Raw genomic sequence first — 57,671 nt, 5'->3', positions numbered from 1 at the left:
GACTGTGACCCACCACGGCGTCAGCCGCTGCACCCGCACCGGCAACGCGGCTTGCAACAAGGCCAGCGCGCGGTCGGTATCGTTGAGCGGGAAGGCGCCCATCACCGACAGCTTGGCGACATCCGGGTGCCAACCCAGGTGCCCGTGGCGATAGCGCCCCAGCGTTTGCAGCAAATGCGCCAATGGCATGTCTTCGGCATTGAGACGGTGATAAATCCACGACTCGCCGGCGCTTTGGGCTGGGCGGGTGTTGCTGATTGCCTGAGCGCTGAAGTCCACCTGCTGGCCTGCTGGCACGATGCAGCGCTCGCCGTTTTGAGCCGTGCACACCTCGACAGCGCCGGCGTATACAGCCAGCCGGGTATTTTCGCCCAGCTGGCAAGCTGCAAAGCGTGTTCCCAGCGCCTGCATGCGCCCTTGCGCAGTGTCGACGAAGAACGGGCGGCGCGGGTCGTGGGCAGTTTCCACCAGCAGCTCGCCAAAGCGCAGCCGCAGTACCCGGCTGAGGGTGGAAAACTCCATGTCCACGGCGCTCTGCGCCCCCAGCCACAACTGGCTGCCATCGGCCAGCCGGGTTTGGCGAGTTTCACCGATGCCGGTGGCCATGTCGGCATCCCAGCCCGACAACGGGGCACCGTGCCACGCCCGCCAGCCAAGCAGCGAGCTGGCGCCAAGCACCAGCAGCGACTTGAGCCCGGTGCGCCGGCTGAAGCGACGCGCGTCGTGCTCACGCAGTGCCCGGCCCGCAGCGGCGCCTTCGGCCTGCAACGGGGCAAAACGCTGGCCGACCCGTTGCACATAGTGCCAGGCCGCCTGATGGTCGCCGTGCTGGTCAAACCAGTGTCGCCACTGCGTGTGCAACTGCGGTGCGGCGTTTTCGTCCTGTAACTGCACGTACCAGTGCGCGGCCTGCTGCAGGCTGGCGTGGCTGAGTTTTTGCGCGGGCGCGGTCATGGCGTCACTCCACCAGCAAGCCGTCGAGTTCGGCTTCAAGAATGGCGCAGTGCAGAAACGCCTGGGCCAGGTACTTCTTGATCATGCGTTCGCTCACGCCAATGTGCGCGGCGATATCGCGGTAGGCCAGGCCATCGATCTGCGCCAGCAGGAATGCCTGGCGCACCTTGCTCGGCAAGCGCAGCAACATGGCGTCCACCTCGTGCAGGGTCTCGACAATGATCGCGCGCTGTTCGGGGGAGGGTTGCAACGCCTCGGGCTGCAAGGCCAATTGCTGCAACCAGGCCTGTTCCAGCTTTTGCCGGCGCCAATGGTCGACGCACAGGCCGCGGGCGATGGTCGCCAGGTACGAGCGTTCGCCGCGGTCGCCGTCAAACTGCCGTGGGCGCTTGAGGATGCGCACGAAGGTATCCTGCACCAGGTCGGCGGCATCGCAGCGGCTGCCCAGCCGGCGGTACAGAAAGCCGAGCAACCAGCGCGAGTGGCTGTGGTACAGGGTATGGAGCGAGGTGTTCAACTCTGGGATCGAAACCACGGCGGCATCCGGCGCGAGCGCATACTGGTGCGAATGAGAAATGATCGCAATGTTAGGGGCGCCGGAAAAATACTGCAATCACTGCACAGCGTGCGGGTATCCCCTGGGACAACCCGTCACCTTGACGCGAGGACCGGCAATTTGTTTGCGCTGGCATTTCGGATACAATCAGAAAAACGATTCAGCCCTGTCGGTCAATTCGACAAAAGGCCGAGTCGTTTTCTGGTTCTCTGGCTGCCGAACAATGATCAACAACAAGCCTGCGCTGAAGAACACGGAACACCTGGGCCAGCCACAGGCCCTCCCTCCGTTCTCCTGACTGGAATAGATCAATGTTCAAGAAAGCTGGCAAGACCTTGCTGGGTCTGGCTGTCGCTGCGAGCTTCATGCAAGCGCACGCCGCAGAAACCAAAAAAGTAGACGTGCTGCTGGTCGGCGGCGGCATCATGAGCTCCACCCTGGCTGTGTGGCTGCACGAGCTGGAGCCAAGCTGGTCGATGGAGATGGTCGAGCGCCTGGACGGCGTGGCTGAAGAAAGCTCCAACGGCTGGAACAACGCCGGTACCGGCCACTCCGCGCTGGCCGAGCTGAACTACACCCCGGAAGACAAAGACGGCAACGTCAATATCTCCAAGGCCATCGAAATCAACGAAGCCTTCCAGATTTCCCGTCAATTCTGGGCCTGGCAGGTTCGCCAGGGCGTGCTGAAGAACCCGCACTCGTTCATCAACACCACCCCGCACATGAGCTTCGTGTGGGGCGATGACAACATCAAGTTCCTGAAAAAGCGCTATGACGCGCTGCAAGCCAGCCCGCTGTTCCGCCCGATGCAATACTCCGAGGACCACGCGCAGATCGCCAAATGGGTCCCGCTGATGATGGAAGGGCGCGACCCGAACCAGAAACTGGCCGTGACCTGGACGCCAATCGGCACCGACGTCAACTTCGGCGAGATCACCCGCCAGATGGTTGGCCACCTGAAGACCCAGGACAAGTTCGACCTGAAGCTGTCCAGCGAAGTGCAGGATATCACCCGCAACAAGGACGGCTCCTGGCACGTCGAGTACAAGAACCTGAAGGACGGTACCGAATCGGCTACCGACGCCAAGTTCCTGTTCATCGGTGCCGGCGGCGGCGCGCTGAAGCTGCTGCAGAAGTCGGGCATTCCTGAAGCCAAGGAATACGCAGGCTTCCCGGTGGGCGGCTCGTTCCTGGTGACCGAGAACCCGACCATCGCCATGCAGCACATGGCCAAGGCGTACGGCATTGCCTCGACTGGCGCGCCACCCATGTCGGTGCCGCACCTGGACACCCGCGTGCTGGACGGCAAGCGCGTGATCCTGTTTGGCCCATTTGCCACCTTCTCGACCAAGTTCCTGAAGAACGGTTCGTACCTGGACCTGCTGAGCAGCACCACCACCCACAACGTGTGGCCGATGACCAAGGTCGGTATCGAGCAGTACCCACTGGTGGAGTACCTCGCTGGCCAGCTGATGCTGTCTGACGATGACCGCTTCGAAGCCCTGCGCACCTACTTCCCGAATGCCAAGAAGGAAGACTGGCGCCTGTGGCAGGCCGGCCAGCGTGTGCAGATCATCAAGCGTGATGCCGAGAAGGGCGGCGTGCTGAAGCTGGGCACCGAAGTGGTCGCGTCCGAAGACCGTACCATTGCCGGCCTGCTGGGTGCATCGCCAGGTGCTTCGACTGCTGCGCCGATCATGCTGACCGTGCTGGAAACCGTGTTCAAGGAAAAGGTCGCTACCCCAGAGTGGCAGGCCAAGATCAAGCAGATCGTGCCGAGCTACGGCACCAAGCTGAACGATTCGGCGGCGGCCACCCAGAAAGAGTGGAACTACACCGCTGAAGTACTGCAGCTGGAGAAACCGCCAGTGATCGACGCCAGCGTCGATTTCGGTGGCGCGGCCAGCGAGCCGGTTGAAAGCAAGCCTGAGAACGACATGGCGCTGTAATCGGCCATTGTCGTGAAAGAAGCCACGGGGGAAACCTCGTGGTTTTTTTTTGCCTGTTCGGGCCTTTGCGCGGCGGTTCTACGCATTGATGGGCCCACGGGTTCATCACTATCCCCAGGGGCCTGCGGCAAAAATCATCTCTGGCGCAGGATGCACTCCAGCAGCCCGGGAAAACGCTCGCCCAGCATTTCGCTGCGCAATGAATTCATATGGGTCGTCCCCACATTGCGGGTATGCACCAACCCCGCATCACGTAGCACGCGGAAGTGGTGCGACATGCTCGACTTGGGCCGCCCCCCGTCCAGCTCGCCACAGCTGGCCTCGGCAACGCCGGCCAGGTGGCGGACGATTTCCAGGCGCACGGGGTCGCTGAGCGCATAGAGCAGGCGTTCAAGGATCAGGTCTTCAGCGTTGGGGTGTTTATAGGCTCGCATGGCCGACATGATAACGGGGGTTTCACTAATTGCCATAGTTCGATTATGATCGAACAACAGTATTCAAATGAACCCGGAGTTTCCCATGTCCGCCCTGTTCGAACCCTACACCCTCAAAGACGTCACCCTGCGTAACCGCATCGCCATTCCGCCGATGTGCCAATACATGGCCGAAGACGGCATGATCAACGACTGGCACCACGTGCACTACGCTGGCCTGGCCCGTGGCGGTGCCGGTCTGCTGGTGGTCGAGGCCACTGCGGTGGCACCGGAAGGGCGCATCACCCCCGGTTGTGCCGGTATCTGGAGCGATGCCCACGCCCAGGCTTTCGTACCGGTGGTACAGGCCATCAAGGCTGCAGGTTCGGTGCCGGGCATCCAGATCGCCCACGCCGGGCGCAAGGCCAGCGCCAACCGCCCGTGGGAGGGTGACGACCACATTGCCGCCGACGACGCGCGTGGCTGGGAAACCATCGCCCCGTCCGCCATTGCCTTTGGCGCGCACCTGCCGAAAGTGCCACGCGAAATGACGCTGGGCGACATCGCCCGGGTCAAACAGGATTTCGTCGATGCCGCCCGCCGCGCGCGTGATGCCGGCTTCGAGTGGATCGAGCTGCATTTTGCCCATGGCTACCTGGGCCAGAGCTTCTTCTCCGAGCACTCCAACAAGCGGACCGACGCCTACGGTGGCAGCTTCGACAACCGCAGCCGCTTCCTGCTGGAAACCCTGGCCGCGGTGCGTGAAGTATGGCCAGAAAACCTGCCGTTGACCGCGCGCTTTGGTGTGCTGGAATACGATGGCCGCGACGAGCAGACCCTGGAAGAGTCGATCGAACTGGCGCGCCGCTTCAAGTCAGGCGGCCTGGACCTGCTGAGCGTGAGTGTCGGTTTCACCATTCCCGAGACCAACATCCCGTGGGGCCCGGCGTTCATGGGGCCGATTGCCGAGCGTGTGCGCCGTGAGGCGAAGCTGCCGGTGACTTCGGCGTGGGGCTTTGGCACACCGCAGCTGGCTGAGGCCGCGTTGCAGGCCAACCAGCTGGACCTGGTTTCGGTAGGGCGTGCGCACCTGGCCGACCCGCACTGGGCGTACTTTGCCGCCAAGGAGCTGGGGGTGGAGAAAGCCTCCTGGACCTTGCCGGCGCCGTATGCGCACTGGCTTGAGCGCTATCGCTGAGAATGCCGGGGCTGCTGCGCAGCCCATTCGCGGCACAAGGCCGCTCCTACAGGATAGCGTGCTCTTTGTAGGAGCGGCCTTGTGCCGCGAATGGGCCGCCCAGCGGCCCCCGAATCTAAAACCGATCCAACCGGTAGGCTCCCATCTCAGGCCCCGCAGCCCCCTCAGCCAACCGCCCCACCCATTCCGCCGTCACCGCCGCCTGGGTCAACCCCAGGTGCTGATGCCCAAACGCCAACAGCACCCGCCCATCACACACCCTGTCGATCACCGGCAACGAGTCCGGTAACGAAGGCCGGAAGCCCATCCACGGCGTCGCCCCTTCGACGCTCAAGTCTTGCCGGAACAACCCCTTGCTCAACCGGTGCAACTGCCAAGCCCGTTGCATGCTCGGCGGTGCCTCCAGCCCGGCGAACTCCACCGTGCCAGCCAGGCGCAAGCCTTCGGCCATGGGCGTCATGATGAACTTGCGCTCCAGCGAGGTGACTGCAAACGGCAGGCGCTGGTGTTCACCCGGCAACATCAGGTGATAACCGCGTTCTGTGTCCAGCGGCACCCGCTTGCCCGTCAGCGCGGCGGTCAGTTTCGCAGAATGGGCACCACAGCTGATCAGCACCTGGCGGGCATTGAGCGTGCCCTGGTCGCTGGCCAGGCTCACGCCCGCACTGTGCAATTGCCCGCCATCGACCTGCGCCTGAACAAAGCGCACACCGCTGGCCTTGGCCGCTTCGAACAATTCGCACACTACCCGGTAAGGGTCGATGAAGTGCCCGGTGCGCGGAAAGAACAGCCCACCCAGCAGTGACGGGCTCAGTTGCGGCGCCGCCTCGCGCACGGTGTCGGCCGACCAGACGTCCACCGGCACCGCCTGCTGTTGCATGCGGGTGCGCAACGCCTCCAGTGCCTGGCGTGACTCAGGCTTCTCGAACACCAGCAACGAACCATCCTCCTGGAACAGGTCGCTGCGCCCGATCGAGCCCAGCAGGCGCTGCCATGCACCCAGGCTGCCTTCGTTCAGCGTGCGGATTCCGGCCACACTGCGCTGGAACGGGGCGGGGCGCAGGTTGAGCAGCAGGCGTGTGAACCAGGGCATGGCCGTGGGCAGGTACTTCCAGTCCAGGCGCAGCGGGCCCATCGGGTCCAGCAGCATGCGCGGCAAGCGCTTGAGGATCGACAGGTCGGCAATCGGGAACACCTGCTCGGTGGCCAGGTGCCCGGCGTTGCCATAGGACGCCCCATGGCCGGGTGCCTGGCGGTCGACCAATAGCACCCGGCGGCCCTGGCGGGCCAGTTGCAGGGCACAGGCAACGCCGACAATGCCGGCGCCCACCACGGCGATATCGGCTTCAGGGTTTTCGACCATACTCAGCCTTCCCGTTTGCCGTCGAGCAGGCGCCGCAGTTGCAGCGGGTTGCCGTGCTGCAAGGCCTGCGGCAGAAGGGCATTGGGGAAGTCCTGGTAGCACACCGGCCGCAGGAAGCGCAGGATCGCCGCCGTGCCCACCGAGGTCGTACGGGCATCGGAGGTGGCCGGGAACGGCCCCCCATGGACCATGGCATCGCACACCTCGACGCCGGTCGGCCAGCCATTGACCAGAATGCGCCCAGCCTTGCGTTCAAGGGTCGGCAGCAGCGCACGGGCGCGGTCGATGTCGGCATCGTCCAGTTGCAGGGTAGCGGTCAACTGGCCTTCCAGGTGCTCGGCCACTTGGTGTACCTGTTCATCGCTGGCGCACGCCACCACCAGCGACGCCGCGCCAAACATTTCAGCTTGCAACGCCGGGTCGGCGAGGAAGGCTTCGGCTTGGGTGACGAACAATTGCGCCTGGCATTGGTTGGGGCCTTGCCCGGCCTGGCCGCTGGCTGCAGCCTGGGCATTGGCGTTTTCTGCCAAGGCACCGACACCGGCTTGGTAAGCACTGAAGATGCCCGGGGTGAGCATGGTTTGCGCAGCGGCCTGGCGCACGTGCTCGCTGGCAGCGTCGATAAACCGCTGTAACGCTGGCCCTTGCGGGGCAATCACCAGCCCGGGGTTGGTGCAGAACTGGCCGGCACCTTGGGTCAACGAGGCGACGAAGCCTTGCGCCAACGTTTCGGCACGGGCTTGCAGGGCCGCCTCGAACAGGAACACCGGGTTGATCGAACTCATTTCGGCGTATACCGGGATCGGCTCCGGGCGGGCCTGGGCCGCCTGGCACAGCGCGATACCACCGCTGCGTGAGCCGGTAAAGCCAACGGCCTTGATGCGCGGGTCGCTGACCAGCGCGATGCCGACTTCACGGCCGGAACCGTACAACAGCGAGAATACGCCGGCCGGCAAGCCGCACAGCTTCACCGCTTGCGCCACCGCCTGGCCGACCAGTTCGCTGGTGCCCGGGTGGGCGCTGTGGGCCTTGACCACCACTGGGCAGCCAGCCGCCAATGCCGATGCGGTGTCGCCACCGGCCACCGAGAAGGCCAGCGGGAAATTGCTGGCGCCGAACACGGCTACCGGCCCCAGGGCCACCTGGCGCTGGCGCAGGTCGGCGCGCGGCAAGGGCTGGCGTTCTGGCTGGGCGTTGTCGACCCGCACATCCAGCCATTCACCGGCCCGCACTACCCGGGCGAAGGTTCGCAGTTGGGTACAGGTGCGGCCACGCTCGCCCTGGATACGCGCCTTGGGCAGACCGCTTTCGGCCACGGCGCGGTCAATCAGGGCATCGCCCAGCGCTTCGATCTGGGTGGCGATGGTTTCGAGGAATTGTGCCCGTTGTTCGAGCGTGGTTTCGCGGTAGCCATCGAACGCCGCCCAGGCCAGGGCGCAGGCTTGGGCCACGTGTTCGCCGGTGCCGCCCAGGTAGGCCGGTTCCAGCGGCTGGCCGGTGGCCGGGTCGATGGCGCGGATGGCTTCGCGGCTGCCGGTTACCGGCGTCTGGCCGATCAGCATGTTGCCGGTGAGGGTCATGTATCCTCCTTGTGGATCAAATTCGGGTATCAAGGTAAACCGCAACCCCTGTAGGAGCGGCCTTGTGCCGCGAAGGGCTGCAAAGCAGCCCCAGCAATTTGTGTGTCTGCGCTGAAATGCTGGGGCTGCTTTGCAGCCATTCGCGGCACAAGGCCGCTCCTACAAGGGCCCAAGCAGGGCTTTGGTCAGGCGATGTTCTGCTCGGCCGACCAGCTGGCGTACCAGTTGCGGAACAGCGCGTACTGCTGTTCGGCATAGTTGCGCTGGGCATCGGTCAGCAGGTCGGTTTCGTTGAAGTGCAGGCTGTACTCGCTGTCGCCGTTCAGCACCATCAGGTGCTTGTAGTACAGCACCAGGTCGCAGCCTTCATCGAACGACGACAGCACCGCCAGCGCCGCTTCCAGCTCGCGCGCCAGGCGGCGGGCCTTGGCGTCGCCCTTGGCCGCCTGCTTGCTCAGGCTTACCAGGTGCAGCACCTCGCGGGGCAGGGCGTTGCCGATACCGGTGATGGCACCGGTGGCGTTGCAGTTGACGAAGCCATGCACCACCTGGGTGTCCACGCCGACCATCAGGGTCACGTCGTCATCCTTGGAGGTGATGTGTTCGGCGGCGTAACGCAGGTCGGCGCCACCACCGAATTCCTTGAAGCCGATCAGGTTGGGGAATTCGCGGCGCAGTTCGAAGAACAGGTCGGCGCGGGTGGCAAAACCGTAGTAGGGGCTGTTGTAGATCACCGCTGGCAGCTTGGGCGCCGCCGCGAGGATGGCCGAGAAGTGGTGTTTCTGGGCGATCAGCGAAGCGCCGCGGCTGAGCACGCGAGGGATGACCATCAGGCCGGCGGCGCCCACTTCGGCGGCGTGGGCGGCATGCGCTACCGCTTCACGGGTGTTTACCGCGCCGGTGCCGACAATGGTCGGAATGCCGGCGGCCACCAGGCGCGCCACGCCTTCCTGGCGCTCGGCCTCGGTCAGCAGCGGCCAGTCGCCCATCGAGCCGCAATACACCACAGCGCTCATGCCGGCCGCGATCAGTTCACGGCCCTTGCGCACCAGGGCGTCGAAGTCCGGCTTGCGTTCGGCGGTGCACGGGGTCATCAGGGCGGGCATGGTGCCGGTGAAGATGTTGTTGGTCATTGTTGTCACTCCTCGCAGTATTCAGTCGGAAAAAGGCGGGGTCAGATGCCCCAGGCGAACGGGTCCTGTTCGTCGATCAGCAGGGTGCTGTCGGCGGTCATGTAGGCGCGGCCGGTGATGAACGGGCGAATGTGGTCGCCGTCGCGCTCGTAGCGGCCATGGAACTGGCTGCCGGTGATGCTGGCCTGTACCCAGGTCTGGCCTTCGGCAAGCTTGCCGTCGGCGGCCAGGCAGGCCAGCTTGGCGCTGGTGCCGGTGCCGCACGGGGAGCGGTCGTAGGCCTTGCCGGGGCACATCACGAAGTTGCGGCTGTCGGCGTTGGCGTCGTCGGCAAACAGCTCGACGTGGTCGATAGGCGCGCCGTTTTCGCCGGTGATGCCCTGGGTTTCGAGGGCCTTGAGCATGGCCCAGGTGTACTCGGTCAGCGCCTCACGGTTGGCCAGCTCGATACGCTGGCCGTGTTCGGAAACCAGGAAGAACCAGTTGCCGCCCCAGGCGATGTCGCCGCGCACCACGCCGTGGCCGGGCACGTCCACCGCTACCTGTTGGCGGTAGCGGTAGGAGGGCACGTTGCCGATGGTGATGGCGCCGTCTTCATGCAGGGTGGCGCTGACCTGGCCGACCGGGGTGTCGATCTTGTGCACACCCGGTGCGATCAGGCCCAAGTGCTGCAACGAGGCGACCAGGCCGATGGTGCCGTGGCCGCACATGTTCAGGTAGCCGGCGTTGTTGAAGAAGATCACCCCGCAGGTGGCGTTGGCCGACATCGGTGGGCAATACAGCGCGCCGACCAGCACATCGTTGCCGCGTGGCTCCAGCAGGCAGGCACGGCGCCATGGGTCGTGCAGCTCGCGCAGTTCGTCGCGCTGTTCGGCCATGCTGCGGCCGCGCAGTTGCGGGAAGCCCTTCATCACCAGGCGGGTTGGTTCGCCGCCAGTGTGGGAGTCGATGACGTGTATCTGTTTCATGGGCTTGTCCCTTGCGTAAAAGATCAGGAAGCGACGGCGGCAGGGCGGCGGGTATAGGTTTCAGCGGCGGCTTCGCTTTCGTCTTCACCTTCCAGGCGCACCAGGTGGGCAGGCACGCCAGTCGCGGCGCCCCAGTAGTAGATGCCCAGCGCGCAGGCGGCCACAGCCACGGTGTCGAACGGGTGGCCGAGCACCCCCAGGCCGCCGAAGCTGCCCAACCACGACAGCAGGATGGTCACCGCGTAGAAGCCGATCAGCCATGCCGACGAGCGTACTTGCTGGGCCAGCGACAGGTGTTGGGTGGGTACGAAACGGCTGCACAGCAGGTACAGCACGAACATCACGATTTGCAGGGCCAGCAGCCACGACACGGTGTTCCAGCCCGACCAGTACACGATCAGCGCGGCGATGATGAACGACAGCGGGCCGAGCACCGCCATGCCCTTGACCCGGAACGGGCGCGGCATGTCTGGTGCATTGCGGCGCAGGGCGGCGACGGTGACCGGGGCGACGGCGTAGCTCAGTACCAGGGCAGCCGATACCACGTTGATCAGCGCTTCCCACGAGGGGAACGGCAGGGTCCAGAACACCGACAGGCCAAACGTCAGCCACAGGGCCGGGCGCGGGATGCCGGATTCTGCATCGATGCGGGTGAAGTACTTGAAGAAGGTGCCGGTCTGCGCCCAGCCATAGATCACCCGCGGGGTGGCGTTCATGTAGATGTTGCCGCAGCCGCTGGGCGAGATCACGGCGTCGGCCACCACCAGGTAGGCCAGCCAGCCCACACCCAGGGCCAGGGCGATGTCACGGTAGGGCAGGGCCAGTTCCTTGGTCACGCTGGCCCAGCCGTTGGCCAGCATTTCGGTGGGCACGCTGCCGAGGAAGGCCAGTTGCAGCAGGGCGTAGATCGCGGTGGACAGCAGCACCGACAAAATCAGTGCGATAGGGATGGTGCGCTGTGGGTTCTTCACCTCGCTGGCCACCGAAATGATCGGCGTCAGGCCCAGGTAGGCGAAGATGATGCCGCCTGCCGACACGGCCATTTCCACCCCGGACAGGCCGAACGGGGCAAAGCCCTGGACCTCGAAGTTTTCTGGTTTGAAGAAGGTGAACAGCACGCCGATTACCAGCAGCGGCACGATGAACTTGAACACGCTGACCAGGTTGTTGGCCTTGGCGAAGGTTTTCACGCTGCGGTAGTTGAGGAAGAAGAACAGCCCCAGCAGGGCGAACTGCACCAGCCAGCCGAGCACGGTCGGGTCGCTGGAGCCGGCCTTGGTGAGCCCGGGGAACCAGGCAGCGGCGTATTGGCGTGAGGCGACCACTTCGATGGCGATCAGGCTGGAAAAGGCGATCAGGGTGATGAAACCCATCAGGTAGCCGAGCAGTGGGCCGTGCGAGTAAACCGGGTAGCGCACTACGCCACCGGCACGTGGCAGGGCGGCGCCCAGTTCGCAGTAGACGATGCCCAGCAGCAGTACGGCGAACCCGCCGAGGAACCAGGAGAGGATGCCGGCCGGGCCGGCGATGGCCGACACGTGGCTGGCGGCGAACAGCCAGCCGGAGCCGAAAATGGCCCCTAGGCCGATGAAGGTGAGGTCCAGCAGTGATAACTGTTTTTTGAATTTGCCTGACATGGGTTCGCCTTTTTGTTGGTTATTGGATAGGCAGGTCTGATGTCACGAGATGCGGCTTTTTGGGCCGCGCTCTTGTAGGACTTGGGCGGCTTGCGTGGGGCATAGAGTGAACCGGTCGGGGCGACGGTTCTTGATGGTTTTCTGCAGGGGGGATGACGAAATCGGCACAGTTGCAAAAAAAGCTGGTGGCCAGGGTGGGCTGGTGGATAGGCTGTAGGCCATACCGGATAAGGGTTTGAGAGATGCAGCGCCAGTGCTGGCCTCTTCGCAGCACAAGGCTGCTCCTACAAGGACCGCATGGCTATCAAGACCTGTAGGAGCAGCCTTGTGCTGCGAAGAGGCCCGCCCAGAGAACCGAGATAGAGAAGATGACCAACACCCCCCTGGCAACCCTCTACCAGTCCCTCGACCAGCACCGCCCCGCCACCCTCGAGGCCCTGCTCGCCGGTGTGTCGCTGCTGCTGCCGATCCTCGACGCCATCCCCAACGCCGCCATCTTCATCAAGGACCCGGCCGCCCGCTATGTGCTGGCCAACAACACCCTGGTCCAGCGCTGCGGCCTCAAGCGCCTGCAACCGCTGCTGGGCAAGACCAGCGCCGAGGTATTCCCGGCACAGCTGGGCCCCGGCTACACCGAACAAGACCGCCGGGTGCTCAAGGAAGGGATGGTGCTGGAGGACCAACTGGAGCTGCACCTGTACGGCAGCCGTGAACCCGGCTGGTGCCTGACCCACAAGCGCCCGCTGTACAACCAGGCGGGCGAGATCATCGGCCTGGTCGGCATTTCGGTCGACCTGCAATCAGCCGCCGACAGCCACCCCGCCTATCAACGCCTGGCCGCGGTGGACGAGCACATTCGCCAGCACTTTCACCAGCCGATCAGCATGGGCGAGCTGACCCGCATCGCCGGTATTTCCGTGGCCCAGCTGGAGCGCTACTGCAAGCGGGTGTTCCACCTCACGCCCCGGCAGATGATCCACAAGGCACGCCTGGAGCACGCCCACCGCCTGTTGCATTCGGACCTGCCCATCACGGACGTGGCGATGTGCTGCGGCTACACCGACCACAGCGCCTTCAGCCGCCAGTTCAAGCAACTGACCGGCTTTACCCCGCGCCAGTACCGCCAGGCCACCAGCGATCAGGTGGCTTGAAACAGTGCCCGTGCCTCGGCGAAGCACTGTTCGGCAATCGCCGAGCGCGGCTCGCTGCGGCGCAACAGCAGGCCGACCGGGCTGTGGATGGCGGCGTCGGCCACCGGCACGATGCGCAGGTGCTCGCTGAGGTCTTCCAGGCCGCAGTCCAGCGGCATGATCGCGCAGCACATGCCGGTGTTGATGGCCTGGATCAGCTGGAAGGTCGAGTCGCTTTCCAGTACCGCATTCGGCTCCAGGCCGCGGCTGCGGAAGCTCAGGTCCAGAGACTGGCGGTAGTGCATGCCCTTGCTCAGCAGGCCCAGTGGTATGTCGCTGAGTGCATCCCAGCGCAGCGGGTCGCTGGCGAACTGGAAGTGCCGGGTGTCGTGCAACAGGCCCATGGTGGTGGTGCCCAGTTCGATCACTTCAAAGAAGCTGGTGTTGACCTGGTCCAGGTAGCAAATACCCAGGTCGAGCTGGTTGCGGCTGAGCCCGTCGATGACTTGCTCCGAGCTCAGCGAGCTGAGTTGAAAGTGCAGTTCGGGGTATTTTTCGCGCAGTGGCAGCAGCAGGTGCATGGGGTTGAAGCTGGCCAGCGGTACCGTACCCAGGCGTAGGCTGCCGACCACTTGGCCGCGGCAGCTGGCAGCCTCGGCCTGCAGGCCGTCGTGGGCGGCAAGCAGGGTGCGGGCCCAGGCCAGGATGCGCTCGCCGGCCTCGGTAAAACCTTCGAAGCGCTGGCCGCGCTTGACCAGCACCAGCTCCAGCTCGTCCTCCAGGTTGCGCAGGCGCATGGACAGCGTTGGCTGGGTGATATGGCACAGCGCCGCCGCCTGGCCGAAGTGGCGGGTCTGGTCGAGGGCGATGAGGAACTTGAGCTGCTTGATGTCCATGGAAATGCCTGGCGTCTGGTTATGCAGACCTTAACCCACGTCTGCGATAGATGTCATTGATCGCCCGGTACGCCATATTGATTGGACGCCCTCGGGCCGTGCCTCTAGCGTGGCGACAATGCCATTCAAGGAGCTTTACCGTGCGCGTCCAACCCGATGCAGTCTTCGTACCGCTGAACATCGCCGTGCTGACCGTCAGCGACACCCGTACCTACGACAACGATACCTCTGGCGAGCTGCTGGCCAGCCGTTCGGTAGAGATCGGCCACCGACTGGTGGCGCGGGCGCTGCTCAAGGACGACCTGTACAAGATCCGCGCCCAGGTGGCGACCTGGATTGCCGATGAGCAGGTGCAGGTGGTGCTGATTACCGGCGGCACCGGCTTTACCGGGCGAGACAGCACACCGGAGGCCGTCGAATGCTTGCTGGACAAGCGCATCGATGGTTTTGGCGAGCTGTTCCGGGCGTTGTCGATTCTGGATATCGGCACCTCGACCGTGCAGAGCAGGGCGTTGGCCGGGTTGTCCAACAGAACGTTGGTGTGCTGCCTGCCTGGCTCTACCGGGGCCTGCCGTACCGCGTGGGAGGGTATCCTGGCCGAGCAGCTGGATGCCCGGCATCGGCCGTGCAATTTCGTCAAACAACTGTTGCCGATCGAGGCCTGCGCAAGTCGGGGCTGATGCTACTCCTGTTCTGGCCTCTTCGCGGGCACGCCCGCGAAGAGGCCAGAACAGGCAACCACAAATCGTCAGCTCAACACATACCCCACCGGCAACAACGCCGGCGGCAACTGCTGCTCCCCCAACCCCGCCAGCACATCGCGCTCCACAGTCCGCACCATGGCATCGGTCGGCAAATCATTCTCATCGCGCCCGAACGGGTCTTCCAGCTCGTTGCCAATCGCATCCAGCCCGAAGAACGTGTACCCCACGATGGTGGTGAACAGCGGCGCCAGCCAGCCCAGGGGCTCGGCCAGGGCAAACGGTAGCAGCAGGCAGAAGATGTAGATGGTGCGGTGCAGCAGCAGCGTATAGGGGAACGGCAAGGGCGTACCCTTGATCCGCTCACAGGTGGCCTGTACTTCGGTCAACCCTACCAGCCGCTGCTCCAGCAAACTGTAGCGCCAGTCACTGATCTGCTGTTGCTCTGCCAGCCTTGAGCAATGCTGGCCAATTTCGCGCAGGATGCCATCGCACACGTTGTGCGAGCTGATCGCCTCTGGCCGGGCGAGCCATGGCCGGGCAGCCGCCAGTTCGTCCTCACCGCGCAGCCGCGCATTCAATGCATGGGCAAAACCGCACAGGCTGCGCAGCAGTTCGTTACGCAGTTTTCCATCTGTAATGACAACGCTCTCACGCACGAACGAGCGGGTTTCGATGATCAGCTTGCCCCAAGCTTTGCGGCCCTCCCACCAGCGGTCATAGCAGGCGTTGTTGCGAAAGCTCATGAAGATCGACAGCGACAGGCCAAGCAAGGTGAACGGCGTGGCGCTCACCGGGTAGAAAAACGCCGGGTAATGGCGCTCGATCAGCACGATCAGCGCGGCCAGCAGGGTTACCATCAGGCAGCGCAGGGCAATGCGCTTGACGATCGAACCCTTGAGGGTGAACAGCACGCGCAGCACATCGGGGGTTGGGTGGACGATCATGGATTTCCAGAGACGGCCGCTTAGCCGCCGGTCATGTTCATGAAGCGCAGGATCTGCACGTCGCCACCGACTTCGAAGTGATGGCGGTACGGCTTGAGGTGCAGCGAATCGCGGATGGCCTTTTCCAGGCGTTCGGCATTGCCAGGGTGCGCGCGCAGCACATGCTTGAGGTCCACCGAATGTTCATTGCCCAGGCATAGCAGCAGGCGGCCTTCGACCGTCAGGCGCACGCGGTTGCAGGTGGCGCAGAAATTGTGGCTGTGCGGCGATATGAAGCCGACTCGGGTGTCCGCGGTTTCGGCCAGGCGCCAGTAGCGGGCCGGGCCCTGTGAGGATTCGGTGGATTCGATCAGGGTGAACTGCTCGGCCAGGCGCTCACGTACTTCATCACTGGAGCAGAACGACTCGCCGCGTTCGTGCTCGCTGATCACCCCTAGCGGCATTTCTTCGATGAAGGTGATGTCCAGTTCGCGATCAATGGCGAAGCGCACCAGGTCGACCAGTTCATGATCGTTGCGGCCCTTGAGCACCACGCAGTTGAGCTTGGTGCGCTTGAACCCGGCCTTGCGTGCGGCGTCGATACCGGCGATGACCTGATGCAGGTCGCCGGTGCGGGTCAGCTGCTTGAAGCGGTCGGCGTCCAGGCTGTCGAGGCTGATGTTCAGGCGCGTCACGCCGGCATCGAACAGCGGCTGGGCCAGGCGCCCGAGTTGCGAGCCGTTGCTGGTCAGGCACAGTTCGCGCAAGCCGGGCAGGGCTGCGATGCGCCCGCACAGGTCGACGATGCCCTGGCGTACCAGTGGCTCGCCGCCGGTCAGGCGGATCTTGCGGGTGCCCAGGGCGACGAAGCGCTCGGCCACCTGGAACAGTTCTTCGAGGCTGAGGATCTGCTGGCGCGGCAGAAACTGCATGTCTTCTGCCATGCAGTACACGCAACGGAAGTCACAGCGGTCGGTGACCGACATCCGCAGGTAGTCGATTTTCCGGTTGAAGCCGTCGATCAGGGCCCGGCTGTTCTGTTCCACGTTCGCGCTCGAATGGGTTGGGACACAACTCCAAGCTATAACCTGGCCGCAGGTGCGTCAAATTGCTTTGTCCGACTGCTTGATCGACGGCCTCTATCATGGCGGCAAGCACATTCCCGGCCCATGATCGAAACCGCTTATCACACCGTAAGATCTTTCGATTGGACGCCCCTGCCTCACGCTCAATAGGCTGGAAAAAAGCATCGAAGCGTGAGGATTCATCGCATGAGCCAGGACGAACACATCAGGGACTACAAGGGCGCCGCCGCTGGCTGGGGGGCGCTCAAGAGCGTTACCAAAAGCTGGCTGGGCAGCGAAAATGCCTTCAAGAACCTGCGGGCCATGCTCAAGACCAACCAGAACGGCGGCTTCGACTGCCCCGGCTGTGCCTGGGGCGAGTCTCCGGAGAGCGATATGGTCAAGTTCTGCGAAAACGGCGCCAAGGCGGTTAACTGGGAAGCCACCGGCCGCTCGGTCGACCCGGCCTTCTTCGCCAAATACAGCGTCAGCGCGCTGAAGGACCAGACCGACTACTGGCTCGAATACCAGGGCCGCCTCACGCACCCGATGCGCTACGACGCTGCCACCGATCACTATGTCGAAACCACCTGGCAGGAGGCCTTCGAGCTGGTCGCCACGCACCTGCGTGCGCTGCAGTCGCCCGATGAGGCCGAGTTCTACACCTCGGGCCGGGCCAGCAACGAGGCGGCGTTCCTGTACCAGCTGTTCGTGCGCGCTTACGGCACCAACAACTTCCCCGATTGCTCGAACATGTGCCACGAAGCCAGCGGCGCCGGCATGTCGGAAACCCTCGGGGTGGGCAAGGGCACCGTGGTGTTTCACGACCTGGAGCTGGCCGACGCCATCTTTGTCATCGGCCAGAACCCCGGCACCAACCACCCACGCATGCTCGAACCGCTGCGTGAGGCGGTCAAGCGCGGGGCCCAGGTGGTGTGCTTCAACCCGCTGAAGGAGCGTGGCCTGGAGCGCTTCCAGCACCCGCAGCACCCGTTCGAAATGCTCAGCAACGGCTCCGAGCCGACGTCCAGCGCCTACTTCCGCCCGGCCTTGGGCGGTGACATGGCGGCCATGCGTGGCATTGCCAAATTCCTCTTGCAGTGGGAGCGCGAAGCCCAGGCCAAGGGCGAGCCGGCGGTGTTCGACCATGCTTTCATCGCCGAGCACACCAGCGGCGTCGATGACTACCTGGCAGCGGTGGACGCCACCTCTTGGGAGCACATCGTCAAACAGTCGGGCCTGACCCTGGCCGAGATCGAGCTGGCCGCACGCATGTACCGCAAGGCCGAGCGGGTGATCATGTGCTGGGCCATGGGCGTCACCCAGCACCGCCATTCGGTGCCGACCGTGCAGGAAATCGTCAACCTGCAGCTGCTGCGCGGCAACGTCGGCAAGCCCGGCGCCGGCCTGTCGCCGGTGCGCGGCCACAGCAACGTGCAGGGGGACCGCACCATGGGCATCGACGAGAAGCCCAAGGCGGCGCTGCTCGACGCCATCGAAAAACGCTTCCAGTTCCGCGTGCCGCGGGCCCACGGGCACAACGCGGTGCTGGCGATCAAGGCCATGGAAGAGGGCCGGGCCAAGGTGTTCATCGCCTTGGGCGGCAACTTCGCCCAAGCCACCCCGGACACCCCGCGCACCCACGCGGCCCTGCAGAACTGCGCGTTGACCGTGCAGATTTCCACCAAGCTCAACCGCTCGCACCTGGTGACAGGCCGCGATGCGTTGATTTTGCCGTGCCTGGGCCGTACCGAAATCGACCTGCAGGCCGAAGGGCCGCAAGGGGTGACCGTGGAGGACACCTTCAGCATGGTGCACATCTCCAACGGCCAGTTGCGCCCGCGTTCGCCGCACATGCGCTCCGAACCGTGGATCGTCGCCGGCATGGCCAAGGCCACGCTGGGCAATCAGCCGATCGACTGGGAGTATGCGGTGGCCGACTACAACCGCATTCGTGACATGATCGCCGACGTGATCCCGGGTTTCACCGGCTTCAACCAACGCCTGCATAGCCCGGGCGGTTTCCACCTGGGCAACAATGCCGCCGATCGCAAATTCCGCACGGCCACGGGCAAGGCCCGCTTCATGCCCCACGCACTGCCGGAAGAGTTGGTCAACGCCAAGGTGCTGGCGCGGGGTGACAAGCCCGACCTGATCCTGCAGACGCTGCGCTCGCATGACCAGTACAACACCACCCTGTATGGCCTGGATGACCGCTACCGCGGGGTGTTCGGCCTGCGTGAAGTGGTGTTCGTCAACGAGGCCGACATCCGCCGCCTGGGCTTCGAGCCGGGTGAGCAGGTGGACCTGGTGTCGATGTGGGAGGATGGCGTGGAGCGGCGGGTGTCGGGGTTCCGACTGGTGGCGTATGACGTGCCTGAGGGGCAGGCAGCGGCGTATTACCCGGAGACCAACCCACTGGTGCCGCTGGAAAGTTATGGCGAGGGGACCTACACCCCGACCTCGAAATTTGTGGCCATCAAGGTCGAGAAAGCCAAGGCGGGGAACCGCATTGCCGCGGTGTTGGCTTCGGATTGACCGGTTGCCTGAGCTGGCCTCTTCGCGGCACAAGGCCGCTCCTACAGGTGATCGCATTCCCCTGTAGGAGCGGCCTTGTGCCGCGAATGGGCTGTAAAGCAGTCCTTGATCACCGATGCACCGGGTAGGCCGTGGTGTACTTCATCTGCTCCATGGCAAAACTGGATGTGATGTTCGACAGCCCATCGGTACGGGTAATCAGCTTTTTGTAGAACCGGTCATACGCCGCAATATCCCCCACCACCACCCGCAGCATGTAGTCCCAATCCCCCGACATGCGGTAAAACTCCATCACTTCCTCGAACCCGGTCACAGTCGCGGCAAACTGCTCCAGCCAGGCGCTGTCGTGGCGCTGGGTCTTGAGCTGGACGAACACCGTCAGCCCCAGCCCTAGCCGCTCGGGGTCCAGCAGGGCGACACGGCCAAGTATGTAGCCTTCTTCTTCCAGGCGCTTGACCCGCTTCCAGCACGGCGTGGTGGACAGGTTGACGGCCTCGGCCAGGTCCTTGAGCGAGATCGAGGCATCGCGCTGAAGCAGGGTAAGAATGTGCTGGTCGAAACTGTCCATATCGCGCGCGGGCCGTGTAGAAAAATTTTTCACAGATTACCCCAAGGCCAGAAGATTTGGGTTGTGCGATAGTTGCAGCCTTCACTCTGCCAATGGGCCTGACCATGTCCGACAAGCCGCGCAATTTCGCCACCCGTACCATTCACGCCGGCGAGCAGTTCAGCGTCGCCGAAAACGCCATCTTCCCGGCCATCGTCACCGCCAGCTCGTTCACCAAGCGCAGCCTGGACGACAAGCCGGAGTACTCCTACAGCCGGGTCGGCAACCCCACCCGGCATGCCTACGAAACCTGTGTCGCCGCCCTGGAGGAAGGCGTGGGCGCGGTGGCCTGTGCCTCGGGGGTGAATGCCACTGCGACGGTGCTGGAGCTACTGCCCAAGGACTCCCATGTGGTAGTGATGAACGGCGTGTATGGCGGCACCTTCCGCATCCTGGAAGACTACCGCAGCCGCACCTCGGGCCTGACCACCACCTATGTCGACCTCAACGACCTTGAGGCCGTGGCTGCCGCCATCAAGCCAGAAACCCAGCTGATCTGGATCGAGTCGCCGACCAACCCGTTGCTGCACCTGGTCGACATCAAGGCAGTGTGCGACCTTGCCAGGGCGCGGGGGATTCTCACCTGCATCGACAATACCTTCTGCTCACCGTGGAACCAGCGTCCGATCACCTTGGGCGTGGACCTGGTGATGCACTCGGCCAGCAAGTACATCGGCGGCCACTCCGACCTGACCGGTGGCGTGGTAGTGGCGGCCAATGATGCGCTGCTGGCGCGCCTGCGCCGCATCAGCATGGCGATTGGTGCGGTGCAGGGGCCGTTCGACTGCTACCTCGCCCTGCGCGGCCTGAAGACCCTGGATGTGCGCATGGAACGCCAATGCAGCAACGCCCTGCAGGTGGCACGTTTCCTCGAAGGGCATGCGCAGATCGAGCAGGTGTATTACCCGGGGCTGGAAAGCCACCCCCAGCATGAACTGTGCAAACGCCAGATGCGCAGTGGCGGGGCGGTGGTGGCGATGAAGGTCAAGGGTGATCGGGCCGCGCTCAACCGCCTGGTGGAAGCGCTGCAGATTTTTGTGCTGGCTGACTCGCTGGGCGGGGTGGAGAGCATGATCAACCACTCGTGGACCATGTCGCACTGCTCGCTGAGCCCGGAGCAGAAAGGGGTGATGGGGATCAGCGAGAACCTGCTGCGGCTGTCGGTGGGGATCGAGGATTACCGCGACCTGATCGAGGACCTGGATGGTGCACTGAAAGCGCTGGCTGCAGTGTAAGGGCGGCAGGCCTCTTCGCGGGCGAGCCCGCGAAGAGGCCTGCAGGTTTGATGAATTTTTGTCAGGATTTGGGCGGATGGATGATCCGTTCGATCTTGTCCTTGATCAGCAACCGTTCCTTGCGCAGCCGGTTGACGGCGTCGTCGTTGGTACCGTTGCCTTCGGCGGCGACCACCTCCTTGTCCTTGGCGTTGTATTCCTTGTGCAGCGTGTGCAGCGTCTGGTCCTTGTCTATGAGCGCCTGGAATGCATCAGCGGTAACGTGCAGGTCAGCGAGCAGATCATGCGGAACTGGCATTTCTTCACCTCTGTCAGGGTTGTCGGTAAGGTCCTGACCACTGAGGATAGCCGCGTTTGCGCAGGCTTGTGACGGCTGCCAGGCTGAATGCCAGCTGAACCGCTGTCAGGTAATTGATAAAAGACGCAGCTTCACTAAATTGTTACCGTCTTTTTCACGAAAAATTGATGACGCGCTTTCTAGAGTTCGCCCAACTTTCCCACCGTGCCATGCGGCCTGGGAGTTGATAATTACTCTTGATTGCGAACGCTGATGCTCAACTTCAAATCCATGCGGACTGAATGGGTCACGCTGCTGGCCAGCCTTTACCTGCTGATTGGCTTGAACATGTTCCTTTGGGAGCATCTGCAAGAGGTCGTGCCCGCCGGCCTGTCGGGGCTGTGGCTGAGCTTGGCATTTGCCGTGCTGATGTTGTTTGCCTTCAATCTGATCCTCACCTTGTTCGCCTTCCGCTATATATTGAAGCCGTTACTTATCGTGTTGTTCATGAGTGGAGCCGGTGTGGCTTACTTCATGAACCAGTACGGTGTACTTATTGATGCCGGCATGTTCCGCAATATGGCTGAGACCAATGTTGCAGAAGTGCGCGACTTGATGTCGCTGAAGTTTGCTGCCTATATCCTGCTGCTGGGCGTATTGCCTTCGGTGCTGCTGTGGAAAGCGCCTGTCACCTACCGCCCCTGGCACCGTGAGCTGCTGGGCAAGCTGGTGGTCAGTGGTGCCTGTGTCGTGGCCCTTGGCTCGGTAGCGCTGGTCAACTATCAAGGCTTGTCGTCGCTGTTTCGCAACCACCACGAACTGCGCCTGATGCTCACCCCGAGCAATATCGTCGGGGCCTCCATTGGTTATGTCAGCGAGCGAGTCGGTACTGCTTCGCGCCCGTTCCAGCACTATGGCGAAGATGCCAAGCGTGATGCCGCCTGGCAAAAACATGAGCGCAAGTCGCTGACAGTGCTGGTGGTTGGTGAAAGTGCCCGGGCAGACCATTTCGGCGTACTGGGCTATGACCGCGATACCACGCCGAACCTGGCCAGGGAACAGGGCCTGTTGGCGTTTTCCGACGTGCACTCGTGCGGTACGGAAACGGCAGTCTCGGTGCCGTGCATGTTCTCGGGCATGAAACGCAAGGATTACGACGCCCGCGTGGCGAAGAACCGCGAAGGGCTGCTGGACATCCTTCAGCGTGCCGGCCTGGCCGTACAATGGCGTGACAACCAGTCAGGCTGCAAGGGTACCTGCAACCGTGTGCAGTTCATTGATGTCAGCAACCTCAAGGACCCCCAGCTGTGCGCCAATGGCGAATGCCATGACCAGATCCTGCTGCAAGGCCTGGACGAGCTGATCGACAACCTCGACAAGGATACCGTGCTGGTGCTGCACCAGATGGGCAGCCACGGCCCGGAATACTTCAAGCGCTACCCCAATGGCGGCGAGCGCTTCACGCCGGTGTGCCAGAGCAACGCGCTGAACCAGTGCAGCGAGCAGGAAATCATCAACGGCTACGACAACACCCTGGCCTACACCGACAAGGTGCTGGCGTCGCTGATCGACAGCTTGCGCAGCAAACAGGACAAAGTCGATACGGCCATGATCTACCTGTCCGACCATGGCGAGTCGCTGGGCGAGTACAACCTGTTCCTGCACGGCACGCCTTACGCCATTGCCCCAGAGCAGCAGAAGCACGTGCCGCTGCTGACCTGGTTCTCCGACAGCTACAAGGAAGACTTCGGCCTCGACACCGACTGCCTGGCCAAGCTCAGCGATGCCCCGCTGTCGCAGGACAACCTGTTCCACTCCATGCTCGGCCTGTTACAGGTGCACACCGAGCTCTACCAGCAGTCGCTGGACATGTTCGCCAGCTGCCGGCCTTGGCTGGCGGCCAAGCGCTGAATGCATGACTGTACCTCCCCCGGTAGGAGCAGCCTTGTGCTGCGAAGAGGCCGGTACAGCCAGCCCATTACCAGAATGCCTGCACCGGCCCTTTCGCAGCACAAGGCTGCTCCTACAAAAACGGGCCGGTTTGCAGCGCCGTTTATCTACTCCAGGGATGGCGCAGGTTTCACCAGCAGTGCCCGCGCCGTATATACTGCGCGCCAATGTTAGTGGGAGAGCCTCGTGGCCATCGAAATTCACTGGATCCGTGACGACCAGAGCCTGGCCGAACACTGCCGCGACTGGCACCAACTGCCCTTCGTCGCCGTCGACACCGAATTCATGCGGGTCGACACCTTTTACCCGAAAGCCGGGCTGATTCAGATCGGTGACGGCCAGCGGGCCTTCCTGATCGACCCGCTGTTGATCGGCAACTGGCAGCCCTTGGCCGACCTGCTGGAAGACAGTGGCGTGGTCAAGGTGCTGCACGCCTGCAGCGAAGACCTTGAAGTGCTGCTGCGCCTGACCGGCAAGCTGCCGCAGCCGCTGTTCGACACCCAGCTGGCTGCCGGTTACCTGAACCTGGGCTTCAGCATGGGTTATTCGCGCCTGGTGCAAGAGGTGCTGGGTATCGAGCTGCCCAAGGGGGAGACCCGTTCCGACTGGCTGCAGCGCCCGCTCTCGGAAACCCAGGTCAGCTACGCTGCCGAGGATGCCGTGCACCTGGCCGAGCTGTTCACCGCGCTGCGCCCGCGCTTGTCCGACGACAAGTACGCCTGGGTGCTGGAGGACGGTGCCGAACTGGTGGCCGCATTGCGTCGTGAAGTCGAGCCCGAAAGCCTGTACCGCGACGTCAAGCTCGCCTGGAAGCTGGCCCCCCAGCAACTGGCGGTGCTGCGTGAACTGTGCGCCTGGCGCGAGCGCGAAGCCCGCAACCGCGATGTGCCGCGTAACCGCATCCTCAAGGAACACTCGTTGTGGCCCATGGCCAAGAGCCAGCCAAGCAACCTGTCGGCGCTGGCCAAGATCGACGAGATGCACCCGCGCACCATTCGTCAGGACGGTGAGTTCCTCATCCAGCTGATCAAGCGCGCCGGTAGTCTGCCAGCGGAGCAGTGGCCAGCGCCCTTGCCCGAGCCATTGCCGATCGAGGCCGCCGGCATCCTCAAGCAGCTGCGTGCCATCGGCCAGGCCGAAGGCGAGCGCCTGGGGATTACCCCCGAGCTGATGCTGCGCAAGAAAGCCCTGGAGGCGCTGCTCAAGAGCGGCTACCCCAACGGCCCATATCAACTGCCCGATTCGCTGCGCGGCTGGCGCCGTGAGCGCATGGGCCAGGCCCTGCTGGACAACCTCGCAGGTGCCGGAGAGACCCGATGAAACGCATTTGCTCGATCTACAAGAGCCCCCGCAAGAACGAAATGTACCTCTACGTGCTCAAGGCGGACGGCCTGGAGCGCGTGCCCGAAGGCCTGCTGCCGGCCTTTGGTACCCCCATGCACGCGTTTGACCTGGTGCTCAGCCCCGAGCGCAAGCTGGCCCGCGAGGACATCACCAAGGTACTGGAGAACCTCGACAACCAGGGCTACCACCTGCAGATGCCGCCGCTGGAAGATGAGTACATCGAGCACCTGCCCGAAGAGCTGCTGCGCCGTAACGACCCGGTCTGACCATGCGTGTACTGATTGCTGAGCATGAGCATGCTCGATACGCCGGGCTATTGCGTGAAGCAGCGCCTGAAGTGGAAATCCTGACCAGCGGTGACTCCGCCGAACTGGCGCAGCAGGCATCGCAGTGCACGGTGTGGCTGGGCCAGCCGGACCTGCTGGCAAGCTTGCTGCGCCAGGGCCTCAAGCCGCAGTGGATGCAATCGACGTGGGCCGGTATCACGCCGTTGCTGGCCGACGGCCTGCCGCGTGACTATCGCCTGACCCGTGCGGTGGGCATCTTCGGCCAGGTGATGGCCGAGTACATGCTTACCTACATGCTCGGCCATGAGCGCGAGGTGCTGTCGCGCCTGGTCAGCCAGGTCGAGCGGCGCTGGGATGACCGCCCGGGGCGCACGCTGGAAGGGCGCAAGGTGCTGATTGTCGGCACCGGCGACATTGGCCAGCGTGTGGCCGAGTTCCTGCAACCGTTTGGTGTGGTGCTGTACGGTGTGGCCAGCACCGCCCGGGAACAGGCACCGTTCGTCGAGGTGGCGGCCCTGGCCGACTTGCCGCGCATGGTTGGCCAGGTCGACTACGTGATCAACCTGCTGCCGGACACCCCGGCTACCCATGACCTGTATGACGCGGCACTGTTCAAGTGCTTCCTGCCCACGGCGTTGTTCATCAATGCCGGGCGTGGCGTGGCGGTGGTCGATGCCGACCTGGTCGAAGCGCTGAAGGAAGGCCATCTGGCCGGTGCGGTGATTGATGTCTGCCGGCAGGAACCACTACCCAAACAACACCCGTTCTGGACCGCCTGGGGGCTGTTGCTGACCGGGCACAGTTCGGCACCCACCTCGCCGGCGGCGATGGTGCGGTTGTTTGTCGAGAATGTGCGGGCTTATGAAGCGGGGCAGGGGTTGCGTGGGGAAGTCGACTTCGCCAAGGGCTACTGATTTGTAGTGCCTGTATCGGCCTCTTCGCAGCACAAGGCTGCTCCTGCAGGGCGATGGAGGTCCTGCAGGAGCAGCCTTGTGCTGCGAAGAGGCCAGTGCAGCCTACACAGGCCTTACAGGCTGAAATCACCCTCGGCAGCCAGCTCGCTCAGCGGCTTGCGCGGGCTTGGCACTTCACGCGACTGCAGCGCTTCATCCAGGCTGGCCTTGTCACCCAGCTTGCCAATCGCCACCATGGCATGCAGCACGTAGCCCTCGGGAACCTTCAGTTCCTGACGCGCCAGGTCCTGGTCGAATCCGGCCATGCCATGGGTATGCCAGCCGCTGATGCTGGCCTGCAGGGCCAGGTGGCCCCAGGCGGAACCTGTGTCGAAGGTGTGCCACAGCGCCGGTTTTTCTTCTGTGGCGCCCGGGGCGGCAAAGGTGGTCTTGGAAATGATCAGCACCAGCGCCGAGGCGTGTTGCGCCCAGCTGCGGTTGAACGGCACCAGCAGGTTCAGGTAGCGCTCCCAGTTCGGCGTGTCGCGGCGGGCATACAGGAAGCGCCAAGGCTGCGAGTTGTACGCCGACGGTGCCCAGCGTGCGGCTTCCAGGAAGCTCAGCAGGGTTTCTTCGCTGATCGGCTCGGCGGTGAAGGCGCGTGGCGACCAGCGGTTGATGAACTGTTCGTTGATGGCGTAATCGGCAATGCGGGGGGGTGCGCTCATGACAGCTCCTGCAAATGTACGGGAAAGCGGCACGCTACTGCGTCCCGTCGCGACTGACAAGCGGTCTGGCTTTGCCGAAGGCCAGGCTCTAGACTGGCGCCGCCGCGCGCCGTGGCCCCAAGATGAATGCAGGAAACCGTGTGATGATCGCTGAAAACGCGCCGTTCTGGCGGCGCAAGACCCTCGAACAACTCAGCCCGCAAGAGTGGGAGTCGCTGTGCGACGGCTGCGGCCTGTGCTGCCTGCAAAAGCTTGAGGATGAAGACGACAACAGCGTCTATTACACGCGTATCGCCTGCAAGTTGCTGGACATGGATACCTGCCAGTGCAGCGACTATCCCAACCGCTTCGCGCATGTACCGGACTGCATCCAGCTCACCCCGGGCAAGGCCGACCAGTTCACGTGGCTGCCAAGCACCTGCGGTTATCGCCTGGTCAGCGAGGGCAAGGACCTGCCGGCCTGGCACCATCTTGTCTGTGGCGATCGCCAGCAGGTCCATGAACAGCGCATTTCCCAGTCGGGGCGTATGCTCAGGGAGCAGGATGTGCACGAAGACGACTGGGAAGACCACCTGATCTTCCGCGCCAGCTGACCGGCGCGGCCCGCTGCCACGGGGAAACAAGGAGTTTCTGTATGCGTTGCCAGCTGTTCTTGCTGTTGGGCCTGATGGCCAGTTCGCCAGCCTGGGCGAAAAAGGTCGACCTTGACTACCAGGTGCGCCTGTTGCCCGCCAGTGGCCAGGCGGAAGTCCGCCTGACCCTGGCAGAAGGCAGTGCTGTGCGCAGCCTCGACTTCGACCTGGGCAAGGCGGGTGCCTTCAGCGGCTTCCAGGCCGATGGCCAATGGCAACTCAAGGGCCAGCGTGGCGTGTGGCAGCCGGCGGCCGGCAAGACCAGCCTCAGCTACCGCGTGCAGCTCGACCAGAAGCTCGCCAGCGGTGCCTATTCCTCACGTATCACCCCGCACTGGGCGCTGTTCCTCGGCGACCAGCTGGTACCGCCTGCGCGGCTTGACCAGCAAGATGGCACCGAGCTGGTGGCGCGCCTGGCGTTCGACTTGCCCGAGGGCTGGAAGAGTATCGAGACCTCCTGGCCACGCATTGGCAAGGACAAGTTTCGCATCGACAACGTTTCGCGCCTGTTCGACCGCCCGACTGGCTGGATGCTGGCCGGCGACCTGGGTAGCCGCCGTGCCCGCCTGGGCGATACCGAGGTCACCGTGGCCGCGCCGGTGGGGCAGGGCATGCGGCGCATGGACAGCCTGACCTTGCTGACCTACGTCTGGCCGCAGCTGCAGGCGGTGTTCCCGCGCAACCCGCCAAAGCTGCTGCTGGTCGGTGCCCGTGACGGCATGTGGCGCGGGGCAATGGCCGCGCAGGGTTCGCTGTACCTGCACAGCGCCCGGCCGATGGTGAGCGAGAACGGCAGCAGCCCGTTACTGCGCGAAGTGGTGCAGCTGTTTGCGCAGATCCGTGGGCGCGACGGCAATGACTGGCTGGTGGAAAGCCTGACCGACTACTACGCCAGCGAGTTGCTGCGCCGTTCGGGCGGGGTCAGCGATGACCGCTACCAGGCCTGGCAGGCGCGCCTGAGCAAGCAGGGCGCCAAGGTCACCCAGCTCAAGGGCGAACGCGCAAGCCCGGCCCAGGTAGCCCGCGGGGTAATCCTGCTACAGGCACTGGACAAGGAAATCCGCATTCATACCCAGGCCAAGCGTTCGCTGGACGATGTGGTGCGCGGGCTGATGCGGCTGCCCAGCGTAAGCACCGAAGAGTTCGTGCAAATCAGCGAGAACGTGCTGGGCCGCAAGTCCGAGGTACTGCAAAGCAAGGCGTTGCGTTAGACATCCCTGGCGCCTGTATCGGCCCCGCGAAGAGGCCAGTACAGGCGACACAAAGATCAGCTGTCAGCCAACGGATCCTTCCCGGTCACCGTCACTCCCTGCGTCGCCGCCTTGGCACTGGCCTTCAACGCCTCCAGCTCCGCCGCACTGTGTTCTATATCCGAACGCAAGCGGTGGTACTCCTGCCGATGCCGCTGCCACCACGCCTTGGTCGAGCAATGCCCGCTGACCCCGCGTGCCACTGCAATACCTCCCACCACCAGCTGCAGCAAGCCGACCAGGCCGCCATGGCGCAGCCCCTTGCTCACCATCAGCGCGCCGCCAGCCAGCGAGCTGACCCGTTCCAGACCATGGACATTGTGCTGTGAAGACGCAGCAGAGTGTATATCGAGCATGGCAAGACCTCCGTGTGAAATGTAAGCAGCTGACCAGCAGGGTGTCAGCCGCGTTCACTCGGGGTGCTCAGCGGCAACTTCATTTGAACTTGGGCCCCGAGCGGGTATTAAGCCCCTTGGCCAAGCGGTCATACAGCACCACATTCACCGTCGCCGCCAGGTTCATGCAGCCTTCGGTGGGGATGTAGATGGTTTCTTCGCACCACGCCCGCACCTCGGGGCTGAGGCTGCCGTCTTCCGGCCCGAAGATGTAGATGGCCCGGTCCGGGTGGGTATAGTCCGGCAGGGGGCGCGCACCTTCCACCAGCTCCACCGCCACCGGCGTACAGCCCAGCGGGATGATGCGCTGCAGGTCATCGATGCCGATCAGCGGGATGTCGTAGTGCACGCGCTTGGTGTCGGTGACGAAGTCACGCGCGCGTTCGTAGCGTTTGCCGGTGTAGAACACCGAATTGACGCCATAGCAGCCCGCAGCGCGCATCACCGAGCCGACGTTTTCTGCCGACTTGGGGTTGAACAGGCCGATGCAGCTGTATCGTTTGTTTGCCACGTACCGGGGCCCTTCGCGAAAAAAGCGCGATTATACGGGCTGCCCGGTAGTAGCGGGGGCCGAATCGATGGTCAGTCTTTCTTCAACATGCCCGCCAGCGCGGCGAACGGGTTGTGGGTGGCCTTGGCGATGCTCGGCGTGCTGGTGGAGCCTTCGCTGAAGTACTGCTGGTCGGTGTAGCGCGAATGCTCGTTGTCGTGGCAGTACAGGCATAGCAGCTCCCAGTTGGAGCCGTCCTGCGGGTTGTTGTCGTGGTTGTGGTCACGGTGGTGCACGGTCAGCTCGCTCAGGCGCTTGCCGGCGAATTCGCGGGCGCAGCGGCCGCACACGTGCGGGTACATTCTCAGGGCCTTGTCGCGGTAGCCCATTTCCTTGTCACGCTTGGCATCGGCCAGGATGCGGTCGAGGCGCGCGGTGGCGGCGGCGGAAGAGGTGGAGCTCATGGTGTTTCCTTTGTTCTGATCAGGCAAATGACGGTTATGGCATTGAGTCTAGCGCGCTTGCAGGGCAGGCGGACAGGCGAAAGCGGTGATTTAGGCGTAGCCTGTAAGCAGGTTCCCGACAGGAGGTTGCTGATGTTTCACGCGATCCTCACCGCGTTGTTGATGGCTGGCCTGCCCATGGCCGAAGCTGCCAGCACGCCACCACGACTCACTACGCCAGTGCCTGGTGCACCGGGTACGCCCACGCCCACGCCATACCCGCAGATAACCCCGAGTACACCGCCCAAGGCTTACGACAGCCAGCCGGGGGCGCCCTTGTTGCCGCCAATGCCAGTGCCCGGGCCGCCGAAGGACCAGCCATTGCCGGGGTTGCGCCAAGACCCGCCGAGGCCGGCGGCGCAGGATGATTGAGCATGAGCGGCCTGCGCCGGTCTTGTGGGAGCGGGCATGCCCGCGAACACCGGCGTAGCCGGTGCCAGGCACCGCGTTGAATGCTTCGCGGGCTTGCCCGCTCCCACAGGTATCGCGCAGGTGCTCAAACCTCCCTTCATGCGATACCTAATTCGCCAAACACGAACGCATATTCCAGAGCCACATCCTTCAAACCCTGGTACCGCCCGCTCATCCCGCCGTGCCCAGCCCCCATTTCGGTCTTGAGCAGCAGCAGGTTGTTGTCGGTCTTGCGCGTCCGCAAGCGCGCCACCCACTTGGCTGCTTCCCAGTACTGCACGCGGCTGTCGTTGTAGCCCGCTACCACCAGCATCGCCGGGTAGGCCTGCGCTTTTACATTCTCGTAGGGCGCATACGCCTTGATCCGCTCATACACCTGCGGCTCCTCCGGGTTGCCCCATTCGTCGTACTCGGTCACCGTCAGTGGCAGCTCGGGGTCGAGCATGGTGTTGAGCACGTCGACAAACGGCACTTCGGCAATCGCACAGCGGAACAGCTCGGGCCGCAGGTTCAGCACTGCGCCTATCAGCAGGCCGCCGGCGCTACCGCCGCTGATGGCCAGCCGCTCGGCAGTGGTCACGCCCTCGGCAATCAGGTGCTCGGCGCAGGCGATGAAGTCGCTGAAGGTGTTGGGCTTGTGCTCCTGCTTGCCGGCGCGGTACCAGGCTTCGCCCAGTTCGCCGCCGCCGCGCACGTGGGCGATGGCAAAGGCCACGCCGCGTTCCAGCAGGCTCAGGCGGGCATGGGAGAACCACGGGTCGAGGCTTTCGCCATAGGCGCCGTAACCGTACAGGTACAACGGCACGGTTTTGCCCAGGTCCTGGCGGCGACGCACCAGGCTGATCGGCACCTGGGTGCCATCCGCGGCGGTTGCCCACAGGCGCTCGCTCACATAGTCATCGGCATCGAACGCACCCAGCACCGGGGTTTCCTTGAGCACCGCCTGGGCGCCCGTGGCCAGCGCCAGCTGGCGCACCTGGGCTGGGCGGTTGAGCGCTTCGTAGCGCAGGCGTACGCGCGTGCTGGCGAACTCCAGGCTGTCTTGCACGTACAGGCTGTAGGCAGCGTCGGGGAGTTCCACGCGGTAGGCCGGCAGGCCTTGCGGGCGTACTTCGATGATCGGCAGGCCACCTTCGCGCAGGCTCAGGGTCAGGGCGCCGGCATTCAGGCTGAGGCCTTCGAGCATGATCGCATCGCGGTGTGCCACCAGCACCTGCCATTGTTCACGGCTGGGCACCGGTGTGACCGGGGCGTGGTACAGGGCGAAGTTGATACCGTCCTGGTTGGTGCGGATGAACCAGCGCCACTCGCCATCGAGCTGGCCATGGTCGGGGAAGTACTCATGGCCTTCGACACGCGGCGCCAGGCAGGTGAACGGCGCCTGCGGGGTTTCGGCGTCCAGTACCCAGGCCTCGCTGGTGGTCTTGCTGTTCAGCAGCAGCACCAGCTGGCACTCGGAACTGGTGCGGTAGCAGTGCAGGAAGAAGCGCCCGTCTGGTTCTTCGAACACGGTCTGCGCATCGTCGCTGCCCAGGGTGTGGCGGCGCAGCCGCCAAGGCCGGTGGGTGTCGTCCAGTTCGGCGAAGAACAGCGTCTGGCTGTCGTTGGCCCAGGTCAGGCTGCCGTCGCAGTCGTCGAAGGGCAGGGCGGTGATGCTGCCAGTGGCCAGGTCCTTGACGTACAGGGTGTAGATTTCATCGCCGCTGGTATCGAGGCTGTAGGCCAGCAGGCGGTGGTCGGGGCTGACGTTGAACGCCCCCAGCGACAGGAAGCCGCCATTGGCCAGGGCGTTGGGGTCGAGCAGCAGCTGCTCCTGGCTTTCATCGACGGTGTTCGAGTCGTCGGCCGGGCGCGGGCAGCGGTAGTGGCGTGGGTATTCGTCGCCTGCGGTGGTGCGGGTGTAATACAGGTAAGGGCCCCAGGGTGCCGGCAGCGACAGGTCGGTTTCCAGGATGCGGCCCTTGATCTCTTCGAACAATTGCTCGCGCAGCGGCGCCTGGTCGGCCAGGCAGGCTTCCTGGTAGGCGTTTTCGGCTTGCAGGTAGGCGAGTACCTCGGGGGTGTCGCGCTGCTGCAGCCAGGCGTACGGGTCGGCGGCGTTGTCGGCGTGGGCGATGGGCGGCTGAGGCTTGTTGGGCATTGGTGATCTCTTGGCTAGGGACAGGCAAACACTGTCTGCGCCCGGAAAAGTGTTTATCATAGGCATCTCTTTGCCTGGCTTGCACGAACACCATGACCGAGAACGACTACACCTTCGCCTGGGGCCTGTACGCCGTGGCCGCCCTGGGCTGCCTGCTGGTGGCCTTCAAGGTCACCAGCTGGATGTGGCGCTGGCTGCGCGAACCGCTGCGGGTGGTGCTGGCCGTGCTGCTGCTGACCCCGACCGTGGTCGACCCGGTCAAGGACAGCTTCGCCCCGGCCATCGCCATCACCGCCCTGGATGTCGCCTTCAAGGTCGGCAACAACGCCTGGCGTGCGGTGTCCGACTTCGCCATGTACGGCATGATTGCCTTCGGCCTGTATTTCCTCTTCGTGCTGCTGCGCTGGCCGCTGGAAAAGCGCGCCCGCGAGCGCCGTGCGCAAGCCGAGGACGCCGCCAAGCGCCAGGCGGACGAGGATAACCAGGTCGGCGGGCAAGCCCCCTTGGCCGCCGAGCGCGGCGACCGTTACCGCGACGACCCACGCCCTGCCGCACCCCGCGGCAATGGCCGGGTCGAGCCCCGTCTGTAAACGGAGGAGACACGCCAGTGTGCGAACTGCTGGGCATGAGTGCCAACGTCCCCACCGACATCGTTTTCAGCTTCACCGGCCTGATGCAGCGCGGTGGCCGTACCGGCCCGCACCGTGATGGCTGGGGCATCGGCTTCTACGAAGGCCGTGGCCTGCGCCTGTTCCAGGACCCGGCCGCGAGCAGCGAGTCGGAAGTGGCCAACCTGGTGCAGCGCTACCCGATCAAGAGCGAAGTGGTAATTGGCCATATCCGTCAGGCCAACGTCGGCAAGGTCTGCCTGTCCAACACCCACCCGTTCGTGCGGGAAATGTGGGGCCGCAACTGGTGCTTCGCGCACAACGGGCAATTGGGCGACTTCAAGGGCCTGGCCAGCTTCTACCGGCCGGTGGGCGACACCGACAGCGAAGCGGCTTTCTGCGACCTGCTCAACCGCATCCGCAGTGCCTTCCCCGAGCCGGTGCCGGTGGAACAGCTGCTACCGGTGCTGGTCGAAGCTTGTGCCGGCTACCGTGGCCTGGGCGTATTCAACTGCATGCTCAGCGACGGCGACTGGCTGTTCTGCTTCTGCTCGACCAAGCTGGTGCACATTACCCGCCGTGCGCCGTTTGGTGCCGCGCGGTTGAAGGATGTCGACCTTATCGTCGATTTTCATACCGAAACCACCCCCAACGACGTGGTCACGGTGATTGCCACCGAGGCCCTGACCGAGAACGAGACCTGGCACCGCTACGAGCCGGGTCAATGGGCCCTGTGGCGGCACGGCGAGTGCGTGGCGCACGGCCAGAGCTAAGGACGCTGCATGTTCAGAAGTTACCTGCGGTTGCTGCTGTTCACCTTCGGCCTGCTGGCCGGTATCCAGGTCCCGGGGCTGGTCAAGGACTATAGCCAGCGGGTGGAGGCGCACCTGTTCGAATCGCGCGAGGCGCTTGATGGGTTCCGGCAAACGGCCGAGCGCTTCTTCAAGGGCGACTTGCAGGCGTTGCTGCAGCATTACCGCAGCAGTGACGACCCGGTGTTCAACAGTGATGCCAACAGCATCGAAAGCCTGATGATCCGCAACCAACTGCTGGAAAACGAATGGCAGGCGCTGCAAGGGCCTTGGGCCCAGCGTACCTGGCATGTGCTGGTGCAGGCCGACCCGCAGCTGCGCGAAGAAACGCTCAATGGTTACAGCTACCAGATCCTGCTGGTGCCCGAGGCGATTGGCTGGGGTGTAGGCGCGGGGTTTGTGCTGGCCTTCGTGGTCGAAAGCCTGGTGCTGGGGCTTGGCTGGGTGATCCTGGGCGGGCGGCGCAGGGCGGTGAAAGAAAGCTGGCGCTGACGCCTTACTAAATCAGTTTGTACGCAGCCCCAGCAATTTGTGCATCGCTGCTGAACCCCTGGGGGCTGCTGTGCAGCCCTTTCGCGGCACAAGGCCGCTCCTACAAGGGCCGAGTCAGCCTGTGAGAAGTGGGGCGGTTGAAATCGGTTAGACCCAGCACTCCGCTGCCCCCTGCGGCGGCCTTGAGCCTGCAGGAAACACGCGGCAAACAGCTGCAGGCGCGGTAAGGTAGGCCTATGAACAACAAGGGAGACCGCGTGGTGGAACGCCTGCTACTCAATTGCGACATGGGCGAGAGTTTCGGCAGCTGGCGCATGGGCCTGGATGCCGAGGTAATGCCCTACATCGATTGCGCCAACATTGCCTGTGGCTACCACGCCGGCGACCCCGGCATCATGCGCCGCACCGTGGCCTTGGCGCTGGAGCATGGCGTGACTGTCGGCGCGCACCCCGCCTACCCGGACCTGGTCGGCTTCGGCCGCCGCTCCATGGCCTGCAGCCCCGAGGAAATCCGCGACCTGCTGCACTACCAGATTGGTGCGCTGGACGGCATCTGCAAAGTGCTGGGTGGCCGCGTGGCTTATGTGAAGCCCCATGGCGCGCTGTACAACGAGATGATGGCCGACCCGCTCAAGCTGCGCACCGTGCTGGAAGCTGTGGCGGCCTACGACGGCAACCTGCCTCTGATGCTGATGGCCACCGCCGACAACCGCGCCGCCCAGGCCCTGGGCGATGAAATTGGCGTGCCGCTGTGGTTCGAGGCGTTCGCCGACCGCGCCTACACTGCCAGCGGCCACCTGGTGTCGCGCCGTTTGCCTGGCGCGGTGCATCACGACCCGGTGCTGGTGGTGGAGCAGGCCGTGCGTCTGGCCCGAGGCGATACGCTGGTGGCGGACGATGGCAGCGCCCTGCGCCTGCAGGCCAGCACCCTTTGCGTGCATGGCGACAACGACAGTTCGGTGGCGGCGGTGCGGCAGATACGCCAGGCCTTCGACGCGCTGGAGCCGCAATGAAAGCGCGTATCGAAGTGGTGGCCATCGACAGCCTGATGGTGCGCCTGTTCGACCGTATCGACGAGGCCAACATGCCGTGGATGCTCGCCGCTAGCCAGCGCCTGAGCGCCGTGTTCGGCGAGCACCTGCTGGACCTGGTGCCGTCCTACACCACGCTGATGGTGCAGTTCGACCTGCCGCCAGGCGAGGCGAGGGCGCTGATCAACCAGGCGCTGGAGGGTTTGCAGCCAGACACCGGCAGCGGTAGTCGGCGCCACGAGATCCCGGTGTGGTACGACGCCAGCGTGGGCCCTGAACTGCCTGTGCTGGCGGCCCGCAGCGGGTTGAGTGAAACCGAGGTTGTGCGCTTGCACAGCGAACGTGATTATCCCGTGTTCGCCCTGGGCTTCGCCCCCGGTTTCGGTTTCATGGGCCTGGTCGACGAACGCCTGGCCAGCCCCCGCCTGAGCACCCCGCGCAAGCGGGTGGCGGCGGGTAGCGTGGGCATCGCCGAGCGCCAGACGGCGGCGTATCCGGCGGTATCGCCGGGTGGCTGGAACCTGATCGGGCGCACGCCGGTGCGCCTGTTCGACCGTGAGCGTGACGGCTACAGCCTGTTGCAGCCCGGCGACCGGGTGCGTTTCGTGCCGGTTTCGCGCAGCGAGTTCTTGGCGTTGGGCGGCGATGTGGAGGCACAAGGATGAAGCAATTGAAGATCGAGGCCAGCACGCCGCTGTGCCAGTTGCAGGATGCTGGCCGCTTTGGCGTGCGTCACCTGGGCGTGACCCAGGGCGGCGCGCTGGACTGGGTGGCCATGCACTGGGCCAACTGGCTGCTGGGCAACCCGTTGGGGGCCCCGGTGGTCGAGGTGGCGCTGGGTGGCTTTGGCGTGGTGGCCGAACAGGATTGCGTGCTGGCCCTGGCCGGTGCCGACCTGGATGCCCGAGTCGATGACCAGCCTGTCGCGCCCTGGCGCAGCTTTGCCCTGGGCAAGGGCCAGCGCTTGACCCTGAAGCAGCCAAAGCAGGGCGTGCGGGCTTATCTGGCGGCACCGGGCGGGTTCCTGGGCGAAGATGTACTGGGCAGTTGTGCCACGGTGGTACGTGAAGCACTGGGTGGCATCGGTGGCCAGGGTGCGGCGCTGGCTAAAGGCCAGGCGTTAGCGTTTACCGGTAGCGATACAACCCTGCGCGAGGTGCCGCAAGCGCTGCGCCCGCAGTACGCAGAAAAGCCTGTGCTCGACCTGGTGATGGGCGCACAGATCGGTGACTTCAGTGGTACCAGCCTGTTCGAAGCCTTCAACCGGGAGTGGACGCTGGACAGCCGGGCTGACCGCATGGGCATTCGCCTGTTGGGGCCGCAGCTGGTTTACCAGGGGGCGCCGATGATTTCTGAAGGGATACCGCTGGGGGCGGTGCAGGTGCCGCCGGATGGGCAGCCGATTGTGTTGCTCAATGATCGCCAGACCATTGGCGGGTATCCGCGGCTGGGGGCGTTGACACTGTTGGCGCTGGCGCAACTGGCGCAGTGCATGCCGGGGGCGGTGGTGCGGTTCAGGGCGGTGGTGCAGGATGAGGCCTGGCGGGAGCATCAGGTTTACCTGGGCCGTTGGTTGTAAGGCTGCTGGCCCTTTCGCGGGCTTGCCCGCTCCCACAGGTATTCCACAAACCTCAGGGGCTGTGGTGCACCTGTGGGAGCGGGCGAACCCGCGAAAAGGCCGGCACCGGCAACATCACTTGGACAGGTAGCGCATCCCTTCTTCCAGCCCCTGCAAGGTCAGCGGGTACATCTTGTCCTCGATCAGGTCGCGCACCAGATGGGTCGATGCGGTGTAGTCCCAGGCCTGCTTGGGGTACGGGTTGATCCAGATCACCTTCTTGAACTTCTCCATGAAGCGCTGCAGCCACACATACCCGGCCTCTTCGTTCCAGTGCTCCACGCTGCCGCCCGGCTGGGTGATTTCGTAGGGCGCCATGGCCGCATCGCCGACGAACACCACTTTGTAGTCGTCGCCATACTTGTGCAGCAGGTCGAAGGTGGAATAGCGCTCCGAGGTGCGGCGCAGGTTGTTCTTCCACACCGACTCGTACACGCAGTTGTGGAAGTAGTAGTACTCCAGGTGCTTGAACTCGGTCTTGCAGGCCGAGAACAGCTCTTCGCAAACCTTGATGTGGGCGTCCATCGAGCCGCCGATGTCGAACAGCAACAGCAGCTTTACCGTATTGCGCCGCTCGGGGCGCATCTGGATGTTCAGCAAGCCGGCGTCCCGCGCGGTATGGTCGATGGTGCCGTCGATATCCAGCTCTTCGGCGGCGCCTTCCCGGGCGAACTTGCGCAGCCGGCGCAGGGCCAGCTTGATGTTGCGCGTGCCCAGTTCAACCTGGTCGTCGAGGTTCTTGTACTCGCGCTGGTCCCACACCTTTACCGCCTTGCCCTGGCGTTTGCCTGCCTCGCCCACGCGGATGCCTTCGGGGTTGAAACCACCCGAGCCGAACGGGCTGGTGCCGCCGGTACCGATCCACTTGTTACCGCCGGCGTGGCGTTCCTTTTGCTCCTCAAGGCGTTTCTTGAATTCCTCGATCAGCTTGTCCAGGCCACCCAGGGACTGGATCTGCGCACGCTCTTCATCCGTGAGCGAACGTTCGAACTCCTTGCGCAACCAGTCTTCGGGGATCAGCGCCTCGATGTGTCGGTCGAGGTTTTCCAGGCCTTTGAAGTAGGCAGCAAAGGCCCGGTCGAACTTGTCGAAATGGCGTTCGTCCTTCACCAGGATGGCGCGCGCGAGGTAGTAGAATTCTTCCATGTCGGCGAACACCACATGCTTTTGCAGGGCCTGGTGAAGGTCCAGCAACTCGCGTACCGACACCGGCACCTTGGCCGCGCGCATTTCATTGAACAGGTTGAGCAGCATGGCCCGGCTCCTGTCAGCGGTTGCCGCGCCGGCTCATGAAGGCCAGGCGCTCCAGCAGCTGCACGTCTTGCTCGTTTTTTACCAGCGCGCCGGCCAGCGGCGGGATGGCCTTGGTCGGATCGCGCTCGCGCAGTACGGCTTCACCGATGTTGTCGGCCATCAGCAGCTTGAGCCAGTCGACCAGCTCGGAGGTGGACGGTTTTTTCTTCAGGCCCGGCACCTTGCGCACGTCGAAGAACACATCCAGGGCTTCGCTGACCAGCGACTGGCTGATGTTCGGGTAGTGCACGTCGACGATCTGCTGCAGCGTGGTGCGGTCGGGGAAGGCGATGTAGTGGAAGAAGCAGCGGCGCAGGAAGGCGTCCGGCAGCTCTTTTTCGTTGTTGGAGGTAATAATGATGATCGGGCGTTGTCTGGCCTTGATGGTCTCGTCGATTTCGTAGACGTAGAACTCCATCTTGTCCAACTCTTGCAGCAGGTCGTTGGGGAACTCGATGTCGGCCTTGTCGATTTCGTCGATCAGCAGGATGACCCGCTCATCAGCCTCGAAAGCCTCCCACAGCTTGCCCTTTTTCAGGTAATTGCGCACATCGTGCACCTTGTCCACGCCCAGCTGCGAGTCACGCAGGCGGCTGACCGCGTCGTACTCGTAGAGGCCCTGGTGGGCCTTGGTGGTGGACTTGATGTGCCAGGTGATCAGCCGCGCGCCGAACGAGGCCGCCAGCTGCTCGGCAAGCATGGTCTTGCCGGTGCCGGGCTCGCCCTTGACCAGCAGCGGGCGTTCGAGGGTGATGGCCGCGTTTACCGCCAGTTTCAGGTCGTCTGTGGCGACGTAGTCGCGGGTGCCTTCGAACTTCATGGGTCTGTCCTCTGCCGTATGCCTGTCAGGGCCTCTTCGCGGGCACGCCCGCTCCCACAGGTATTGCACACATTCCTGGAGCTGTGGGGTACCTGTGGGAGCGGGCGTGCCCGCGAAAGGCCCAACACCTGTTTTCGATTTGTTACCGACTATAACGCGGGGTTGAGCGGCTGGAAACGCAGACCGGGTATTCAGTCCCTGAATGCCCCGTCACGCCGCCTCAGTCGGAATCCGGCGCGCCTCGCTCGTATCGGGCATTGAACGCCTGGATAAACCCGTTGCGCAGGATTTGCAAAAACGCCTCGAAGGCGCTGATATCCTGCTTGCGCACACTGCCACTGAGCTCCACCCGGGTGGCGAACTGGTTTTTCGGCTGGTTCTTCAGCACCGTCTCGGTCGCCCCCACCACCGCTTCCCACACCGAGCGGAAGAAGCCCTTGTCCTTTTCCTCGACGTCCTGTTGCCAGTCGAATACATCGACGTCACGCAGCAGCGGCTTTATGTAGCCGTTAAGCCGACCGTTTTCCGCCTGCGCCTCGATGACCACGTCCCCATGCCCGGCATTGAAGTCGAATTTGCCATAGGCGCTGGCGAAGTCGTTCAGTTTGCGCAGCTCAATGCCGGTGGCGCGCAGCCTGAATTCGAAGTCATCGAAATCACTGAACGGGTCGAACGTGGCACGGCTTTCTACCTTCGCATCGCCCGCGATCAGTGCAGTACCTTCAAAACTCGCATCGCGACGGCCTTTGGGGTCACGGACATTGGTCAGGTTGCGAATGTTGGCGTTCAGCCGGGTGGCCTTCAGGTCGACCGGTGGCTTGGAGTTGAAGTTGCGGAACGTCAGCACGCCGTTGTCGATACGCACTTCGTTGAGTGTGATGGGCAGCAGTTTTTCCAGTTGCTGGCGCCAGTCGGTACCCCGGCCGGTCTGCGACGCCTGCTTGCTGCCACCGTCGACGAAGTTCAGCTCCGGGCGCACGAAGGTCACCTCGGCCACCACGGCCTTGTCGTACCACAGCGAATGCCAGCTCACCGAAAGGTCGATCAGCGGCGCGTCCAGAAACGGTACCGGCACCTTGCCGCTGGTCTTGACGATCTTCAGGCCGTTGATCTGGTACGCGCCGCGCCACCAGGCCAGGTCCACATCGGCCACCTGGCCACGGTAATCGCCCATGTCGGCCAGTTTTTCGTTCAGGTAGTTGCGCACCAGGTAGGGCAGGGCAAGGTGCAGGGCCACCAGCAGCACGACCAGGCTGCCCAGGCCGATCAGCGGCCAGCGATAACGGGCTCTCATCGGGACGTCTCCAAGGCGGGATGTGCGGTTGACCGCAACACGCCCAGCCGAGTTCGAACAGGCTTTACGGGCCACCGGTCGGGGCTTACCCTTTAGGTCTTTCCCGCTGTTTTTCATGCCAAGGACTCCTGCCATGAGCCGTATCTTTGCAGACAACGCCCATTCCATCGGTAACACGCCGCTGGTGCAGATCAACCGCATCGCCCCGCGTGGCGTAACCATCCTGGCCAAGATCGAAGGGCGCAACCCGGGTTATTCGGTCAAATGCCGCATCGGCGCGAACATGGTCTGGGACGCGGAGAGCAGCGGCAAGCTCAAGCCGGGCATGACCATCGTCGAGCCCACCTCAGGCAACACTGGTATCGGCCTGGCCTTCGTCGCCGCCGCACGGGGCTACAAGCTCATGCTGACCATGCCAGCCTCCATGAGCCTGGAGCGCCGCAAGGTGCTGAAGGCGCTGGGTGCCGAACTGGTGCTGACCGACCCGGCCAAAGGCATGAAAGGTGCCATCGAGAAGGCCAACGAAATCGTCGCCTCCGACCCGGCCCAGTATTTCCTGCCGGGCCAGTTCGAAAACCCGGCCAACCCGGCCATCCACGAAAAAACCACCGGCCCGGAAATCTGGAACGACACCGACGGTGCCGTCGACGTACTGGTGGCGGGCGTGGGCACGGGCGGCACCATCACCGGCGTGTCGCGCTATATCAAGCACACCCAGGGCAAGGCCATCCTGTCGGTGGCTGTGGAGCCCGTGGCTTCGCCGCTGATCAGCCAGACCCTGGCCGGCGAAGAACTCAAGCCCAGCCCGCACAAGATCCAGGGCATCGGCGCCGGCTTCGTGCCAAAAAACCTCGACCTGTCGATTGTCGACCAGGTCGAAACGGTGACCGACGAAGAGTCCAAGGCCATGGCCATTCGCCTGATGCAGGAGGAGGGCATTCTTTGCGGGATTTCCTGTGGTGCGGCAATGGCCGCCGCCGTGCGCCTGGCCGAAAAACCGGAAATGCAGGGTAAGACCATCGTCGTAATCCTGCCCGATTCGGGCGAGCGTTACCTGTCGAGCATGTTGTTCAGCGACATGTTCAGCGAGCAGGAAAACCAGCAGTAACCGGCCTTGCCGCTGACCCTGCGCAACAATCGGCGGCCTGGTTTATTGCAAAATCTTCATGAATGCGATCCCGCCCGGGTTGTTTTTACCGGGGCGGGATCGGTTTATGATGGCAGGATGATTTTCAGGAGAGCAGGTGGCGCAGCCCTGGCTCTTCCCCAAGGAGTGAAAGCATGACCTTTTCCTTTGCAGCCAAGGCGGGCGTCTTGCTGGTGTTTTTCGGCAGCGTGCTGTTCGTGCACCTGCGCGGCAAGGCCCGCCTGCCGGTGTTGCGCCAGTTCGTCAACCATTCGGCGCTGTTTGCCCCGTACAACGCCTTGATGTACCTGTTTTCCGGTGTGCCGTCCAAGCCCTACCTGGACCGTCAGCGTTTCCCTGAGCTGGACGTGCTGAAGGACAACTGGCAGGACATCCGCGAAGAGGCCATGCGCCTGTTCGACGAAGGCTACATCCGCGCCGCCGAAAAGGACAACGACGCCGGCTTCGGTTCGTTCTTCAAGAAAGGCTGGAAGCGTTTTTACCTGAAGTGGTACGACAAACCGCTGCCTTCGGCTGAAGCACTGTGCCCGCGCACTGTCGAGCTGGTCAGCAGCATCCCCAACGTCAAGGGTGCGATGTTTGCGCTGCTGCCCGGCGGCAGCCACCTGAACCCGCACCGCGACCCGTTCGCAGGCTCGCTGCGCTACCACCTGGGCCTGTCCACGCCGAACTCCGATGCTTGTCGCATCTACGTCGATGGCCAGGAATACGCCTGGCGTGACGGCGAGGACGTCATGTTTGACGAAACTTACGTGCACTGGGTCAAGAACGAGACCGACGTTACCCGGGTGATCCTGTTCTGTGACATCGAGCGCCCGCTGAGCAGCTCGCTGATGACCCGCATCAACCGCCAGGTCAGTGCCTTCCTCGGCCGCGCCACCGCGCCGCAGAACACCGACGACGAGCGCGTGGGCGGCATCAACCAGGCGTACGCCTGGAGCAAGCGGTTCAGCAATAAAATCAGCACCCACGTGAAGCAGTTCAAGCGCGCCAACCCCAAGGCCTACCGCGTGCTGCGGCCGGTGCTGGCGGTGGTGGTGGCATACGCGTTGTATCGCTGGTTGTTCTGATTCTGCGAATGGGGGCGCCAAACGCCCCCACTCTTTTCTCAGGCCGGCTCCAACGCCTCGACTATCTTCCCACGGCTAAGGTGCACCACCTTGTCCGCCGTATCGAAATACCGGTCGTCATGCGAGATCACGATGATGGTCTTGCCCAACCGCTTCAGGTCCGGCAGCAGCTCGGTGTAGAACACCCGGCGGAAGGTCGGGTCCTGGTCCGCCGCCCATTCATCGAACACCAGCACCGGCCGCCCGTCCAGCCAGGCATTGACCAGCGCCAGGCGCTTGCGTTGGCCGGTCGACAGGTCGGTGGTGGTAAAGGCGCCATCACGCACGCTGACCTTGTGGGCGATCTCCAGCCGTTCCAGGTAGCGTGTGGCATCGCTGGGCAGGCTGTGCTCGTGCTCTGGCAGGTCTTCGAACAGGTAGTAATCGGCGAACACAGTGGTAAACAGCTGGCGGTAGTCGTCCAGTCCCTCCGGGCCGACAGCCTTGCCGTTCAGGCGCACTTCGCCGCGCTGCGGGGTGTACAGGCCCAGCAGCAGCTTGATCAGCGAGGTCTTCCCGCAGCCGTTTTCACCGACGATGAACAGGATTTCGCCCGGCTCGATGCTCAGGTTCACCGGCCCCACGCGAAATGGCTCGTTGCCGTCCACTGGCGGGTAGGCGTATTCGACGTCGTGCAGTTCCAGGTGCGCCGTAGCCGTGGCTTCACGCTTGACCGGCGGCTCCAGCAGCAGGTGCGGCTCGGGCGACGAAAAGCGCTCGGCCAGGTCGGCAATGCGGCGGAAAGCCACCTGGGCGCGGCCAAGGATTGGCAGGTTGCCGATCAGCGTCTCCAGTGGGCCTTTCATGTACAGCAGCACCAGCACGAAACCGCTCATCACTGCCGGGTCGTTGCTCGGCCATAGCGATTGAAGGGCCAGGGTAAGGCCGATGACCACGAAGAACAGCATCGAACCCAGGCTCTTGGCCACCACGAAGATGTTGATGGCACGGATGTGGGTGTTGGCGATGAAGTCGGCGGTGCCCTGGATATTACGGGTGAGCATGGCATGGCGGCGGCGGCGGTCGATGCGCAGCTCCTTGGCGCCTTCAGCGATGGCCGAGTAGTGCTTCTGCAGGTTGTCTTCGGCATCGCGAGCGGCGTTGAAGCCGGCCAGGCCTTTTTGCCGGGCGATGTACTGCACACCACTGCCGATGCCGATGGCCACCAGGGTGATGACGAAGATCGGCCACGACAGCCAGGCCAGGTAGGCCATGCAGCCGGTCACCGTGGTCAGCGAGATGGCCAATGGGGCGAAGGCGAAGGCGAAATCGCTGATGGTATCGACGTCACGGGTCAGCACCGGGATCAGGCGGTGAGTGCGGTAGCGCTCGATCTGTTCGATCGGCGCCGACAGCACTTTGGCACCCAGGTCCTTGCGCAGGCGGGCAATCACTTTCTGGCCGACGTAGTTGGTGCCGCTATCGGCCGCCACGCTGCTGACCAGGGCCAGTACGCACAGGCCGGCGAAGGCCAGGATCACACCCTGGCTCATGCCGCCGTCAGCGTGCAGGCCTTGGTTGACGGTAGCCAGCAGGGCAGTCACGGCGAGGCCACCGAGCATGCCCAGCAGCACCGACACGATTACCGCAGGGCGGTAGGGTTTGAGCAGGCCCAGCAATTCGCGGATGGCCCCGGGAGAGGAGGTTTTCATGAAGCGTGATCTCGCTGGTGAGGTGGGGGCGGGGTCAGCTGCCAAGGGTCAGGGTGCCCTTCATCAAGGTGCTGTGGAACGGGAAGGAACAGTAGAAGCTGTAGTCGGTACCGGTCTTCAGCGACCGGGTGTCGAGGGTGACGCTGTCCTTTTCGCCGCCGCCGATCAGGCGAGTGTGGGCGATGACCCGGGTGTCGCCAGGTTTCACATAGCCCTGCGCCTCGCCGGCCTTCTGGCCGTCATCCAGCACGCCTTGCATGTCGGCTGCGGTGCTCAGCACCCAGTTGTGACCCATGACGTTCTTTGGCATGTCACCGGGGTGGGTGAGGGTGACGGTGAACGAGGTGCACGCCTTGGGTACGGTGATGGCGGCCTTGTCGAAGGTCATCTGGTCGGTGCCATGGATTTCCACGGCGCATTGCTCCGCCGACCAGGCGGCAGGGGCCGCGGCAAGCAGGGCGAGGAGCAGAAGCTGGCGAGTCATGTACGGTTCCTGGGCGATAAAAGGGTCACATCGTTCAGACGAACCGGCGCGGCTGCGCTTTACCTGCGTGTGCTGCCCTGGTGAATTTCCCGCTGGCCCGCTCGTTCATCTAGTCAGGCGCCGCCATGGCGCAAAACCCGATTACGCCGCCAAAGCGGCCCTGGCTTGAGGTGACCGTACATGAGTGAACTGCTGAGCTTTGCCATCGAACCCCTGGACGCCACGCGCGGCAACCTGCCGCTGCTGGTGCGCGCACCGGAGCCGGGGATTGACCTGCTGGAGGCCTTTGCCGAATTGCAGCCGCTGGTGGACCGGCACCTGCTGCAGGCGGGCGGCATCCTGTTCCGCGGGTTCGAGGTCGGTGGCGCCGAAGCCTTCCGTCAGTTTGCCGCCTCTTTCGGGCACCCGCTGCTCAATTACGAGTTTGGCTCCACGCCACGCAGCAACGTGACCAAGGGCGTTTACACCTCAACGGAGTACCCCGCGCACCAGAGCATCCCGCTGCACAACGAGCAGGCCTACACCCTGGAATGGCCGATGAAGATCTGGTTCTACAGCGTGATCCCCGCCGAGACCGGTGGCGAGACGCCGATTGCCGACAGCCGGGAGGTGTACCGGCGCATGCCGGTGCGCATTCGCCAACGTCTGGAAGAGAAAGGGCTGATGTACGTGCGCAACTACGGTAACGGCCTGGACGTGGAGTGGTCGCAAGTGTTCAACACCGAAGACCCGCGCCAGGTCGAGGCCTACTGCCGGGCGCATGCCATCGAGTGTATCTGGAAGGACGACGGCGAGCTGCGCACCCGCCAGCGTTGCCAGGTGGTGGGGCGCCACCCCGTGACCGGGGACAATGTGTGGTTCAACCAGGCGCACCTCTTTCATGTGTCGAACCTGCAACCAGAAGTGCGTGAGTCGCTGATGGACATCGTCGAGGAAGAGGACCTGCCGCGCAACGTGTACTACGGCGACGGTACGACCATCGAAGATTCGCTACTCGATGAAGTACGCGGGGTGCTGGATGACTGCACCATCAGTTTCCCTTGGCTGGCGAATGATGTGCTGATGCTCGACAACATGCTCGCGGCGCATGCGCGGTCGCCGTTTACCGGCAAGCGCAAGGTGGTGGTAGCGATGGCCGAGGGGTATTCCGAACTGCTGCGCTGAAGGGCTCTGAGGTACCGTGTTCCTGCAGTGTTATCACTGTCCTCAGGAACGATGCAGGACCTGTGGGAGCGGGTTCACCCGCGAAGAATCCAGCGCGGAGAATGGCACCGGCTTTGCCGGTGTTCGCGGCTGAAGCCGCTCCCACAGTGATTGCGTCAGCTTTTAGAGTCTCGGCAAGCCCGTTCTCCGCTGCCCCCCTAAATCAGCCCCCCATGCCTTCGTCTGACAGTTACCGCTCGACTGCCAGGACACCGCTCGACATGAATGCTGATCAAACGCTCAAGCTCGCCCGCCGCTTCATCGAACTCAGCCCCGACAAGCGCCGCCTGTTCCTCAAGGCGCTGCAGGGCGAGGGCATGGACTTTTCCGTGCTGCCGATCGCGCCCGGTGTGGAAGTAGCTGAGCGCGACCAGCTATCGTACGCCCAGCGGCGCATGTGGTTCCTCTGGCAGCTCGACCCGCAGGGCGCGGCGTACAACCTGCCCATGGCTGTGCGCTTGCATGGCACGCTGGACCTGGCTGCCCTGCAGCACGCCTTCGACGCCCTGATCGCCCGTCACGAAACCCTGCGTACCCGGTTCGTCGCCGATGGCGATGACGTACGCCAGCAGGTCGATGCGGTCGCTGCCCCGTTGCAGCTGCGCCAGGATGCCCTGGCCGAACTGGATGAAAGTGCCCGCCAGGCCGCTGTCGAGTCCATCGCCGAAGCCGAGGCGCTGACCCCGTTTGACCTGGCCAGCGGCCCGCTGCTGCGTGTGCGCCTGCTGCAACTGGACCCGCAAGATCACGTGTTGCTACTGACCCTGCACCATATCGTCGCCGACGGTTGGTCGATGAACGTGCTGATCGACGAGTTCCTGCGCCTGTACGACGCCGCCGTGGCGGGTACCGACGCCACCCTTGAGCCGCTGCCAATCCAGTATCGCGACTATGCCCTGTGGCAGCGCAGCTGGCTGGAAGCCGGAGAACAGGAGCGCCAGCTGGCTTACTGGCAAGCCCGTCTGGGTGATGACCATTCACCGCTGGAACTGCCATTGGACCGCACACGCCAGGGCCGGCCCAGCTACCGGGGCGCACGCCACGAGTTCCCCATCGCCACAGACGTCGCCGAGCGCTTGCGCGGTGTGGCGCGCAAGCACAACGTCACCCTGTTCATGATCCTGCTGGCTGCCTTCAAGCTGCTATTACAGCGCTACAGTGGCCAGGCAACGATCCGCGTCGGCGTCCCCATCGCCAACCGCAACCGTGCCGAAGGCCAGGGCCTGATCGGCTGCTTCATCAATACCCAAGTGCTGCACACCGAGATCGACCCGCTGCTGGACATCACTGGGCTGCTGCAGCGCGTGCGCGAGACCGCTTTGGGCGCGCAAAGCCACCAGGACCTGCCGTTCGAGCAGTTGGTCGAGGCCCTGGAGCTGCCGCGCAGCACCGAGAGCCCGTTGTTCCGCGTACTGTTCAACCACCAGGCGCAAGTGGCTGATGTGCAGGCCATCGAAACCCGTTCGGGCCTGACCCTGGCGCCGATCGCGCTGGAAAAGCACACCGCCCGCTTCGACCTGGCGCTGGACACCCACGAACGCGCCGGGCAGTTGCATGCGGCTTTTACCTACGCAACGGATGTGTTCGACACCGCTACCGTCGAAGCCTTGGGCATACAGTGGCTGGCCTTGGTGCAAGCGCTGGCCGATGAAACCGGTGGTGCTGTAGGTGAGCTGGCATTGCCGGGCCTGGCCGTTGCCCACAGTGAGCCGAAGCCGGTCGAGGCACCCTTGCTGGTGCTTCAACGCTTTGCCGCTGTCGCCAGCAGTCACCCCGAACGTACGGCGGTAATGGCCGCGGGCGAGCAAGCCAGTTTTGTCGAGCTCGATGCCCGTGCCGAAGCTATTGCTGGCCGCTTGAACCAGGCCGGGGTAGGGCCGGACACGCTGGTCGGCGTGCTGGCCGACCGCAGCGTTGGCATGCTTGCCAGCATCCTTGGCGTGCTCAAGGCCGGTGGCGCATACCTGCCACTTGAGCCTGAACAGCCGCCCGAACGCCTGCACTACATGCTGGCCGACAGCGGCACGCGCCTGGTGCTGGCCCCCGGTAGCTGGCAGGCCGAACTTGCCGATGGCGTGCAGCGCATCGACTGGGTGCAGACGGGTAACGTCCGTGCCGTTCGCCTGGCGCCCGAGCCGGCCAACCTGGCCTATGTGATCTACACCTCTGGCACCACCGGGCAACCCAAGGGCGTGGCGATCAGTCACGGCGCTCTGGCCAACTACGTGGATGGCATCGCCGCGCGCCTGCCGGTCGAACGCATCCGCAGCATGGCCCAGGTCTCGACGCCGGCTGCCGACCTGGGCCACACCATGCTGTTCAGCGCACTGTGCGGTGGTCACACCCTGCACATGCTGTCACGCCAGCAGGTGCTGGATGCCGAAGGCTTCGCCGCCTACCTGGCCGAGCATCAGGTAGATGCGCTTAAAATCGTGCCGTCTCACCTGGAGGCGATGCTGGTGGCCGGCCGTTCGGCATTGCCTGCGCAGTGCCTGGTGCTCGGTGGCGAGGCCGTCAGCCCGGGCCTGCTGGGCAAGATCCGCCAACTGGATCCGGCACTGAAGGTGTTCAACCACTACGGCCCGACCGAGACCACTGTCGGCGTGCTGGTCGCCGAACTTGACGAGCACGCCAGCCTCGGCAAGCCATTGGGCAATACCCGGGTTGTGGTACTCGACCGCTGCCTGCAGCCGCTGCCAACCAAGGCCAAGGGCGAGCTGTACATCGGCGGCACCGGTTTGGCCCGTGGTTACCTGAACCGCCCGGCGCTCACTGCCGAGCGCTTTGTCCCCGACCCAGGCGGCAGCCACGGTCAGCGCCTGTACCGCAGCGGTGACTGGGTACGCCAAGGCAGCGACCTGCAATTTGTCGGGCGTATGGATGGCCAGGTGAAAATCCGTGGCTACCGCGTGGAGCTGGCCGAAATCGAAAACCAGCTGCGTACGCTGGACGGTGTCGCCAACGCGGTGGTTCGCGTTCATGGCCAGGCCCCGCAACTGCAACTGGCCGCATGGCTGGTGCCCACACAGGTGCCGGCCGACAGCATGGCCTGGCAGGACACCATCCGCGCCACCCTCAAAGGCCTGTTGCCCGAGCACATGGTGCCTGCCTATGTGATGGTGCTGGAGCACATGCCGGTCACCGTCAACGGCAAGGTCGACCTGAAGGCATTGCCAGAGCCGGTCGCTACCCAGGTGGCGTACCAGGCGGCGCAAACCCCGCTGCAAGTGCAGCTGGCACAAATCTGGGCCGAAGTCCTGCAGGTACCGCAGGTAGGCCTGACGGATAACTTCTTCGCCCTCGGCGGCCACTCGCTGCTGGCCACCCAGGCCGTATCACGGGTGCGCAAGCAACTGGGCGTGGATCTTGCGCTGCGCACCCTGTTCGACACCGTCGATTTGCAGGCCTTTGCCCAGGCAGTGGCCGAAGGCGAGCAGGGCGCAGGCCTGGAGATCGAAATACTTGACCGCCAGCAGCGGCTGCCAGTGTCCCGTTCGCAGAACCGCCAGTGGCTGTTCTGGAAGCTGAACCCCGAAAGCCTGGCCTACAACACGCCAATGGCCGTGCGCATGCAGGGCAGTCTTGACCGTGCGGCGGTACAGGCTGCGCTGGACGCCTTGGTCGCCCGCCACGAGTCGCTGCGCACGGTGTTCGTCGAGGCCGAAGGCTTGCCTTGGCAGCGTATTCTGCCGGCCGCCCCGGTGACCATCGGTTTTGAAGACCTCAGCGGCCAGGACCACGCGGCGCAGATGCGCAAGCTGGAAGCCGAAGCCTTCGTGCCGTTCGACCTGGAGTGCGGCCCGCTGCTGCGTGCCCGCCTGTTCAAGGTGCATGCGCAGGAGCACCTGCTGTCGCTGACCCTGCACCACATCGTTTCCGATGGCTGGTCGATGAGCCTGCTGGTGCGCGAGTTCGCTGCTGCCTATAACGCAGCGGCCACCGGCCAGACACATGCCATCGAGCCGCTACCGGTGCAGTACGCCGACTTCGCCGCCTGGCAGCGCAAATGGCTTGCCGAAGGGCAGATGCAGGCGCAGATCGACTATTGGAAGGCCCGCCTTGAAGATGACTTCGAAGTGCTGGAACTCCCCGCCGATCGCATTCGGCCGCAGGTCAAAAGCTACCAGGGCAGCCGCTTTGACGTGCGCCTGCCGCTGGCCCTGACCGAGCGCCTGCGGGCACTGGCGGTGACATCCAACGCCACGCTGTTCCATGTGTTCCTGGCGGCTTACGCCATCGTGCTGTCGCGCTACAGCCGCAAGGGTACGCTGAACATCGGCGTACCGGTCACCAACCGCAACCGCCTGGAGCTGGAAGGGCTGATCGGCTTCTTCATCAATGTGGTGGTGGCCCGTATTGGCGTGGATGGCAGCCAACCGTTCCCGCAGCTGCTGGCCGCGATCAAGGAAACCACCTTGCAGGCCCAGGCCAACAAGGATGTGCCGTTCCTGGAGGTGGCCGAGGCGCTGTACCCCGACCGGGACCAGGGCGTGAACCCGTTCTTCCAGGTGCTGTACAACCACCTGCGCGACTTGGGCGAGCAGGTGTCCAGCGATGCCCTGCACGGCCTGAGCGTCAAGGAAGTGGACCTGCTGGAGCCGGGCGCGCAGTACGACATTTCGCTGAACACGCTGGAGCGGTCCGATGGTGTGACGGCTTCGTTCAACTACTCGACCGACCTGTTCGACGCAGCCCGTATCGAGCGCATGGCCGGGCACTGGCAGGCGCTGCTGGAGGCCATCTGCGCCGAACCGCAGCGTTGCGTTGCCGAGCTGGACTTCCTTGGCAGCACCGAGCGCCAGCAACTGACCCATGGCTGGAACCCGACGCCAGCAGCCAGCAGCGGCCTGTGCGCGCACCAGTTGCTGGAGCGTCAGGCACGTGAGCGGCCAGACGCCTTGGCGCTGATTTTCGACGACCAGCAGATGACCTATGCCGAGCTGGACCGTAGCAGCAACCAGCTGGCGTATCGCCTGCGGGCACTGGGCGTAGGCCCGGACTGCCTGGTCGGCGTTGCCGTCGAGCGTGGCTTGGGCATGGCCTTGGCGCTGATCGCCATTCACAAGGCCGGAGGCGCGTATGTGCCGCTGGACCCAGACTACCCGCAGGATCGACTGGCCTACATGGTCGAGGACAGCAAAATCGGCTTGCTGCTGGCCGATGCCGCCTCGCGTGAGCGCCTGCAGCTGGCCAAGCAGCTGCCTTGCGTGGTGCTGGAGCCTGGCAGCGAGTGGTTGCAAGCCTGGCCAGCCGAGCGGCTACCGAACCTGGTTACGCCACAAAACCTGGCATACGTCATCTACACCTCCGGTTCCACCGGTATGCCCAAGGGCGTGGCCATCGACCATCATGCCTTGTCGGTGTTCTGCCAGGTGGCCGGCGACTATTCGCGGTTGAGCCCGCACGACCGTGTGTTGCAGTTCGCCACTTTCAGCTTCGATGGCTTCATCGAGCAGTTCTTCCCGCCGCTGGCCTGCGGCGCCTGCGTGGTGCTGCGCGACCTGCGGCTGTGGGATACAGCCACCTTGCTGGATGAAATCAACCGCCACGGCGTAACAGTGGCCGACCTGCCTGCCGCCTACTGGCGCCTGTTGGCGCTGGAGCGTCGCGGCCCCGAAGCCTATGGCCGACTGAAGCAGATTCACGTGGGTGGCGAGGCAGTGCCGGAAGACGCCCTGCGCGCCTGGCTGGCCGATGGGCCGCCAGCCGTGCGCCTGCTGAACACCTATGGCCCGACGGAGGCCACCGTGGTCGCCACCACCTATGACTGCTCTGTGATGACCGAGCAGCAGATCAGCCTGGGGGGGGTGCCTATCGGCCGAGCCTTGCCAGGCCGCAGCCTGCATGCGCTGGACGATGGCCTGGCGCCAACCCCGGTGGGTGTGCCCGGTGAGCTGTTCATCGGCAGTGCAGGCTGCCTTGCACGCGGTTACCACCAGCGGCCATCGCTCACTGCCGAGCGCTTCATCCCCGACCCGTTCGACCCTGTTGGCGGTGGCCGCCTTTACCGCACTGGCGACCTCGGCTACTACGACGAGAACGGCCAGCTGGCCTATCGCGGCCGGGTCGACCATCAGGTGAAAGTACGAGGTTTTCGCATCGAGCTAGGCGAAATCGAGCAGTCCCTGCGGGCGCACCCGGACGTGCGCGAGGCCACCGTGCTGGCTATCGACCTGCCCACTGGCAAACAACTGTGTGCCTATGCCGTGCCAGTTGAAGGCCACAGCGGTGACTTGCGCCTGGCGCTGAAGCAGTACCTCAAGGGCAGCCTGCCGGACTACATGATCCCGTCTTATCTGGTGACCCTGCCAAGCATGCCCCTGACCCCCAGCGGCAAGCTCGACCGCAAGGCGCTGCCGCTGCCCGACCCAAGCCAGCCGCAGCATGACTACGAGGCGCCACAGACCGAGCGGCAACAGCAGCTGGCCACGCTTTGGGCGCAGTTGTTGAACGTTGCCCGGGTGGGCCTGAACGACAACTTCTTCGAGCTGGGCGGCCACTCCCTGCTGGCCGCTCAGGCGGTGTCACGGATCAACGTGGAGCTGGGGCTCGACGTGCCCCTGCGGCTGATCTTCAGCCACCCCGAACTGCGCGCGTTCGCCCAGGCACTGGACGAGCAAGGTCTATCGCTTTCCGACGACGGCCTGAGCGATATCGAACAAATGATGAACGCATTCACAGAGGCCTGATATGGAACTCACTGCAGCACAACGTATCGCCCAACGTTTCGTCGGCCTCCCCGTGGAGCAGCGCCAGCAGATCCTGGAAAAGATGCAGGCCAGCGGCCAGAGCTTCCGCCTGCTGCCCATCGTGCCCGCACGCCAGGGCCTGGCGCGCATCCCGCTGTCGTATGCCCAGCAGCGCCTGCTGTTCCTCTGGCAGTTGGAGCCTGACAGCCCGGCCTACAACGTGCCGATGGCGGTGCGCCTGAAAGGCGCGCTGGACCAGGCGGTGCTGCAACAGGCACTGGATGCGCTGGTGCAGCGTCACGAGTCACTGCGCACACGCTTTGCCTCTGATGAGGGGGCGTTCCATCAGGAAATTCTCGATCACTGCCCGCTATCGCTGGAGCGGGTGATGCTCGACGGCCCGCCCGATGAAGCCTCGTTGAGCGTGGCCGTGGACGCAGCCCTCAAGCAGCCGTTCGATCTGCTGACAGGGCCGCTGCTGCGGGTGACCCTGCTGCGCGTGGCGCAAGAGGAGCATGTGTTGGCGCTGAGTATGCACCACATCATCTCTGACGGTTGGTCGAGCGATGTACTGGTGCAGGAGTTCATCCAGCTGTATACCGCCCTGGCCGAAGGCCGTCAGGCGCAGTTGCCGGCCTTGCCGATCCAGTACGCCGACTACGCCATCTGGCAGCGTGCCTGGCTGGAAGCCGGCGAAGCACAGCGACAGCTGGAATATTGGCAGACACAGCTGGGCGATGAGCAGCCGGTGCTTAGCCTGCCACTGGACTTCGAGCGCCCGGCCACGCCAAGCCAGCGCGGCGCGGTGGTGCGCGTGGACATTGCCGGCGAACAGGCCGAAGCCCTGCGCAACCAGGCGCGCAAGGGTGGCCATACGTTGTTCGTGCTGGTGCTGGCGGCCATGGCGGTGGTGCTGTCGCGTTACAGCGGCCAGGCCGATATCCGCATCGGCGCGCCGAACGCCGGGCGCAACCGCAAGGAGCTGGAAGGCCTGATCGGCTTCTTCATCAACACCCAGGTGCTGCGCGTGCAGGTGGACGAGCGCGCCACCTTTGCCGCGCTGCTGGAGCAGGTCAAGGACGTGATCGGCGGCGCACAGTCGCACCAGGAACTGCCGTTCGAGCACCTGGTGGATGCCTTGCTGCCAGAGCGCAACCTGGCCCACAACCCGCTGTTCCAGTTCAAGATCAACCAGCACGTGGCCGCCAGCGACACCGAACGCAAGCGGCTGGGTACGCTGGAGGTGGAGGGTTTTGCCCGTGACGGTGGCGACGCGCGCTTTGACCTGGCGTTCGATTTTTCCGACAAGGCCGAAGGCATTGAAGGCTACTTCACCTACGCAACTGACCTGTTCGAGCAGGCCACCATCGAGCGTATGGCTGGCTCATTGCGCCATGTGCTGGGTGCGCTGACCCGCGACCCGCAGCAGGTAATCGTCGACTGCCCAGAGCTTGTGGCTGCGCTGCCGGCTGCTGTGCAGTCTTATCCGCAGGGTGACATTCTTGCGTTGTGGCGCCAGGCCATAGCCCAAGGCCAGGCCCACGGCGGCGTGCGAGCCGGTGAGCGGTTCATGACCCAGGCCGGGCTGGAGGCAGCGTCCAATCGCCTGGCCAGCTTCCTGCGCCAGCGCGGTGTGGGTGCTGGCAGCATCGTAGCCTTGTGCTTACCGCGTTCCATCGAGTGGGTCAGCGCCTTGCTCGCGGTGCTCAAGAGCGGTGCGGCTTACCTGCCGCTGGACGGCCAGCAACCGCAGGAGCGCCTGCAACAACTGATTGCTGACAGTGGTGCTTCAGTGCTGTTGCACGAACCCGGTGATGACCGTTTCACCGACCTGCAAGGTGTACAGGTGATTGCCTGCGAGCACACCGCCTGGGCAACCTGCAGCGACAGCCCGGTCGAGGTGGCCATCGCGCCTGAGCAGCCGGCTTACCTGATCTACACCTCCGGTTCGACCGGCCAGCCGAAAGGCGTGGTGGTCAGCCACGGCGCGCTGGCCAGCTACACCCAGGCCGTGCTGGAGCGCCTGCAACTGCCGGGCTCGGCCAGCATGGCAATGGTGTCCACTCCCGCAGCCGACCTCGGCCATACCGTGCTGTTCGGCGCTCTGGCTTCCGGCCGCTTGCTGCATCTGTTGCCACAAGAGCTGGCATTCGACCCGGATGGCTTCGCCAGCTACATGACGCAGCATCAGGTGGGTGTGTTGAAGCTTGTTCCGAGCCACTTGCAAGGTTTGCTGCAAGCAGCCCGCGGTGCTGATGTACTGCCCGCCGAAGCGCTGATCCTGGGGGGCGAGGCATGCAGCTGGAGCTTGCTGGAAAAGGTCCGCGAACTGCGCCCAGGCTGCCGGGTAATCAACCACTACGGCCCGACCGAAACCACGGTCGGTGTGCTTACCTTTGAACCCGGCCCGCCTGTGCCAGGCTGCCGTACGGTGCCGGTCGGTCGCCCGCTGGGCAATGCCTGCGCCCAGGTGTTGGATGGCTACCTCAACCCACTGGCGGCACAGGTGCCCGGTGAGCTGTACCTGGGCGGGCAGGGCGTTGCCCAGGGCTACCTGGGCCAGCCCGCGCTGACCGCCGAGCGCTTCGTGCCGGCCGAGAACGGTTTGCGCCTGTATCGCACGGGTGACCGTGCACGGCTGACGGCCGATGGCCTGGTCGAGTTCATTGGCCGTGCCGATGACCAAGTTAAAATCCGCGGTTACCGCGTGGAGCCGGGCGAAGTTGGCCGAGTGTTGGCTGGCCTGCCGGGCGTCAACGATGCGGTGGTGCTGGCGTTGCCGCTGGAGGGCGACGCCGAGCGCTTGCAACTGGTGGCCTACGCCGTGGCCGAAGGTGGTGTGACCGTGCAGCAGTTGCAGGCGCAACTGCAAGCACGCCTGCCGGACTATATGGTGCCGGCACAGATGCTGTTGCTGGAGCGCCTGCCGCTGACCGTCAACGGCAAACTGGACAAGCGAGCGTTGCCAGTGCCTGGCGCGGTGAGCCGTGGTTATGTGGCGCCAGAAGGGGAGATAGAAGAGAAACTGGCCGCCGTTTGGGCCGATGTACTGAAGCTGGAGCAGGTGGGTAGCAGCGACAACTTCTTCGAGCTGGGCGGCGATTCCATCCTCAGCCTGCAGATCATCGCCCGCGCCAAGCGCCAGGGTATCAAGATCACCCCCAAGCAACTGTTCGAGCAACAGACCATCGCCCAACTGGCCCAGGTGGCCAAGCGCATCGAGGCCAAGCAACCTGCCACCGCATCGGCACCCGTGGACCCCGGTATCAGTGGCGAGGCGGCATTGCTGCCCGCCCAGGTGCGCTTCTTCGAGATGGCTATTGCCCAGCCTGCGCACTGGAACCAGTCCGTATTGCTCGAACCGGCCGACCCGGTACAGGTGTCGCAACTGGAAGCGGCCCTGCGCGCGGTGGTTAAACACCACGATGCCCTGCGCCTGCGCTTTACCCAAGGTAGCGACCAGTGGCAAGCACGCTTCCAGCCCCTGGACACTGCGCCGCTGCTACGCCAGCACACGTTGGCCTCGCTGGACGACATGGACGCTGCCGGCAATGACGTGCAGTCCAGCCTGAACCTGGAGCACGGGCCGTTGCTGCGTGCCGAACTGTTCGACTTCGCCGATGGCCAGCAGCGCCTGCTGCTGGTGGTTCATCACCTGGTGGTGGACGGTGTGTCGTGGCGCGTCCTCCTGGAAGACCTGCAGGAGGCCTATCAGCAATTGCTGAACGGCCAGGCCTTGAGCCTGCCCGCCAAGACCAGCCCGGTGAATACCTGGGCCGAGCGCCTTGCCGCTCACGCCAGTAGCCCGGCCTTGCACGCACAGCAAGGCTACTGGCAGCAGGTGCTGGCCGGCGACAACGCCGAACTTCCGCGGGACAACCCACAGGGCAGCCTGGACAACACCCATGCCCGCACCGCCGCCACGCGACTGGACGCCGAGCGTACCGCCAAGCTGCTGAAGCAGGCCCCTGCCGCCTACCGCACGCAGATCAACGACCTGCTGCTGACTGCACTGGCGCGCACGCTGTGCCAGTGGAGTGCCCAGGACAACGTACTGGTGCAGCTGGAAGGGCACGGTCGCGAAGACCTGTTCGACGACCTCGACCTCAGCCGCACCGTGGGCTGGTTCACCAGCCTGTTCCCGATGCGCCTTGCCCCTGGCCACGACCTTGGCCAATCGATCAAACGGGTAAAGGAGCAGTTGCGCGCAGTACCGGACAAAGGCATCGGCTATGGCCTGCTGCGCTACCTTGGCGCCCCCGAGGTGCGTGAGCAACTGGCGAGCGCCGCCCAGCCCCGTGTCACCTTCAATTACCTGGGCCAGTTCGACGCCAGCTTTGATAGCGAAGCCAGCGCACTGTTCACCCCAAGCGGTGAAGCGGCAGGTCGCACCCAATGTGCCGGTGCGCAGCTGGGTAACTGGCTGAGCATCACAGGCCAGGTATACGGCGGCGAACTGTTCCTGGAGTGGACCTATAGCGCCGACGTTCACCATCCGGCCACCATCGAGCGCTTGGCCCAAGCCTACGGGCAGGCCCTGACAGAACTGGTCGAGCATTGCTGCAATACCCAACACCAAGGTGTGACGCCATCTGATTTCCCGCTGGCCGCGCTGACCCAGGCGCAACTGGACAGCCTGCCGCTGGCCGCCGGGCAGATCGCCGATGTGTACCCGCTGTCGCCCATGCAGCAGGGCATGCTGTTCCACACCCTGTACGACCAGCAGGCCGGCAACTACATCAACCAGCTGCGCGTGGACGTGCAGGGGCTGGATGTGCAGCGCTTCAAGCAGGCCTGGCAGGCCACTTTCGATGCCCACGATATCCTGCGTACCGGTTTTCTCATGCAGGGCGAGCTGGACCATGCGGTGCAGGTGGTGCGCAAGGCCGTCGAGCTGCCCTTCACCGAGCACGACTGGCGGGGCCAACCGGCGCTGGAGCAGGCCTTGCAGGCGTTGGCCGAAGGCGAGCGTCAGCGCGGCTTCGACCTGGCCGCAGCGCCACTGCTGCGCCTGGTGCTGGTGCGCACGGGCGATGACAGCCACCAGCTGATCTACACCAACCACCATATCCTCATGGACGGCTGGAGCACCTCGCGCCTGCTGGGTGAAGTGCTGCAGCGCTATGCCGGTGCGGCGCCACAGGCGCAGGCCACGCACTACCGAGACTACATTGCCTGGCTGCAAGGCCAGGACGCCGCCGTGGCAGAAGCCTTCTGGAAGGCCCAGCTGGCTTCCCTCGATGAGCCGACCCGTTTGGCTCAGGCCATCGC

General features: G+C 64.2%; 47 protein-coding genes (1 of these 47 running past the window's edge). 24 read left to right on the top strand and 23 right to left on the bottom strand.

Annotated features, from left to right (window positions below; all coding sequences use genetic code 11):
- Together SB765_RS23740 and SB765_RS23735 are read right to left on the bottom strand one after the other, a co-directional pair.
- Nucleotides 1-954: the 5' portion of a FecR domain-containing protein gene (locus SB765_RS23740; RefSeq protein ID WP_410912304.1), read on the bottom strand. The gene continues 12 nt to the left of window position 1, outside the view; the window shows 954 of its 966 coding nt (coding positions 1-954); the start codon lies at nt 952-954; its stop codon lies beyond the left edge, outside the window.
- A 4-nt stretch (nt 955-958) separates the two neighbouring features.
- Nucleotides 959-1,489 carry a sigma-70 family RNA polymerase sigma factor gene (locus tag SB765_RS23735; protein ID WP_341796544.1) on the bottom strand — a complete coding sequence of 177 codons (531 nt, stop codon included), beginning with the start codon at nt 1,487-1,489 and terminating at the stop codon, nt 959-961.
- Between the two features lie 332 nt (nt 1,490-1,821).
- Here SB765_RS23735 and mqo point away from each other — a divergent pair, with 332 nt between their 5' ends.
- On the top strand, nt 1,822-3,459 hold the full coding sequence (gene mqo / locus SB765_RS23730) for a malate dehydrogenase (quinone) (RefSeq protein WP_016498351.1): 1,638 nt from the start codon (nt 1,822-1,824) through the stop codon (nt 3,457-3,459).
- A gap of 134 nt (nt 3,460-3,593) precedes the next feature.
- Here mqo and SB765_RS23725 read toward each other — a convergent pair whose 3' ends face one another.
- Entirely contained in the window at nt 3,594-3,929 is a 336-nt protein-coding gene (locus tag SB765_RS23725) for an ArsR/SmtB family transcription factor (RefSeq protein WP_016488623.1), read from the bottom strand.
- A gap of 49 nt (nt 3,930-3,978) precedes the next feature.
- On the opposite strand from SB765_RS23725, the gene xenA reads away from it, so the two are divergent.
- Nucleotides 3,979-5,070 carry a xenobiotic reductase XenA gene (gene xenA, locus SB765_RS23720; protein WP_341796543.1) on the top strand — a complete coding sequence of 364 codons (1,092 nt, stop codon included), beginning with the start codon at nt 3,979-3,981 and terminating at the stop codon, nt 5,068-5,070.
- A 115-nt stretch (nt 5,071-5,185) separates the two neighbouring features.
- On the opposite strand, the gene SB765_RS23715 is transcribed toward xenA, so the two are convergent.
- The 5 genes from SB765_RS23715 to SB765_RS23695 form a co-directional block, all read right to left on the bottom strand.
- A complete protein-coding gene (locus SB765_RS23715; protein WP_410932032.1) occupies nt 5,186-6,433 on the bottom strand; it encodes an NAD(P)/FAD-dependent oxidoreductase in 1,248 nt (415 codons plus the stop codon).
- A gap of 2 nt (nt 6,434-6,435) precedes the next feature.
- Nucleotides 6,436-8,013, bottom strand: coding sequence for an aldehyde dehydrogenase (NADP(+)) (locus tag SB765_RS23710; protein WP_341796541.1), 1,578 nt, complete (start codon nt 8,011-8,013; stop codon nt 6,436-6,438).
- 185 nt (nt 8,014-8,198) lie between these two features.
- Nucleotides 8,199-9,146 (bottom strand): dihydrodipicolinate synthase family protein, encoded by a 948-nt coding sequence (locus tag SB765_RS23705; protein WP_341796540.1) that lies wholly within the window; start codon nt 9,144-9,146, stop codon nt 8,199-8,201.
- 41 nt (nt 9,147-9,187) lie between these two features.
- Nucleotides 9,188-10,114: a 4-hydroxyproline epimerase gene (locus SB765_RS23700; protein WP_341796539.1), complete on the bottom strand. Its 927-nt coding sequence runs from the start codon at nt 10,112-10,114 to the stop codon at nt 9,188-9,190.
- Nucleotides 10,115-10,137: 23 nt separating this feature from the next.
- A complete protein-coding gene (locus SB765_RS23695; protein ID WP_016498358.1) occupies nt 10,138-11,751 on the bottom strand; it encodes an APC family permease in 1,614 nt (537 codons plus the stop codon).
- 368 nt (nt 11,752-12,119) lie between these two features.
- On the opposite strand from SB765_RS23695, the gene SB765_RS23690 reads away from it, so the two are divergent.
- A complete protein-coding gene (locus SB765_RS23690; protein WP_016498359.1) occupies nt 12,120-12,902 on the top strand; it encodes an AraC family transcriptional regulator in 783 nt (260 codons plus the stop codon).
- Here the strand turns inward: SB765_RS23690 and SB765_RS23685 are convergent.
- Nucleotides 12,890-13,777: a LysR family transcriptional regulator gene (locus SB765_RS23685; protein ID WP_049276897.1), complete on the bottom strand. Its 888-nt coding sequence runs from the start codon at nt 13,775-13,777 to the stop codon at nt 12,890-12,892. The genes SB765_RS23690 and SB765_RS23685 overlap by 13 nt on opposite strands.
- A 140-nt stretch (nt 13,778-13,917) precedes the next feature.
- On the opposite strand from SB765_RS23685, the gene moaB reads away from it, so the two are divergent.
- On the top strand, nt 13,918-14,457 hold the full coding sequence (gene moaB / locus SB765_RS23680) for a molybdenum cofactor biosynthesis protein B (protein WP_410932031.1): 540 nt from the start codon (nt 13,918-13,920) through the stop codon (nt 14,455-14,457).
- Between the two features lie 68 nt (nt 14,458-14,525).
- Here the strand turns inward: moaB and SB765_RS23675 are convergent, their stop codons facing one another.
- Together SB765_RS23675 and moaA are read right to left on the bottom strand one after the other, a co-directional pair.
- On the bottom strand, nt 14,526-15,425 hold the full coding sequence (locus SB765_RS23675) for a bestrophin family protein (protein WP_341796535.1): 900 nt from the start codon (nt 15,423-15,425) through the stop codon (nt 14,526-14,528).
- A 20-nt stretch (nt 15,426-15,445) separates the two neighbouring features.
- Nucleotides 15,446-16,450, bottom strand: coding sequence for a GTP 3',8-cyclase MoaA (gene moaA / locus SB765_RS23670; RefSeq protein ID WP_410932030.1), 1,005 nt, complete (start codon nt 16,448-16,450; stop codon nt 15,446-15,448).
- A 225-nt stretch (nt 16,451-16,675) separates the two neighbouring features.
- On the opposite strand from moaA, the gene SB765_RS23665 reads away from it, so the two are divergent.
- A complete protein-coding gene (locus SB765_RS23665) occupies nt 16,676-19,006 on the top strand; it encodes an FdhF/YdeP family oxidoreductase (RefSeq protein ID WP_410932029.1) in 2,331 nt (776 codons plus the stop codon).
- Nucleotides 19,007-19,115: 109 nt separating this feature from the next.
- Here the strand turns inward: SB765_RS23665 and SB765_RS23660 are convergent, their stop codons facing one another.
- A complete protein-coding gene (locus SB765_RS23660; RefSeq protein ID WP_049276903.1) occupies nt 19,116-19,574 on the bottom strand; it encodes an Lrp/AsnC family transcriptional regulator in 459 nt (152 codons plus the stop codon).
- Nucleotides 19,575-19,666: 92 nt separating this feature from the next.
- Between SB765_RS23660 and SB765_RS23655 the strand changes: the two genes are divergently transcribed.
- Nucleotides 19,667-20,848 carry a trans-sulfuration enzyme family protein gene (locus SB765_RS23655; RefSeq protein ID WP_410932028.1) on the top strand — a complete coding sequence of 394 codons (1,182 nt, stop codon included), beginning with the start codon at nt 19,667-19,669 and terminating at the stop codon, nt 20,846-20,848.
- Nucleotides 20,849-20,909: 61 nt separating this feature from the next.
- On the opposite strand, the gene SB765_RS23650 is transcribed toward SB765_RS23655, so the two are convergent.
- Nucleotides 20,910-21,146: a YdcH family protein gene (locus tag SB765_RS23650; protein WP_019470635.1), complete on the bottom strand. Its 237-nt coding sequence runs from the start codon at nt 21,144-21,146 to the stop codon at nt 20,910-20,912.
- 252 nt (nt 21,147-21,398) lie between these two features.
- Between SB765_RS23650 and SB765_RS23645 the strand changes: the two genes are divergently transcribed.
- The 4 genes from SB765_RS23645 to SB765_RS23630 all read left to right on the top strand — a co-directional run bounded on the left by SB765_RS23645 (nt 21,399) and on the right by SB765_RS23630 (nt 25,620).
- Nucleotides 21,399-23,036, top strand: a complete 1,638-nt coding sequence (locus SB765_RS23645; RefSeq protein WP_410932027.1) for a phosphoethanolamine transferase — start codon at nt 21,399-21,401, stop codon at nt 23,034-23,036.
- 225 nt (nt 23,037-23,261) lie between these two features.
- Nucleotides 23,262-24,395, top strand: coding sequence for a ribonuclease D (rnd, locus tag SB765_RS23640; protein ID WP_341796530.1), 1,134 nt, complete (start codon nt 23,262-23,264; stop codon nt 24,393-24,395).
- Entirely contained in the window at nt 24,392-24,685 is a 294-nt protein-coding gene (locus SB765_RS23635; protein ID WP_016488604.1) for a YcgL domain-containing protein, read from the top strand. The genes rnd and SB765_RS23635 overlap by 4 nt, the downstream gene beginning before the upstream one ends.
- 2 nt (nt 24,686-24,687) lie before the next feature.
- The gene (locus tag SB765_RS23630; RefSeq protein WP_234229528.1) at nt 24,688-25,620 is read left to right on the top strand and encodes a D-2-hydroxyacid dehydrogenase; all 933 of its coding nucleotides are present in this window, start codon (nt 24,688-24,690) and stop codon (nt 25,618-25,620) included.
- A gap of 113 nt (nt 25,621-25,733) precedes the next feature.
- On the opposite strand, the gene SB765_RS23625 is transcribed toward SB765_RS23630, so the two are convergent.
- Nucleotides 25,734-26,327 (bottom strand): nitroreductase family protein, encoded by a 594-nt coding sequence (locus SB765_RS23625; RefSeq protein WP_410932026.1) that lies wholly within the window; start codon nt 26,325-26,327, stop codon nt 25,734-25,736.
- 143 nt (nt 26,328-26,470) lie between these two features.
- On the opposite strand from SB765_RS23625, the gene SB765_RS23620 reads away from it, so the two are divergent.
- Together SB765_RS23620 and SB765_RS23615 are read left to right on the top strand one after the other, a co-directional pair.
- Nucleotides 26,471-26,920, top strand: a complete 450-nt coding sequence (locus SB765_RS23620) for a YcgN family cysteine cluster protein (protein ID WP_016498373.1) — start codon at nt 26,471-26,473, stop codon at nt 26,918-26,920.
- 41 nt (nt 26,921-26,961) lie between these two features.
- Nucleotides 26,962-28,170 (top strand): hypothetical protein, encoded by a 1,209-nt coding sequence (locus SB765_RS23615; protein ID WP_394207467.1) that lies wholly within the window; start codon nt 26,962-26,964, stop codon nt 28,168-28,170.
- 56 nt (nt 28,171-28,226) lie between these two features.
- On the opposite strand, the gene SB765_RS23610 is transcribed toward SB765_RS23615, so the two are convergent.
- The 3 genes from SB765_RS23610 to SB765_RS23600 form a co-directional block, all read right to left on the bottom strand.
- Nucleotides 28,227-28,565, bottom strand: a complete 339-nt coding sequence (locus tag SB765_RS23610; protein WP_341796528.1) for a DUF2892 domain-containing protein — start codon at nt 28,563-28,565, stop codon at nt 28,227-28,229.
- 79 nt (nt 28,566-28,644) lie between these two features.
- The gene (locus SB765_RS23605) at nt 28,645-29,115 is read right to left on the bottom strand and encodes an RNA methyltransferase (RefSeq protein ID WP_016498381.1); all 471 of its coding nucleotides are present in this window, start codon (nt 29,113-29,115) and stop codon (nt 28,645-28,647) included.
- Nucleotides 29,116-29,186: 71 nt separating this feature from the next.
- Nucleotides 29,187-29,558 carry a YajD family HNH nuclease gene (locus tag SB765_RS23600; RefSeq protein WP_016488597.1) on the bottom strand — a complete coding sequence of 124 codons (372 nt, stop codon included), beginning with the start codon at nt 29,556-29,558 and terminating at the stop codon, nt 29,187-29,189.
- Nucleotides 29,559-29,690: 132 nt separating this feature from the next.
- Between SB765_RS23600 and SB765_RS23595 the strand changes: the two genes are divergently transcribed.
- The gene (locus tag SB765_RS23595) at nt 29,691-29,969 is read left to right on the top strand and encodes a hypothetical protein (protein WP_084738417.1); all 279 of its coding nucleotides are present in this window, start codon (nt 29,691-29,693) and stop codon (nt 29,967-29,969) included.
- Nucleotides 29,970-30,105: 136 nt separating this feature from the next.
- Here SB765_RS23595 and SB765_RS23590 read toward each other — a convergent pair whose 3' ends face one another.
- A complete protein-coding gene (locus SB765_RS23590; RefSeq protein WP_410932025.1) occupies nt 30,106-32,148 on the bottom strand; it encodes a S9 family peptidase in 2,043 nt (680 codons plus the stop codon).
- A gap of 92 nt (nt 32,149-32,240) precedes the next feature.
- On the opposite strand from SB765_RS23590, the gene SB765_RS23585 reads away from it, so the two are divergent.
- The 6 genes from SB765_RS23585 to SB765_RS23560 all read left to right on the top strand — a co-directional run bounded on the left by SB765_RS23585 (nt 32,241) and on the right by SB765_RS23560 (nt 36,670).
- Nucleotides 32,241-32,738: an MFS transporter gene (locus SB765_RS23585; RefSeq protein WP_341796525.1), complete on the top strand. Its 498-nt coding sequence runs from the start codon at nt 32,241-32,243 to the stop codon at nt 32,736-32,738.
- 17 nt (nt 32,739-32,755) lie between these two features.
- A complete protein-coding gene (locus SB765_RS23580; protein ID WP_086974630.1) occupies nt 32,756-33,529 on the top strand; it encodes a class II glutamine amidotransferase in 774 nt (257 codons plus the stop codon).
- A gap of 9 nt (nt 33,530-33,538) precedes the next feature.
- Nucleotides 33,539-34,060 carry a DUF2937 family protein gene (locus SB765_RS23575; protein WP_341796524.1) on the top strand — a complete coding sequence of 174 codons (522 nt, stop codon included), beginning with the start codon at nt 33,539-33,541 and terminating at the stop codon, nt 34,058-34,060.
- 236 nt (nt 34,061-34,296) lie between these two features.
- Nucleotides 34,297-35,073 carry a 5-oxoprolinase subunit PxpA gene (locus SB765_RS23570; protein WP_410932024.1) on the top strand — a complete coding sequence of 259 codons (777 nt, stop codon included), beginning with the start codon at nt 34,297-34,299 and terminating at the stop codon, nt 35,071-35,073.
- Nucleotides 35,070-35,756 (top strand): 5-oxoprolinase subunit PxpB, encoded by a 687-nt coding sequence (gene pxpB / locus SB765_RS23565; protein WP_341796522.1) that lies wholly within the window; start codon nt 35,070-35,072, stop codon nt 35,754-35,756. The genes SB765_RS23570 and pxpB overlap by 4 nt, the downstream gene beginning before the upstream one ends.
- A complete protein-coding gene (locus tag SB765_RS23560) occupies nt 35,753-36,670 on the top strand; it encodes a biotin-dependent carboxyltransferase family protein (protein WP_410932023.1) in 918 nt (305 codons plus the stop codon). Before pxpB ends, SB765_RS23560 begins: the two co-directional genes overlap by 4 nt.
- Before the next feature lie 114 nt (nt 36,671-36,784).
- Here SB765_RS23560 and SB765_RS23555 read toward each other — a convergent pair whose 3' ends face one another.
- The 3 genes from SB765_RS23555 to SB765_RS23545 all read right to left on the bottom strand — a co-directional run bounded on the left by SB765_RS23555 (nt 36,785) and on the right by SB765_RS23545 (nt 40,116).
- Complete coding sequence (locus SB765_RS23555; protein ID WP_410932022.1) at nt 36,785-37,963, bottom strand: vWA domain-containing protein; 1,179 nt, start codon at nt 37,961-37,963, stop codon at nt 36,785-36,787.
- 13 nt (nt 37,964-37,976) lie between these two features.
- Nucleotides 37,977-38,822: an AAA family ATPase gene (locus tag SB765_RS23550; protein WP_016488585.1), complete on the bottom strand. Its 846-nt coding sequence runs from the start codon at nt 38,820-38,822 to the stop codon at nt 37,977-37,979.
- A gap of 220 nt (nt 38,823-39,042) precedes the next feature.
- A complete protein-coding gene (locus SB765_RS23545) occupies nt 39,043-40,116 on the bottom strand; it encodes a DUF748 domain-containing protein (protein ID WP_019473480.1) in 1,074 nt (357 codons plus the stop codon).
- A gap of 133 nt (nt 40,117-40,249) precedes the next feature.
- Between SB765_RS23545 and cysK the strand changes: the two genes are divergently transcribed.
- Nucleotides 40,250-41,224, top strand: a complete 975-nt coding sequence (gene cysK / locus SB765_RS23540) for a cysteine synthase A (RefSeq protein ID WP_013973746.1) — start codon at nt 40,250-40,252, stop codon at nt 41,222-41,224.
- Between the two features lie 173 nt (nt 41,225-41,397).
- On the top strand, nt 41,398-42,333 hold the full coding sequence (locus tag SB765_RS23535; RefSeq protein ID WP_341796520.1) for an aspartyl/asparaginyl beta-hydroxylase domain-containing protein: 936 nt from the start codon (nt 41,398-41,400) through the stop codon (nt 42,331-42,333).
- A gap of 38 nt (nt 42,334-42,371) precedes the next feature.
- On the opposite strand, the gene SB765_RS23530 is transcribed toward SB765_RS23535, so the two are convergent.
- Together SB765_RS23530 and azu are read right to left on the bottom strand one after the other, a co-directional pair.
- Nucleotides 42,372-44,024: a cyclic peptide export ABC transporter gene (locus SB765_RS23530; protein WP_410932021.1), complete on the bottom strand. Its 1,653-nt coding sequence runs from the start codon at nt 44,022-44,024 to the stop codon at nt 42,372-42,374.
- A 34-nt stretch (nt 44,025-44,058) separates the two neighbouring features.
- Nucleotides 44,059-44,508 carry an azurin gene (azu, locus tag SB765_RS23525; RefSeq protein WP_341796518.1) on the bottom strand — a complete coding sequence of 150 codons (450 nt, stop codon included), beginning with the start codon at nt 44,506-44,508 and terminating at the stop codon, nt 44,059-44,061.
- 180 nt (nt 44,509-44,688) lie between these two features.
- Here azu and SB765_RS23520 point away from each other — a divergent pair, with 180 nt between their 5' ends.
- The 3 genes from SB765_RS23520 to SB765_RS23510 all read left to right on the top strand — a co-directional run.
- Nucleotides 44,689-45,672 (top strand): TauD/TfdA family dioxygenase, encoded by a 984-nt coding sequence (locus SB765_RS23520; RefSeq protein WP_410932020.1) that lies wholly within the window; start codon nt 44,689-44,691, stop codon nt 45,670-45,672.
- Nucleotides 45,673-45,932: 260 nt separating this feature from the next.
- A complete protein-coding gene (locus SB765_RS23515) occupies nt 45,933-52,400 on the top strand; it encodes an amino acid adenylation domain-containing protein (RefSeq protein WP_410932019.1) in 6,468 nt (2,155 codons plus the stop codon).
- Between the two features lies 1 nt (nt 52,401).
- Nucleotides 52,402-57,671 (top strand): amino acid adenylation domain-containing protein (locus SB765_RS23510; RefSeq protein ID WP_410932018.1); only part of this gene is annotated, 5,270 nt, incomplete at its 3' end.

The sequence above is a fragment of the Pseudomonas sp. SIMBA_067 genome, from assembly GCF_046534675.1.
GTDB classification, from domain to species: Bacteria; Pseudomonadota; Gammaproteobacteria; order Pseudomonadales; family Pseudomonadaceae; genus Aquipseudomonas; species Aquipseudomonas putida.
The sequence above is the reverse complement of the archived record's forward strand: the minus strand, read 5'-3'. Positions and strand labels throughout refer to the sequence as shown.

Coding starts and splice junctions, on each gene's coding strand:
- mqo (WP_016498351.1), top strand. CDS start 1,822: ATGTTCAAGAAAGCTGGCAAGACCTTGCTGGGTCTGGCTGTCGCTGCG.
- SB765_RS23725 (WP_016488623.1), bottom strand. CDS start 3,929: ATGGCAATTAGTGAAACCCCCGTTATCATGTCGGCCATGCGAGCCTAT.
- xenA (WP_341796543.1), top strand. CDS start 3,979: ATGTCCGCCCTGTTCGAACCCTACACCCTCAAAGACGTCACCCTGCGT.
- SB765_RS23715 (WP_410932032.1), bottom strand. CDS start 6,433: ATGGTCGAAAACCCTGAAGCCGATATCGCCGTGGTGGGCGCCGGCATT.
- SB765_RS23710 (WP_341796541.1), bottom strand. CDS start 8,013: ATGACCCTCACCGGCAACATGCTGATCGGCCAGACGCCGGTAACCGGC.
- SB765_RS23705 (WP_341796540.1), bottom strand. CDS start 9,146: ATGACCAACAACATCTTCACCGGCACCATGCCCGCCCTGATGACCCCG.
- SB765_RS23700 (WP_341796539.1), bottom strand. CDS start 10,114: ATGAAACAGATACACGTCATCGACTCCCACACTGGCGGCGAACCAACC.
- SB765_RS23695 (WP_016498358.1), bottom strand. CDS start 11,751: ATGTCAGGCAAATTCAAAAAACAGTTATCACTGCTGGACCTCACCTTC.
- SB765_RS23690 (WP_016498359.1), top strand. CDS start 12,120: ATGACCAACACCCCCCTGGCAACCCTCTACCAGTCCCTCGACCAGCAC.
- SB765_RS23685 (WP_049276897.1), bottom strand. CDS start 13,777: ATGGACATCAAGCAGCTCAAGTTCCTCATCGCCCTCGACCAGACCCGC.
- SB765_RS23675 (WP_341796535.1), bottom strand. CDS start 15,425: ATGATCGTCCACCCAACCCCCGATGTGCTGCGCGTGCTGTTCACCCTC.
- SB765_RS23665 (WP_410932029.1), top strand. CDS start 16,676: ATGAGCCAGGACGAACACATCAGGGACTACAAGGGCGCCGCCGCTGGC.
- SB765_RS23660 (WP_049276903.1), bottom strand. CDS start 19,574: ATGGACAGTTTCGACCAGCACATTCTTACCCTGCTTCAGCGCGATGCC.
- SB765_RS23655 (WP_410932028.1), top strand. CDS start 19,667: ATGGGCCTGACCATGTCCGACAAGCCGCGCAATTTCGCCACCCGTACC.
- SB765_RS23650 (WP_019470635.1), bottom strand. CDS start 21,146: ATGCCAGTTCCGCATGATCTGCTCGCTGACCTGCACGTTACCGCTGAT.
- SB765_RS23645 (WP_410932027.1), top strand. CDS start 21,399: ATGCTCAACTTCAAATCCATGCGGACTGAATGGGTCACGCTGCTGGCC.
- SB765_RS23635 (WP_016488604.1), top strand. CDS start 24,392: ATGAAACGCATTTGCTCGATCTACAAGAGCCCCCGCAAGAACGAAATG.
- SB765_RS23630 (WP_234229528.1), top strand. CDS start 24,688: ATGCGTGTACTGATTGCTGAGCATGAGCATGCTCGATACGCCGGGCTA.
- SB765_RS23625 (WP_410932026.1), bottom strand. CDS start 26,327: ATGAGCGCACCCCCCCGCATTGCCGATTACGCCATCAACGAACAGTTC.
- SB765_RS23620 (WP_016498373.1), top strand. CDS start 26,471: ATGATCGCTGAAAACGCGCCGTTCTGGCGGCGCAAGACCCTCGAACAA.
- SB765_RS23615 (WP_394207467.1), top strand. CDS start 26,962: ATGCGTTGCCAGCTGTTCTTGCTGTTGGGCCTGATGGCCAGTTCGCCA.
- SB765_RS23610 (WP_341796528.1), bottom strand. CDS start 28,565: ATGCTCGATATACACTCTGCTGCGTCTTCACAGCACAATGTCCATGGT.
- SB765_RS23600 (WP_016488597.1), bottom strand. CDS start 29,558: ATGAGCTCCACCTCTTCCGCCGCCGCCACCGCGCGCCTCGACCGCATC.
- SB765_RS23595 (WP_084738417.1), top strand. CDS start 29,691: ATGTTTCACGCGATCCTCACCGCGTTGTTGATGGCTGGCCTGCCCATG.
- SB765_RS23590 (WP_410932025.1), bottom strand. CDS start 32,148: ATGCCCAACAAGCCTCAGCCGCCCATCGCCCACGCCGACAACGCCGCC.
- SB765_RS23585 (WP_341796525.1), top strand. CDS start 32,241: ATGACCGAGAACGACTACACCTTCGCCTGGGGCCTGTACGCCGTGGCC.
- SB765_RS23575 (WP_341796524.1), top strand. CDS start 33,539: ATGTTCAGAAGTTACCTGCGGTTGCTGCTGTTCACCTTCGGCCTGCTG.
- SB765_RS23570 (WP_410932024.1), top strand. CDS start 34,297: ATGAACAACAAGGGAGACCGCGTGGTGGAACGCCTGCTACTCAATTGC.
- pxpB (WP_341796522.1), top strand. CDS start 35,070: ATGAAAGCGCGTATCGAAGTGGTGGCCATCGACAGCCTGATGGTGCGC.
- SB765_RS23560 (WP_410932023.1), top strand. CDS start 35,753: ATGAAGCAATTGAAGATCGAGGCCAGCACGCCGCTGTGCCAGTTGCAG.
- SB765_RS23555 (WP_410932022.1), bottom strand. CDS start 37,963: ATGCTGCTCAACCTGTTCAATGAAATGCGCGCGGCCAAGGTGCCGGTG.
- SB765_RS23550 (WP_016488585.1), bottom strand. CDS start 38,822: ATGAAGTTCGAAGGCACCCGCGACTACGTCGCCACAGACGACCTGAAA.
- SB765_RS23545 (WP_019473480.1), bottom strand. CDS start 40,116: ATGAGAGCCCGTTATCGCTGGCCGCTGATCGGCCTGGGCAGCCTGGTC.
- cysK (WP_013973746.1), top strand. CDS start 40,250: ATGAGCCGTATCTTTGCAGACAACGCCCATTCCATCGGTAACACGCCG.
- SB765_RS23535 (WP_341796520.1), top strand. CDS start 41,398: ATGACCTTTTCCTTTGCAGCCAAGGCGGGCGTCTTGCTGGTGTTTTTC.
- SB765_RS23530 (WP_410932021.1), bottom strand. CDS start 44,024: ATGAAAACCTCCTCTCCCGGGGCCATCCGCGAATTGCTGGGCCTGCTC.
- azu (WP_341796518.1), bottom strand. CDS start 44,508: ATGACTCGCCAGCTTCTGCTCCTCGCCCTGCTTGCCGCGGCCCCTGCC.
- SB765_RS23520 (WP_410932020.1), top strand. CDS start 44,689: ATGAGTGAACTGCTGAGCTTTGCCATCGAACCCCTGGACGCCACGCGC.
- SB765_RS23515 (WP_410932019.1), top strand. CDS start 45,933: ATGAATGCTGATCAAACGCTCAAGCTCGCCCGCCGCTTCATCGAACTC.